The following is a 57,671-nucleotide window of genomic DNA, read 5'->3' as shown; positions in this document are numbered from 1 at the left end:
TAAGCTGCGCAACACCCCCGATAATCACTTTTTCCAGGTTGTTTTTCGCCTCATAGACCGCCGGAATAATATCCTCGTCCCCACCTAGCACGAGGACTCCATCGGTGTGGTCAGTGTCCCCATTCATCATCAGTTGAACAGCGAAGTTGGAATCGGTCCGCTTTTCAACAAAGTCGCTCCAGACGTGTCCACATTTAGGGCAAGTTGTATTTCTCGGCTTGTATTCGCCGAGGAAAACGTTAACCCCTTCGGTGTCTTCTCGCATCAGATCTCTCATGTGCCCATCACGTGTACGGGCCCACTGTCCCCACTCGTTCGGTTTCATGGCACCGAACATCCACACAGTTTGGATGTCATAGTGCGGTGGGTCGAGATCTTCGTACAGGTCGTCAAGGACGAGCTTCCCTAGCTTGAAAAAATCGAACCACTCGTAAGTGTTCGGATAACGCCCCTTGACATTGCCAAAAAAATTAGCCTCGTCGATATAGATATCCCATTTTGTTGTCCGATCTTTAAACTTCGGCATAGGCGGAATCCCGGGGCCCTCGATGTGATACGGGTTCATGCTTCAATCCTTTCATGTTTACCGAAATGCATCCGTTAATTTGGCAACGCACCATACGCGCCTGTGCGCTGCCAGTAACCATACGGGATGAAACAATGAAGATTCTACGGAACACCGAACTTCGGGGGCCGGCCGGGTACTTAGCTCGCCAGGGTGCGATGACTGTAGTACGCGGCGTAGATACTGTCAGCCTATGTATTGATATCCCTCTTGCTATTCTAGCATTTCTTCTTGTTTGCTGGCGCTCTGGCCACGAACGTTCAGGATCCCCGGGGGCAGGGCTATTGCATTGTCGTGTTGCTGCTGGTCACGGTCGGTTTTCCGGTAGTCACGGCGTCGATGAGCTCGTGTGGGCGGTGACTGGCCCGGCGAGTTGCTTCGGCGATGTTGGTGGCGCCGTCGGTGTGGTGGTATCCGATTGCGGTGTTACGGAGGGTGGCGAACACGGCAGGACCGTTGTGGGTCCTGGCCTGGTGGGCGTCTTCACGTAGCGTGACGTCTCGGACGTGATGTAGGCGGTTCTCGATATGCCATTCAGAGCGCGCCCAGGTGCCGAGGTCGGCGGGTTGGGCCTGGTCGGCGGGCAGCGAGATAGTCAGGTACTCCGTTTCGCGAGTGGTCTTGCCCTTGATCGTGCGGGTCCGGGTGATCCGGACGGCCTGTTCGGCGTTGGGAAAGCCCAGCCCGCCGGGGGTCTTGACGGTGAGTGCCTTGACGGTGCGGGTCTCTTTGCGGCCGTGACCGGTCTCGCGGGTCTGTGCCCCGACCGGGACCTGCGCCCAGGGCAGGGCCTTGAGCTGGGCGAACAGCTTGGGTTGGTTGGCCTTGATCGGGACCATCAGATGAGCGTCGGCGGAGGCGAGCAGATCGGCGTGCCCGGTCTGGGCGTGCAGCGCGTCGGCGACGACCAGGACGTCCTTCAGGGATCCCAGCACGGCCGCAACCAGGCGTAGTAGTGGGGTGAACGCCGGGATTTCGTTCGACTTCGCCGTGATCTGAACCTGGGCGAGCACGATCCCGGTGCTGGTGTCGTAGGCCGAGAGCAGATGCACCTGCCGCCCGTCGGCGAGGCGGGCACCCCGGGCGACCTTCCCGTCGATGGCGATGACGAGTCGCCCCCGGCGCCCGCCGATCACGACCGGCCCGGCCCGCTCCCGCAACCAACACGCGAGGACCTGCGACAACACCTCGGCGTCGAGCCGGATCAGCAGCCGCCACACCGTCGTCGCGGCCGGTACCCGGCCGTCGAACCCGAGCCGGGTCCACACCGACTCGTCCTGGAAGCGCATCCAGTCCGCGACCGCGGCGAACGTGCACGCCCCGGCGAGTACCGCGCACACCGCCGCCGCCAGGACACTGACCAGCGGATACCGCCGGCCCCGCGGATCGCGCGGGTCGTTGATGACCGCCAACGCCACGAACAAGCTGCGGCGGTCACTGTCACGGTCGCTACCGGTGACCACAACCGGTGACGGCAGGCTGGGGGGTCGGTGCGGCAGCACGATCTCGGTCAGTGATGATGACATCAGCGGGTACGGTCCTGTTCTCGATCACGGTTGTCTTCGCAAACACCATGATCACCAACGGGCCGTACCCGTCCCACATGGACCCCGGACCTCGCCGAACCCCCTGCGAAACCCCAGTTCAACCGCCCTTTGATCGACTACACAACAGCCCTGCCCCGGGGGGGTGTCCCTATGGGTTTTGTCAAGCCGCGAGGCGGGGTTTGTCCGCCGGTTTCGGCTGGTATGGGGTCTTGGTGCGCAGCATGGCGTGTAGGACGTCGACGCGGCGTCGGGCGAGGCAGATGAGGGCGGCGTTGTGTTTCTTGCCCTCGGCGCGGTTGGGTCGGCCCGAGGCGCGGTGCCGGTCTTTCGACCGGTCCGTTTCCTCGGGCCGCCCGCCGAACCCGGCGTGCCCATTACTGAGCACCGGGCTCTCCACAAGTCCCGATCGGCGCGGGTCGTCGCTCAGCTTGCCGGGGTCCACGGCGTGGGGATCTTCGCGCCCCGGTAGCGGTAGCGGGTGGTCCGCACCTTCCCGGGGTCGAATAGTGTCATCTCGCCGTCAGCCGGCCACCAGCCGCCGGCGCAGAAGCGCCGACGGAGGTTCCTTCCAGGTGATCTTTCGGTGTTTGCGCCGGATCCATCCCATCACCCGTTCCCAGGCGTACTTGGACAAGTATTGGAAGGTCGAGCTGGACACTGAGCTGATCTCAGCGACGCAAATGTGTTGATTGGTGCGACACGGGCGAAGGTGCTGAGATTGGACGGTACTGGAACGGGGCGCGGAGTCCTCGGTAGGTAGTTCTCACCACAAGATCACCTACACGGTGAGGACTCCGCGTGATCGCATATCGTGCCACGATCGACGTGCCCAGGGAACTCGTGCAGTACCTCGGCCGGCTACTCGCCGCCGAACGCCGAGCCAGGGGAACCCGGCGCGACACCCGCGCCTTGACCTGCTTCTACCAGGCACTTCTCGTGCTCGTCTGGTTCCGCAAAGCCGAGGACCTGACCCTGCTGGCCGCCGGTTTCGGCATCTCCCGGGCCACGGCGTACCGCTACCGCGACGAAGGCGTCGCCGTGCTCGCCGCCCAGGCAACCGACCTGCACACCGGCTACGCCGCGTCGCCGACGACGGCTGGTCGTACGTCATCCTCGACGGCAAGCTGTTCGACTGTGACCGGCTCACCGAAACCACCCTGTCGGTCAGGGGCGAGACCATCGACGCCTGGTATTCCGGAAAGCACCGCGACTTCGGCGCCAACATTCAAGCCCAGGGCCCCGGAGTAGTCCGCGAATGTCCCTTTTGGCCTGACGTTGTCCTGAGGGACGTGACCGGATGAGGAGCGAGCACGACACCTGTGGATCATGGTAACTACTCAGGTTGGCGGTCCATGCTGATTTGATCTTGGCGGGGTTGTTGGGCAGGATGTCCGGGTGCCGGAGATGTCGTCCATCGTGGAGCTGCTGGAGCGGCTTGCCGTGCTGGAGCAGGCCCTGGCGCGGGCGAACGCGCGGATCGAGGCGCTGGAGGCGGAGAACGCCGAGTTGCGGCGTCGGTTGGGGCAGAACCCGCGGAACTCGAGTATGCCGCCGTCGGCGCAGGGGCTGGGTAAGCCGGCGCCGAAGTCGTTGCGGGGCCGGTCCAGGCGCCGTTCGGGTGGCCAGGACGGTCATCCGGGCCGGACGTTGCGGCAGGTCGAGGATCCGGACGAGACGGTTCGGCACGAGCCGGTCGCCTGCGGTGGCTGTGGTGACTTGCTCGCCGAAGCGCCGCTGGCTGCGGTGACCCGTCGTCAGGTGTTCGAAATCCCGCCGGTCACGGCGCGGGTGGTCGAGCATCGGCTCAACACGCGCCGCTGCGCCTGTGGGGTGCTCACCCGCGCGGACGGCCCGGCCGGGGTGGACGCGCCGGTGCAGTACGGGCCCAGGCTGGCCGCGATCGTGGTGTATCTGCTGGTCGCCCAGTTCGGGGCGCAGAAACGCGTCGCGCAGACCGTCGCCGATCTGTTCGGGGTGCCGATCTCTGCGGGCAGCGTCGCCGAGCTGACCGCCCGCGCCGCCGTGCGGCTCGAGGGGGACTTCCTGACTGCGATCCGCACCGCGCTGACGGCGGCGCCGCTGGCGCATTTCGACGAGACCGGGTTTCGGGTCGCCGGGAAGCTGCACTGGGTCCAATCCGCCTCGACCGGCAAGTACAGCCTGCTCTACGTGCACCCGAAACGGGGTCGGGACGCGATCGACGCCGGCCAGGTCCTGCCGTCGTTCACCGGGATCGCCGTGCACGACGCCTGGGCCCCCTATGACTGCTACCCGCAGGCCACCCACGCCCTGTGCTGCGCCCACCTGCTCCGGGAACTGACCGCCGCCGGCGAACTCGACCCGTCCGCGACCTGGGCCGGCCAGGGCATCCAGGCCCTGCTGGACCTCAAAACCGCCGCGGACCAGGCTGTCGCGGCAGGCCGCGACCACATCGAGCCCGCCATTCTGGCGGCCGGGGTCGCCGCGTTCCGTCACGCCGCCCTGGCCTCGTCCGTTCAGAGCGGATTTGATTCATCGAGGGTCATGAAGGAAAGGTGCGCCTGGCCTGCAAGGATGTGAGTGTCTACGTCATGTCCACAGCAGAGTCGGGTGCACCTTTCTGGTGAGTAAGAGTAGCGGGTGGGATCAGCGGCTGCAGGTCGCGGCGGGTGGGAAGGGTTTGGTCGGGCATGCCGGCGCGGTTTTGCTGCGGCGGTGCGCGGACCGGACCGGGCTGGCCTGGGCGTTGAACGCGGTGCTGCCTCGCGGTGCGGGGCCGGGGTGGTGGGACCGGGGCACGGTCTTGATCTGCCTGGCGACCGCGATCGTGCTCGGCGCGACCAGCATGTCCGACATCGGGCTGCTCGCCCATCAGGCGCTGGTGTTCGCCGAGCCACCGTCGGAAGCGACCGTGCGCCGTGCTCTGGCCGGCCTCGACGAGACCGCCCTGCGCCGGATCGCCAAGGCGCGGGCGAAGGCCCGCGCCCGGGTCTGGGAGCTTCTCGAGCGCCGGCCGCAGGGGTTTCCGTGGCTGCTGGTGGCGGGCAAGCTGCTGACCGGGTGGGTGGTCATCGATCTGGACGCCACCCTGATCACCGCTCACTCCGACAAGCAGGGCGCGGCGGCCACGTTCAAGAAAGGCTTCGGGTTCCACCCCCTCGGGGCGTGGTGCGCGAACACCAGTGAGAGCCTGGCCATGCTGCTGCGGCCGGGCAACGCCGGCTCGAACACCGTGGTTGATCACATCCGGGTGTTGGGTGAGGCGGTCGCCCAACTGCCGGTCAGATACCGGCGCAAGATCCTGGTGCGGGTCGACGGGGCCGGCGCCACCCACGACCTGGTGACCCACCTGGAGCAGATGAACCGGCTGTGGCGCAGCGTGAAGTTCACTGTCGGCTGGACGATCACCGACGCCGACGAGACCGCGATCGCCGTGCTGCCCGCCGATGCCTGGACCAGCAGCCTCGAACCCGACGGTAATGCCACCGATCAGGCGCAGGTCGCCGAGCTGACCGGCCTCAACCAGCGGGTCGGCAACTGGATCGACGGGCTACGGCTGATCGTGCGGCGGACCAGACCGTCCACCCGACACGTCAGGAACCTAACCGACCTGGAGAAACGTACCGGCTGGCGGTACGCGATCGTCGCCACCAACATCCGCCGCATCCACGGCGTGGCCGGCTCTCACCAGCCGCAATGGCTCGACGTGCTGCACCGTTCGCACGCCGGAGTGGAAGATCAGGTGCGCACGAACAAGGCCATGGGCCTGCGAAACCTGCCCTCGAAGGCCTGGACCGTCAACCGCGGCTGGGTCCTAGCCGCGAACATCGCCGCCGATCTGGCCGCCTGGACCCGACTGCTCGGCCTGCACGACCAGCCCGACCTCGCCGACGCCGAACCCGGCACCCTGCGCTACCGGCTGCTGCACCTACCCGCCAAGCTGGCCAGCCACGCCCGCCGGAAGATCCTGTCCATCCCCGACACCTGGCCCTGGGCTGAGGCGTTCCAACTCTGCTGGCACCGCCTAGGCCTGATACCCCCGCCGACCTGACCCGTCCCCCCGGCCCTACCAGCAGAGAAACCACCCGGACCTGGAGAACCGGCGCCCGCGCAGCGACACGCGCCGACCCCGACCCCCAACCGCGTGGGACAAAACGGTCAAACCGAAACGGACGGCGAGGGATCAAAACCCTCTGACGAATCGAGGCCAGGCACGACGACGGTCTGCGCGTCGAGCGCGGTGAGGATCTGCGCGACCAGGCGTACGCCTATGCGTGGCGCACGCTTCTTGACCATCTCGACCAGTTTCGTCCGGCCGGCCTTGCGCAGCCCGGCTGGTCCACCGCACTGCGACAGCAGCTCCAGCACGGCTGGATGCTGCAGTTTCGGGCCCAGGACCCGCTCCAGCGGCGGGTGGATCTGGGTGAGCAGACCACGAATCCGGTTGGAGATCCGGGTGACCTCGCCGGCGAGGTCGTCGTCGTAGCCGACCAGGACTTCCAGCTCAGCGAGGGCGTCGTCGCCGGCGTCGACGCGACGCAGCGTGTGCGGCAGGGTGCGGGCGGCGTCGGCGATCACGTAGGCGTCGCGGGCGTCGGTCTTCGCGGTGCCGGGGTGCAGGTCGGCCAGTCGGCGCATGACCAGGCCGGGCAGGTAGGCCACCTGATGCCCACACACGCGCGGGCCACCGCCACGGGCAGCGCGCCGATCGATGCGGGCTGGTCGACCACCATCAGGACCCGGCCGTGCCGGGCGAGCTTGTCGAACAGTTTCCGCAGGCCGGCCTCGGTATTGGGCAGCGTAGCGTCGTGCAGCCGCTTCCCTTCCGGGGTTAGCGCGACCGCATGGTGTCCTTCCTTGCCGACATCCAGTCCGATAAAGACGCCGTACTCGTCGTACAACGCTGTGCCTCCCCAACTGCTACCGTGGCTCGGCCGCTGGTCAGCGTCGGACTGCCGGCATCCACGTTACGAAGAGACCTACCCCGCACGCGGGGCGGCCGGGTCCCTATCAGCGGTCCGCCGACGCCACCCGGCCCGGCGACAACACCCCCCGGATCATGCGTACGACAGGGGCGGTTAGTCATACCGAGCCGGGCGACCGAGCAGTCCCCGGCTGGGGACGATCAAAAAGGTAACGGGTCGGGATCCTGCCCGATGGTTTGGTGCTGCGCCGCTCTACGGGTGGATGTGTGGTGTCGCCTACACCGAGCGGATATGACAGGAGTACGCTCGGAGTATGAAAGACGAACGTCATCGGCTGACTATCTCCGTACCCCCGGACGTGGCCGAACGCCTTGCCGACGAAAAGAACGCATCGGCATTCGTCACCGAACGCGTCCGCACCCACATACGGCTGGAGGCCCTGCGCCGCGACCTAGCCGCAGCCGGCATCCACGTCACTCAACGAGGCGTGGCCGAGGCCCGCGCCCGCCGGTACGTTATGCAGGCCCAATGGCCGCAGGAGCGCTACGCGGCCCTGGAACAGCGGGTGAGCGCCGCAGCCCGGGGTGAGCAGGCCGAACCGCAGGCACCGGCCGCGTGACCCCTGACCAGGGGCCGTCACCGGTCACCCTGATCTTGGACCGGTCGGCGCTGGTGGCCTACGCCGTGAACCGTTCCATCCACGTGGGTGAACCGCTACACGAGGTCATCGAGGACGGCAACCTGTTCGGGGTCACCGCCGTCACCGTGGCAGAGGCCGAGACGCTGGTGACCGACCGCAAGGACTGGCAGGTGCTGCGCCAGCTACTTGGCCGGGACGCCTGCCTGGTGCTGCCCACCCGGGGCGACACATGGCGGGAACTGGCCTACTGGCGCGCGGTGACCGGCCGCGGGGACCTGGCCACCACGGTGCTGGCGGCGCTGGAGCACCGCGCGTCAATCCTGAGCGCGGACGCCAACCGGTACGGCCCAGAGGGCCACCTTCCGGTCATCTACATACCGCAGTGACCGGATGAGCTGCCCGGGGGACACTGGAAATAACGGCCCTGTCTCAAGGGACTGTACAAATAACGGCTGATCGACCGATCAAGGGAGAGACGCCAGATGACGACCGAGACCACCGTGGGACAGCCGGCCGTGGAGCCGGTGGGTGCGGTCACGGATGAGCAGTTGATCGCGATGCTGGTCGATCGGGCTCGTGGTGACGGGTTGAAGCTGACCGGCGAGGGTGGGCTGCTGCAGCAGCTGACGAAGCGGGTCCTCGAGTCGGCGTTGGATGGGGAGATCACCGACCACGTCGGCTACGACAAGCACGACCCGGCGGGTCGGGGTAGCGGGAACACCCGTAACGGCAGCCGGACCAAGACGGTGCTCACCGACGTCGGGCCGGTCGAGGTGCGGGTCCCACGCGACGCCGCCGGGACGTTCGAGCCGCAGATCGTGCGTAAGCGGCAGCGGCGTCTGACCGGCGTCGACGACATGGTCCTGTCGCTGTCGGCCAAGGGCCTGACCCACGGCGAGATCGCCGCGCACCTGGCTGAGGTCTACGGCGCTGAGGTGTCGAAGCAGACCATCTCCACGATCACCGACAAGGTCATGGACGGCATGGCCGAGTGGCAGAACCGGCCCCTGGACCGGGTCTACCCGGTCGTGTTCATCGACGCCATCAACGTCAAGATCAGGGACGGTCAGGTCGCGAACCGGCCGATCTACCTCGCGATGGCGGTCACCGTCGACGGCCACCGCGACATCCTCGGTATCTGGGCCGGTGACGGCGGCGAGGGCGCCAAGTACTGGCTGCACGTGCTCACCGAGTTGAAGAACCGCGGCGTGGCCGACGTGCTGATGCTGGTCTGTGACGGGCTCAAGGGACTGCCGGAGACGGTGGAGACGGTGTGGCCGCGCACGATCGTGCAGACGTGTGTGGTGCACCTGCTGCGCAACTCGTTCCGCTACGCCGCCCGGCAGGACTGGGACAAGATCGCCAAAGCGCTGCGGCCGGTCTACACCGCGGCGACCGAGGACGCCGCCACCGAGCGGTTCCTCGAGTTCGCCGAGGCGTGGGGCCGTAAGTATCCGGCGATCGTGAAGCTGTGGGAGAACGCGTGGGCGGAGTTCGTGCCGTTCCTCGCCTTCGACGTGGAGATCCGCAAGGTCATCTGCTCCACGAACGCGATCGAGTCCGTCAACGCCCGTATCCGCAGGGCCGTGCGAGCTCGTGGCCACTTCCCGAACGAGCAGGCCGCACTCAAGTGCGTCTACATGGCCTTGATGAGCCTCGACCCGACCGGAGCCGGCCGCCGACGCTGGACCATGCGCTGGAAAGCACCACTGAACGCCTTCCAGATCGCCTTCGAAGGCCGGCTCACCCCGGCCAACAACTGACCACCTCAACAACCAAGATCAGCCGTTAACTTGACACTCCCGACCACGGCGGGCGGCCGCGCCGGCGCGAGCAGGTCGGGACGTCACCGCGACCGCGCGCGGGCGGTGACCACGCCACTCGGTAGTAGAAATGGACACGGCCCGGCCGGCGCGGGTGTTGCCTTGCGCGGGCCGGCGGCCGCCGCCGGACCACCTGGCCGGGGCTGGTGTGCGACAGGTGCGAGACGTGCCCACGGTGCGCCTCAGCCTGGCGCACCGGATCCGGGCTGCGTGGCCTCGGGCCAGTCGTCCACTTCGGCGGCCGAGATCGCGCGGGCGGTGGTGTGGTCGCCCCGGGCGGCGTCCGCCGTAGCGGTGAGGGCCGCACGCCGGGTGGATCCGCGTCCGGCCCGTTCGGCGCGGGCGGCCTGGTCCCGCTCGTCCCACTCGGTGCGGGCGGTGGCTAGTGTCCTGCGCCGGAAATTCGCCTAATAAGTGGGTAGGGTGACGGGATGCCGAGAACTGGGCGTCCCACTGCGCCGGTGACGCTGACCGACGAAGAGCGAGCGACGTTGACGCGGTGGGTACGTCGGGCGAAGTCGTCGCAGGTCCTGGCGATGCGTTCGCGGATCGTCCTGGCGTGTGCTGACGGTGCGTCGAACACCGACGTCGCAAGGGATCTCGGAGTGCATTTGTCCACGGTGGGCAAGTGGCGGCGGCGGTTTCTGAAGCTGCGGCTGGACGGACTGATGGACGAGCAGCGACCAGGCCGCCCGCCGTCGATCAGCCTCGACCAGGTCGAGGACGTGGTGGTGACGACGTTGGAGCAGGCGCCGCGCAACGCCACCCACTGGTCGCGCACGTCGATGGCCGAGAAGTCGGGGTTATCGAAGTCCACGATCGGGCGAATCTGGCGGGATTTCGGCCTCAAGCCCCACCGTGCCGAGACCTTCAAACTGTCCACCGACCCGCTGTTCATCGAGAAGGTCGTCGACGTCGTCGGGCTCTACCACAACCCGCCCGAGCGGGCCGTCGTGCTCTGCGTTGACGAGAAGAGCCAGATCCAGGCACTCGACAGGTCCCAGCCGGTCCTGCCGATGATGCCCGGCATGCCCGAACGGCGCACCCACGACTACACCCGCAACGGGATCACCAGCCTGTTCGCCGCGTTCAACATCGCCGACGGCCATGTGATCAGCGAGTTGCACCGCCAGCACCGCGCCGTCGAGTTCAAGAAGTTCCTGACCACCATCGACAAAGCGGTGCCAGCCGAGTTGGACGTGCACCTGGTCTGCGACAACTACGGCACCCACAAGACCCCGGCCGTGCGGGCCTGGCTGGCCCGCCACCCCCGGTTCCACATGCACTTCACCCCGACCGGCTCGTCCTGGATCAACCAGGTCGAACGCTGGTTCGGCCACCTCACAGAGCAGAAGATCCGCCGCGGCGCCCACAAAAGCGTCCAAGCCCTGGAAGCCGACATCCGCTCCTGGATCGCCGACTGGAACCGCGACCCACGGCCGTTCACCTGGACAAAGACGGCCGAAGAGATCCTCGAATCACTCGCACGATTTTGTAGGCGAATTTCCGGCGCAGGACACTAGTGTCCCGCGCTTGAGGTTCGCTTACAAAGTGCTGCGATGCTGTCGAGGATCTCGTCCGCGGTCTTGGTCCACACGTACGGGCGTGGGTCCTGGTTCCAGTTGGTGCCGGGCAGCGGCCGCCGCTGCGAAACCGGCCCCTGACTGCCAGCGGTGTCGCTGGCGCGGTTCACTGGCCGCTCATCCGCCTGACGCGAGGTAGCTGGATATACCACTCAACTGCAGCGGACACAAGAGCCGAGCGAGATGCAGCGCCCACCTGACCTACGAGATCCTCCAGCACGGCGAGCTCGCTATTCGTCAGTTGCACAGGCCACAGGACCCGACTCGGGCCTCCGACGTTGCGGGAGGGGCGTCGGCTTGCCCGCCGTGGCGGGAAACGGCTGCCCGCCGGACGTTCGACGATCTGCCGGTCTCGCACGACCTGCTCCAGCATATCGCTGTCGATGGCCACATCGATCGCATCCATGACGATGGTTGCGTATGTGACGGTACGGGCGGCCGACAGCCGTTTGGCTGCCGCTGCGGCATCGCGGTCGAGGTAGATCGATACCTGCAGCGATGGCTCGACCAGCACGGCGTCACTGGCAGCCCCGTATCGAGCTGGGGGCGCGGCCGATGCCGCGGAACCCGACCGTTCGCCAGCGCTCTCGGTGCGCGGTGAGCGCGCTTCTGGCCTGTCCCGGCTGTGGCGCCCGGTGACGGGAGCGGGAGACTCCTTCGAGTCCGAGGGTTCCAGCCGCTCAGCGCCGCTGTCCCTTTCGCCAAGGACCTCAGACCGCTCTGCCAGCGGGATGACAGCAGCCTGATGGCTAGGCGGTTCGCCCTGCGCGGGAGCCTTCGGCGCAGGAGGGGCCTCGACCGGCTCCTCGGTCCCCTTCGACGCGCCATCAGCGGTGCCCGGCGGCGAACCGGCTGGCCTAAGAGCAGCGTGCAGCCCGCTCTTGTCGCGTTTGCGGCGACTGAGGCGGGGCGTAGGCGCAGGCGTCGTGGTCGGCTCGGATGTCACGAGTTCACCGCCTCTTCCTTGAGTGCCCGGCCGAAGATCTCCTGGACCGCCTGTTCGTAGTCAGCGGCCAATGCCTCTGCGGTCGTGTCAGTGATGGACACCAGCCCACCGAGGGTTCCGGCCAGTTCCTTGCGGAGCTGCGGCCATTGAGGACTCTGAACAGAGTCAGCGAGCTCGTATGCCACCATGCCCAGCTCACGGCACGTCTCGCCGACGACCCTCGAGTTGCTGATGACGGTCTGGAAGACGGGGGCTGGGGAGCCGCCTCGCGCTAGATCCTCTTCGAGGGCCCTGCGTAGACGGGATCGTTGGCCCACCTCCTTCTGATCAACGATCTCGCCAGTGTCGTCCTTGATCGCGCGGGCTTCGCGCCGCTCGAAGGCGAACATCAGCACGCCGAGAACATCGACGTCTTCGTTGAACCTGTCGACGTCGGGGTCCTGGAGGAGATGCCCCACCTGCTCAAGCCCATACCGGCTCGCCTTGTCGAAAACGGTGGGAATGACGATCCAGCGCGCCACCGCCATTGCGAGCTTCTGCAGCGCCTCATCGCCGGGCGGGCAATCCACCAGGATCCACTCATACTCATCCGCGATCTCGGCCAACGCCTCAGCAAAGCTCAGCCACAGCTCGACTCGTTCATGTTCGTTCGCTGGGGCCAGGTTCCGCACTACCCGCCTGAGCTGTTCCCCACTGGGGAGCAGGTCTAGATGAGGGCGAACCTCCCGCATGGGCGCTAGCGGCGCCGTTCCCATGACCGCAGCGAGGATGCTCTTGCCGTCGTCGTCTCCTGGCTTCCCCATCTGTCCGAACTCTGACTTGAGGTTCCCCTGAGGGTCGAACTCCATCGCCAGTACCCGTTTTGCGGAGCCGCTCTCTGTCGCCACCTGCGCCAGGACGGCTGAGAAGTTGGCAGTGCAGGTAGTCTTGCCAGTTCCTCCCTTGCCGTTCAGTAAGATCACTACTCGCGTTAGCTTGCGCCGAGCCGCGTGTAGGCGCTCCAGGACGTTCTCCCAGAACTCCTCGTCCCTGCTCCGTGAGCCTCGCATCTGTCTCCCTGACCTGACGGGTTGCGGTATGGCCCTGGTTATACCAGAGCTGACACGCCATGCCTCCACCCGAGCCTCGCCTGTCGTGGCTGTTATTCAGACTTTCTTTCAGCCTCTTGCCCTATCGATAGCAGAACCTTGCGATACGCCGCATCCTCGTGTTATCGGTACCAACTTGATCTGACGATTTTGGCCACTGCCTCAAGTAAGGTCGCCATTCACATCTTACAACCAGTCGTTCCTACAGTGGATGAGCCGATCTGCGTGCACATCGGCAGACCTATCGGTGAAGGAGCCTGTTCTAGCAGGTTAGACGTGGTGCCTGCCGTCGCAACGGTTGCGAGATGCGCAGGCAGACCGACTGCTGCACCACGGGTGCGCGGTACTGGTCGTGCCAGGGCGTACCCGCTGTCGGGTGCACCTGGTCGGCCAGCCGCTGCTGGTGGAGACCACCAGCAGCGGACAGTCGCGCCTGGTCGCCCCGGCTGGTGTCTGCCGCCGTCCGGTCTACCGACCGGCCTGCAGACGCCGTGCGTCGCCTGCGCGGCCGCCGGCCGCGACAAGCAGGGGCTGCCTCGCGACGGCGCCGATTCGTACCCGCTGTGCATCCCGTGCTGGCGTAGCCATACCCACCGGCGGGAGGCGACGCACCGGCGCCGTCTGGTGGCCGAGCTGCGCGTGCGCCTCGGTGATGGTGGCGAGCCGGCCGGGTGCGTGGCGTGCGGCGAGCCGGAGTCGGTGCCGACGTGCTGGTTGTGCGGCTATTCGTGGCTGGCGCAGGCCCGCGCCGACCACGAGCACGCCCAGGCTCTGGAGACCGCCGCCGTCGAGGCGCGGTTCGCGCAGCTCGCCGAGCGAACCGACGCCGAGCAGCGGGTGGCCGAGCTGACGACGTGGACCGACCGGCTCACCGAGACCCTCACCGCGTTCCACGCCGGTGACAGCTGGGGCTGGCCGGTGTGGCTGCTCGCGGATCTGCTGGCCCGCGACGCGGCCGCGCGGACCAGCCGCCGTGGTCGCCGCTCCGCCCTCGGCATGGTCTGCGGCGTCACGGCCGTCAACGCCGACCGCCGCTCCGGCCGCCGCGCGATGCCCGGCCGCGCCGCCACCGCGCAGCTGGCCAGCTGCGACAGCACCCGACCGGTCACCGACGCGTGGCGCCGCGCCGAGGCCCTTGGTTGGCACACGCGGGTGGAGCAGGGCCGCCGCCTGACAGAACCGAACGTTGCGCCACCGGCCGCGCCTAGGCCCGCGCCGCTTCCGACATCACCCCACTACACCAGGGCCGCTGCACCACGCCGACCAGGATGTTCAGGCCGGCCACCTGGCCGACGCCCTGGACATCCTGGCCGCCCTGATCGACCACGCCCACACCGCCTCCTGATCGCCGCCCAGGCCCGCGCCGACGACCGCGACCAGGTCACCGTGCCGCGCGACCGGCGTAGCCCGGCCTCCCGACCGGTCTTGGCGGCCTGTAGGGCCTTGTCGATGCCGCGTGAACGGGCCGGGTGGCAGTGGCCGGTCAGCCCTGGTCGGCGTATGCGCGGCGGGCGTTCGTCACCGGCGAAGCGGGCACGGATGTCCGTTGGTACGGTGGCTCGTCACCACGGCGGGCGATCGCCCGGCTCGGGTGACGAGCCGGCTTCGGGACCCCTCGCGGCGAGCCTGCCCCGGGTGGCCGCGGCGCTCGGTGGGGTCGTAGATGCCGGGCAGCGGCCCGGCGAGCATCTCCAGGACCAGGCCGTGCGCGGTCAGGTGGTCGGCCAGAGCGGTGAGCTCGGCGGCGTCGCGGCCGAGACGTTTCATCTCGTAGACGGTCAGGATGACCCGGCAGTGCGGGGCGTGGGCCTTGATCTGCCGGGCCAGCGCGAGCGCGGCCTCGAACTTGGGGCGGACCCGGACCCGGGTGCTGATCTTCTCGGCGAACACCTTGTCCGGGTCGATCCCGTGCGCGGCGAGCGCGTCGAGCTGCGTCTGCAACTCCTGGGTCAGGGTGCTGCACCTGGCGTAGCCGATCCGGATGTCCGCGCTCGGGGTGTCCGGGGCGAGGGGCACCGGCGGCGGGGTACCCGGCCGCCATGGCTGGCCGGGGCCGCGGTCGGCGGGGGCGGGCACGCGCAGCGCCTTGGCGAGTCGGGGCACCTTGGTGAACCGGCCGGTGTGGTACGTGCCGGCGACCGCCCCGGAGCGCGACCGGCACGGTGAGCCGGGCTCGACGTGGCAGCGGGGGCACGGGTGGCGCTCAACATCGTCGGCATCGCGGATTTCGGGGTCGCTCACGCCCGCAGGGCCCCGGAGTAGTCCGCGAATGTCCCTTTTGGCCTGACGTTGTCCTGAGGGACGTGACCGGATGAGGAGCGAGCACGACACCTGTGGATCATGAAGTTGTCTACGCTTCAAGACTCACCAAGGGTGTCGTGCTCGCTGTGTCATCATCGCTCATCGCCGGGGCGGGGCACGCCGCGGCTGCCGCCATCGGTGCCGATTCACCGTCTGCGGGCTTGCTGGACCGGTTGGCGCAGGTCGCCGACCCTCGTGATCCTCGTGGTGTGCGGTACCGGTTGGCGACGTTGCTGGCGATCGGGGTGTGCGCGATGAGCGCGGCCGGCCACAACTCGCTGACCGCGATCGCGGAGTGGGTCCGACGCTGTGAACAGCGGGAACTGGCCCGGCTGGGTTGCCCGTTCAACCCGTTGACCGGCCGGTACCGGGTTCCTGACGAGCGGACCCTGCGTGACGCCTACGCCAGGGTTGATCCGGGCGTGCTGACCGGCGTCGGGTACGGGCACCTGGCCGCGCTGGCCCGGTCCGCGACCGCCGCGGTGACTCCGGATGGTGTGCCCGAGCGGGAACAGCGTCGCGCTCACCGTGCCGCCCCCGCTGACCGGCCGCGCCGCGCCGCCGTCGCGGTGGACGGTAAATGTCTACGCGGGGCCAAACGGCCCGACGGCAGTCGCGTGTTCATCCTGTCCGCCGTGCGTCATACCGACGCGGTCACCCTCGCCGCCCGCGAGATCACCGCGAAGACCAACGAAATCGGTGAGTTCGCGCCCCTGCTGGACCAGATCGCCGCGGCCGACCTGACCGACACGGTGATCACCGCGGATGCCATGCACGCCCAACGCGCCCCACGCCGTCTACCTCGTGCAGCAGCGCCACGCCCACTACCTGTTCACCGTCAAAGACAATCAGCCCACACTCGCCGCGCAGCTGCGGCGCCTGCCCTGGAAGCAGGTGCCGGTCCTGCATCGCCAGAGCAGTCGCGGCCACGGCCGCGCCGAGATCCGCGAGGTTCAGGTCGTCACCGTCGATGACCTGGTATTCCCCCACGCCCGTCAAGTCGTGCGGATCCGCCGCAGACGCCGCCCGCTGGGCACGAAGAGGTCGACCAGCGAAGTGGTCTACGCGATCACCGACCTCCCCACCCACCAAGCCCGACCCGAGGAGATCGCCGCCTGGGCCCGCGAACACTGGACCATCGAGAACAGCGTGTGCGCCACGCAACGCCTCGTCTGTATTCCCGGCTCAGCCGGGAGAGATTGGAGGGACATCTCTGGGTCTGATGGCTTACCCGGATGCCGAAAGGCGAAGGGGATCAGAGCATGCCAGCAAACCATCGGCCGTGTCCAAGCGTGAGGAGCGGTGCGGTGGGAGACCCGCGTGATATGGCGAAAGCTGAATTGCCTGAAGCCCAATCTCCAGCGAGGCAGATTTCGACTCCGTCGGCACCACGCTCGAAGCCGACGCCGCGCTCTGCACCGGCATGTATCTACGGGGCTGGTGCAACCTCCGGGCGCTGGGCGATGCCCAACGAGGGCATTTAAGGAGATGAGTGGGACGCCTACGTCACGCTGTCACGTACGACGAGGACGAACGTGGGATCGCCTAACGGGCGCGAGCCCTATGGCGACGGAGGCCCCGTAGTAGTCGCCGGAGTCACGACCGGCCAGGGAGGACGGGAAAGCCGTCCGCACGGGCGAAGGGGGCCAGGTGATCGGACACCACAGAACTGGGAGGTATGCGTAATGCAGAGCGCCGAAACGGTGCTGGGTGTCCTGCGTGAGCGCGGCAGGCGTGGCCTGCCGCTGGAAGAACTGTATCGACAGATGTTCAACCCGCAGTTGTATCTGCTGGCCTACGGACGCATCTACGCCAACAAGGGTGCGATGACGCCCGGGGTCACCCAGGAGACCGTGGACGGCATGTCGCTGGGCAAGATCGGCCGCATCATCGAGGCGATGCGCCACGAGCGTTACCGGTTCCGTCCGGTGCGCAGGGTCATGATCTCGAAGAAGGGCGGCAAGCTCAGGCCCCTCGGCCTGCCTACCTGGTCAGACAAGCTGGTCGGCGAAGTGGTGCGCCTGCTGTTGGAGGCCTACTACGAGCCCCAGTTCTCCGACCGGTCCCACGGATTTCGTCCCGGCCGGGGCTGCCATACCGCGTTGCGGGAGGTGGCCAACACCTGGACCGGAACGGCCTGGTTCATCGAGGGAGACATCGCCGACTGTTTCGGGAGTCTCGATCACGAGATCTTGATCTCGATCCTGGCGGAGAAGATCCACGACAACCGGTTCCTGCGGCTGGTGCGCAACATGCTCACCGCCGGATACCTGGAGGACTGGAGATGGGGCGCCACGCTGTCCGGCGCGCCGCAGGGTGGGGTCGCCAGCCCGATCCTGTCCAACCTCTACCTGCACAAGCTGGACGTCTTCGTCGAGAAGGTTCTGATTCCCGAGTACACCCGAGGGGGACGCCGGGCACGTAACCCGGCCTACCTTGAGGTGGCCAACCTGCTGGCGACGGCCCGTCGACGCGGCGACCGAGCCGAGGCCCGGACGCTGCTCAAACGGATGCGCACCCTGCCCAGTTCCGATCCTGACGATCCGGAGTACCGGAGGCTGCGCTACTGCCGCTACGCAGATGATCACCTACTCGGGTTCACCGGACCGAAGGCCGAAGCTGAGGAGATCAAGCAGCGACTCGCGGCGTTCCTGCGAGACGAACTCAAGCTGGAACTGTCGCACGAGAAGACGCTGATCACCCACGCCCGCTCCAGCGCGGCGCGGTTCCTCGGCTACGACATCACCATCCAGCACGACAGCCGCAGGATCGTCCGTGGCCGCCGTTCGGCGAACGCGGCGATCGGGCTGCGCGTGCCCAAGGACGTGATCAAGGCCAAGTGCTCCCGTTACCTCGCAAGCGGCAAACCCGCCCACCGGGGTGCCCTGATCCACAACGATGATCACCCAATCATCGCCACGTTCGGGGCCGAGTATCGGGGCATCGTCCAGTACTACCTGCTGGCCGGTGACGTTCACCGGCTGCACCGCCTCGAATGGGTCATGAAGACCTCCATGCTCAAGACCCTCGCAGGCAAGCACCACTCGACGGTGTCGAAGATGGCGGCCCGACACAAAGCCAAGATCGAAACACCGCACGGGTTGCGCACCTGCTTCGAGGCACGCATCGAACGCGACGGCAGGCAACCACTGGTAGCACGGTTCGGGGGCATTCCACTCAAGCGACAGAAAACGGCGGTCATCTCCGACCGTCGGCCGCTCCAGGTGAGTTACCCGCACAAGGAGCTGATCAGCAGGCTCCTGGCGAACACGTGCGAGATCTGCAAGCAGACGGACAACATTCAGGTTCACCACGTCCGAAAACTCGCTGACCTCGCCAGAACCGGAGACGCACAGCCCGACTGGATGCAGCTCATGGCACGACGACGCCGCAAGTCCCTCGTGGTCTGCGGCTCATGCTACGACCGCATCCAGGGCTGGCAGTCGGCCTGAACGCTCACGCAGCAGTCACTGGAGAGCCGGATGATCAGGAAACTATCATGTCCGGTTCGGAGGGAGGCCGCATGGAAAAGGACCTGCCCAACAGGCACCTCGCCATGCGGCCGACCCTACGCACTGGATCAGAGACGTCACCTTCGCCGAGGACGCCAGCCAGGTCCGCGCCCACAACACCCCCGCCGTCATGGCCACCCTCCGCGACATCATCCGCGGCACCTTCCGCCTCACCGGCTGGATCAACACCGCCAGCGCCCGCCGCGCTCACACCACGCCCACAGCCGCCCTCAACCTCCACAGCATCCCATGATCAAGCGGACATTCCCGGACTACTCCGGGGCCCTGGGTCGCGTCCTCGCCTTTGCGGAACCAGACGAGCACCAGGAGTGCCTGGTAGAAGCAGGTCAACGCGCGGGTGTCGCGCCGTGTCCCCTTGGCTCGGCGTTGCGCGGCAAGCAGCCGGCCGAGGTACTGCACGAGTTCCCTGGGGACGTCGACCATGGCACGATAGGCAATCACGTGGAGCCCTCTCGAAGACGTGGATCTTGTCGCAAAGACCTGTCTATCGATGGCTCCACGCCCACTTCCAGCACCGTCCGGCGTGACCCGGTTCGCCCGTGTCGTACCAATCAACACATTCGCGTCGCTGAGATCAGCTCAGTCCCGATCTCAAACGGCGGCTGCCGTACTAGGCGCACGGAAAAGGCTCATTCAAGATCCGTACCGGTGCATTCGTCAAGGCCGAGGTTGTGGTGCCAGCATCCGCCGTCCGGCGCTGTATCGAAACAGGTGGCGGCGAGGGCGTTACCATCCAGTTGGTTGTCGTGGACCCATCCTGATTCGCAGGTTCCGGTATCGGTGATTTGTAGACCGTAAGTCTGGGTCTGATGAGCCTGGCCGTCCCAAACCCGGTTGTTGCGAATCGTGGGGTCGAAGGTGGCGGCAGCCAGAGCAATGCCGGCCCTAGTGGCGGGAGAGGCGGGGATCTGATAGGTGGAGCCCGCCACCGGTGTCCGTTTCGGCCAGGCAGTAAGGGCGCCTGGACGGTGCGGAGCGAGCACAATCTCTGTGGCGCCGTTCCCCATCGCAATGACATTCTGTCCGTCGACGGTGATGCGCTTGCCGCGGTGCCCGTCCGGTGACCAGTCCGCAGTGGCGTCTGTCAGGGACCATTCTGTGTAGGAGACGCCGCTTCCTCCGCCCGACGAAGCAGGTGCGGCGCGTCGTCCGTTGTTGCGGATGCGGTTTCCGGCTATTGTCGAGGCGACCAGTGAGGAGCCGGTGAGGATACCCTCGAGGCCGTTGTCCCAGAAGTCATTATCCTGGATCACGAGGTCGGCAGCGGGCACCTGAGAGCCGCCGCCGAGATTGTGCTGCCAGTAACCGTAGCGGCCGTTTCGGCTGATGCGGTTACCTGCTATCGTGTACGGGCCTGGCGTGTTGCCGATTGCCACGCCGTCCCTGACGTTATCTTCGATAACACAGCCGGTCACGATGCCGCCCCGCCCTGCGACACCAGTAGTGCCCAAGGAAGAGACGTCGTAGCCGGCTTGTAGGTTGCCGATTAGCGTGCAGCCGGAAACGACCAGTCCGTCGGTTCCCCAGTCGGATATGCCGAACCGGTTTCCTTCCGAATGGCAGCCGATGACGCGAAGGCCGCGCGGCGGGACCCAACCATTTCGCTGCAGTTCGAAAAATATGCCATTAGTTCCATTATGGATTGTCGTACAGGAAGTGATCGAGCATCGCTCGACTGGCCCCCAGCCGCCGACGCCAATGCCGATGCCCGCACCGCCCAACCACTGGTCGTTTTCCAGTCGTCCGCAGTGTTCTACCAACAGGTTATCCACGAACGTGTCCTGCAGGAAGTCGCAGCCGAAGCCCGTGGCGACCGTATCGTGGATGTACAGGTCGTGAAAACGACCCCGCAGAGCGTACTGGATTCCGAGGCCCTTGGCGAGCACATTATACTCGGGCAGGTAGACCCCCGAGCCATCGATCTCAAAGTGAGCGAAAGTGCAGTCAGCCATGTGGTGGTCGCGGCCGGCTCCGTGTTCTTGCACGGTGAAATAGGCGAGGGGTGTAGGAGCTGTCGGGTCTCCAGGATTAGCCAGGGCGAACCGGGTGGCAACCCTACCCGCTCCGATTAGCGAAACACCGCTTCGCCACACGGTTCCTTTATCCCTGATAGAGTATAACCCGGACGGGCAGTAGATGGTGCGAGGCTGGCTGTCGATAGCATAGGAAGCGCCGAGTTTGTCGACCAGCCGCTGCAGCGCTGGCTGGTCGTTGGTAGTCCCGTCACCAGCCATACCATGATCGCAGGCGTTATAGATGAACCGGTCCATCTCCATCTCCCTCACTGTTGTTGCTGTCCCAGCGTTGCGCGGAGCAATGGCGTGGAACGGAGCGTGGCGCATCGGTTCTCTAGCTGTGAGAAAATCCAACGAGTAACCCAGAAGCAGCTTCTCGCGGCTGCGCCGAAGCCGCGAGCGCTCGAGTGACGGTCGGGTGAAGAGAGTAATCATAAAGCTTGCGTTGCACTGTGGTGGCCGATTTCCAGTGAATACTATAGCCCACCCCGGCTTCCTTTCCCCTGAACGCGACAGTTTATGTATAGGTATTACATTTGTATTCGTCCTAACGAGTGCTGTCAGGTGTGGATCGGCTGGATGTCGCCGGCCTGCGGCGTCTGGGAGGCACTGTCACGGCTGCTGGAAACCGGCTGGGGCGGGGTCGCGGACGAAGAACGGTCCTGCTCTCGCCGGATATGGGGCAATGCCGTTCAGATAGGGCTGTTCGGGCAGGCCAGAGTGGGTGTGGGTGGTCCCGCGTGGCGGATGACCTTGTCGGTGGGTCGTTTGACGCGGTAGGAGTTGTGCCGGGCGCGTTTGACGACTCGTTGGCAGGTGCGCTGTCTGGGTGGGGGCAGCAGGTGGCGCAGGATCTCGGCGTGGGCGTCGGTGATGGCGGCCGTCAGGCGCTCAGGGGGAAATGGCCGCCTGGTCGGTGACCTGGCGGCGCGCGAGGCGTAGTCCGCGGGTGAACGACAACCGGTCGGGGTCGTAGCCGGCCTCGTCAGCGGCGTCGACCAGGAGGGCCCGGATAGCGTGGTGCGCGAGCAGCAGGCCCCAGATCTGCTGTTCGACCAGGTCGGGTGTCTTTGAGCGCAGCACCTCGCCCCGGCCGCGGAGGTCACTTTTGATCTCGCCCAGGGCGGTCTCTTCCTGCCACCGTTCGTGGTACGCGTTCGCGAGGTCCATCCCGGTCATCTCGTGGGGGTCGAGCACGGTGGTGATCACGGTGATGAGTTCACCGTCGGGGTTGCGATCGGGCACGGTGTAGTCCACGACCCGCACCAGACGGGCGGTGTCCGCGGCGACCTGTCCGCCGTCGGTGACGGTCTGCGCCAGCCGGCGGCGGCGCTCGGCGGACAGCCCGGGACGGTAGATCAACGCCAGGTAGGAGCCATCGGGCAGCCACCGTACCCGTCCCAGTGACACCGACGCCCCGATCCGCCAGGCCAGGTCCGCGCCGGTGGCGGCGAACGTGGTGAACAACTCGAAGGAGTAGAAACCGCTGTCGGCCAGCAGCAACATCCCCGGCTCCAGCGCACCGGTCAACTCGGCTGCCTGGGTACGCTCTCCCGTGCCGCACGGGCCCAGGACCGCGCCCACGACCGCCCGGCTCGCGCACTCCACGACCGCGGTCACCCGCACCTTCGGGTACGCCGACGCGTTCGCCCCGGACCCCATCCGCCCGAAACGATCCACGTTCTCTGGCGTGTCGGCCACATCGAACGACGTCCCGTCCATGGCCATCAACCTGCGTCGGGCCAGCCACGCGCCCTTCGTGCCCGCACTCGCCACCGGCACCGCAGCCCGGGCGAACAGCTGCTTCACCGGCTCCACCCCGAGACGTTGCCGGGCCTGAGTGATCGCCGAACCGGTCGGCACCTGCCAATCATCCGACCACGAACCCATCGTGCGCAGACTCCCGACGAGGCGGCGCATCACCTCCTCCGCCGGCTCCTGCGCGTACAGGCCCATCGCGATCACGTACCGGATCATGACGTGCGCCGGCAGCAGCCGCTTGCGCTTCTCACGACATCCGGTCCGGTTGATCACCTCCCTCTGTGTCATCCTTGGGGAAGGCAGGTTGACCTGCTGAAACTCTGACCCGTGAGGGCGTGCAAGGAGATCCACCCCCGTGACATCGCATCACCCGGTGCCCGACCCCGAGGTACCAGCAAAGCCCCGAACAAGGACATACACCGCCGCGTACAAGGCGCGGATCCTGGCCGAGTACGAGACCCTCGATAAGGCCGGCAAGGGCGCCCTGCTTCGTCGGGAAGGCCTGTACACGTCGCTGCTCGCGGCGTGGAAGCATCAGCGTGACGCCGGCGCCCGCGAGGCCCTGGCCAAGCCGGCCGGGCGGCCGAAGACCGATCCGGCGGTGCTGGAGGCAGCCCGGTTGCGGGCAGACAACGAGCGGCTGCGCGCCGAGTTGGACAAGGCCCGCAAGGTGATCGAGGTGCAGGGAAAACTCTCCGCGCTGTTGGGGCAACTCGCGACCGACAGCCAGCACAGCGGGAGCGAGCCGACACCATGATCGACGCTGCGATCACCGAACTGACGCCGCTGATCGGCATCCGGACGGCGTGCCGAGCCACCGGCCGGCCGCAGGCCAACCATTACCGCCGGCACCGCCAGACGCCTGCGCCACCGCGGCCGGGGCGTGAACCCAGGCCGCAGCCACGTGCCCTGAGCGCAGCCGAGCGTGACAGCGTCCGGGCGTTGCTCAACAGCCCGGACTTCGCCGACATGGCCCCCGCGGCCGTCTACCACACCCTCCTCGACGAGGGCGTGTACGTGGCGTCGGTGTCGAGCATGTACCGGATCCTGCGTGCCCACGGCGAAGTCAGGGAGCGCCGCCGTCACGCGGTGCACCCGCCGAAGGTCAAGCCCGAACTGATCGCCGACGCCCCCAATCGCGTGTGGTCGTGGGACATCACCAAGCTGCGCGGCCCGGCCAAGCGGGACTTCTACCACCTCTACAGCGTGATCGACATCTACAGCCGTTACACCGTCGCGTGGCTGCTCGCCGAGCGCGAGGACGCCGCCCTGGCCGAACGGCTGCTGTCCGACGCGATCACCAAGCAGGGCGTCGCGCGTGAGCAGTTGACCATCCACGCCGACCGCGGCACCTCAATGGCGTCCAAGACGGTCGCGCAGATGATGGCCGACCTCGGCGTGACCAAGTCCCACTCCCGGCCCAGGTGCAGCAACGACAACCCGTTCTCCGAGGCCCAGTTCAAGACCCTGAAGTACCGGCCCGACTTCCCCGACCGCTTCGGCAGCGTCCAGGACGCCCGAGCTCACTGCCGCGCCTTCTTCACCTGGTACAACACCATCCACCGGCACTCCGGCATCGGCTGGCACACCCCACACGACGTCCACCACGGCCACGCCCGGCAGGTCCGCGATGTCCGCGCCGACGTCCTGACCGCCGCCTACACCCGCAACCCCGAACGATTCGTCCGCGGCATCCCGCAACCACCCGCCCTGCCCACCACCGCGTGGATCAACAAGCCCGAGGACACCACGACTCAGTCAACGAACCCCTGAACCGACCGCCCCAAAAAGGTTGACACCTTCCGCCTCTTCGATCAGATCCCGGTGGAACCTCGCCGAGAGCACCCCAAGACCAATGTGGTCAGCCAACCGACCCGACAGCTGCGCCTGCGACATCACGCCGGCACCGTACCGACCCCGCCTCGACGCGTCAGCTCACCACGCTGACCTCGACAACCGCCCTAACTGAACGGCATTGGGATATGGGGCGCTCACGATGAGCAAAGCCCTCGCGAGACAATGAGCCCTTTCCAAGCTGATCTTGCAGCTCAGGGCGGGTGCGAGCTACCCCCGCTTTGATGGAGCGGTGGTTACCTGCTGCCGGCTGGCGCAGGGGTGGCGATAGGTGGTTCGGCTGGTTCGGTCTGGCGGCTGTGCCAGGCGGTCTCGTACTCGTTCGGGCTGAGGTAGCCCAGTTCCTTCTGGATGCGGCGGGTGTTGTACCAGCCGTTGTCGATGTAGGCGAAGATCGCGTTCTCGGCCTCGTCGCGGGTCCGCCAGCTCGTGCGGTAGACGAGTTCGATCTTCAGCGTCGACCAGAAATTCTCCATCAGGGCGTTGTCGTAGCTTTATCCGGCTAATGATCTTGGTCTTGGGTGTTTGGCCGGTTAACGCTTTCAGGTTGGTTGTCGGGTGTTGATTCGGCGGAGTTGTTCTTCGTGGCGTCGTACTCGGGCGGCGATGGCGTCGATGGCGGCGCGTAGGGTGGCCAATTCGTCGGTGATGGCGGTGAGGGTGCCGGTGTCGGTGGTCTGGTGTCGGTGGTGGTCGATGACGGCGCGCAGGGTGGGGTGGCGGTAGAGGGTGGTGCGGCCGAGACCGGTGTGCGCGGCGACGGCGGTGAAGGTGACGGTCCGTCCGTCGCGGCGCAGGTCGGTGCAGGCCCGCTCGACGCGGTTGAGGTCCTTGATGTTGTTCATCCGGCTTGCGCCTGGCTGATCAGGGTGTCGAGTCGGGTGATGGGGTTGCGGTGCCGTTCGGCTTCGCTGATCCAGCCGCGCTGTTCGGCGTCGGCGGCCAGCGCCGCGGCGTCGATGCGCTGGGCTGCGAGGATGGGCAGAGCGCTGGCCTCGGTGTGGAGGCTGGGGCAGTGTTCGCAGATGTTGGCGTAGGTGCAGGCGCCCTGGGCCGGAGCCCGCAGGCAGAAGCCGCCGGCCAGCCGGGACTTGACCAGTGGGGTGGTCTTCCAGTCAGCGCCGCCGGTGATGTCGGCCAGCGGCAGGTTGGTGTGGCCGGTGGCGGGGGTGCGGGCTTGCTGCTTGGCGAGGGTGAGCGCGCGTTCGTATTCGTCGCGGACGGTGGCGTCGAATAGCCGGCCGTAGCGCAGGCTCATCTCGGCGGAGACGTGACCGAGCAGCGCCATCAGCGCCTGCAGGGATACTCCGGCGTTGACCAGGGCGGTGGCGTAGGTGTGCCGCAGTTGGTGGGAGGTGACGTGCCCGAGCCCGGCGATCTGCGCGGCCCGATCGAGTTCGGCACGGAGTGCTTGCTGGCCGAGGCGCCGGCCGTGGTGGGTGAACAGGAACTGCGCTGGGTGGCGGTAGCGGGGGTGCGGCAGCGGTCGGCTCGCCGACCGGATCTCGGTGATGTGGTCGATGAGGTCGAGGATCTCCTCATCGAGCGGGACCATGCGTTCGGTCTCGAGTTTGCCCAGCGGGACTTTGAGCCAGCTGCCCTGGTCGGGCACTTCGTGCACGCAGTCCAGCTCGAGGTCGAGCAGCTCCCCGATGCGCAGCCCGCAGGCCCGTTGCAGTCGCAGGGCGCAGGCGGCCAGTTCGTTGCCGGGGTGCTCGCTCAGCGCGTCGGTGAGCCGGCGGTCGGCGTCGACGGGCAGGTAGCGGGGCAGCAGCTGCGGCTGCTTGGGAATGTCGTCGCGGAACACCAACGTGCGGGGCGGTGCTTCGGGCCAGCCCCATTCGGTGATGTCGGTCAGGAAGGTCGTGAGGGCCAGCACCCGCCGGGCCCGATCGGCGACCGTGATGACCTCGCCGGTCTTGGTGTTGGGGGCATCGACGAGAAAGGTCAGGTAGGGCTCGATGTGCCGACACCGCTGCAGCGACGCGATGCTCTGCAGGTCCGGGTCGATGCCGGTGACGAAGACACCGAAGTGCTTGAGCCGGGTGGCCAGGGCTGACACCGTCTTGGCGACGCAGGTTGCGCGTTTGCGTTCCAGGTAGGCGATCAGCGTCGCCCGGATCGGGGCTGCCACCTCGGACAGCCGCTCAGCGAACGGTATCGGCCCGCCGGAGCGGGGCAGGTCGGCCAGGATGCCCATGTGGAACAGGACTCGCTGGGTGTTGCTCAGCGCGGCGAGGTAGTGCTTATGGTCGGTGCCGGTGCGGGCCTGGCGATCGCGGCACGCGGCGGCGAACTCGGCCAGATCGTCCATGGTGAGCTGATTCAGTCTCCGGCCAGTCTGGATCAGCAGGCGGGCCGGCACCTGCGAGCCGGTGGCGAACCGGACCCGCTGGGTGAATCCCAACTCGGCGGCGGCGGTCAGGAACCGGGTCAGGTCGACGTCGACCGGCGAATCCTTGATCTCCCGCCAGATGCTGGACAGCTTGCGCTCCAGCAGATAGTCGTAGCCGGGCCGCAGCCCGCGGTGCAGCATCAGGAACGTGATCAGCGGCCGGGTCGACGAGTTCGCCGACAGCCGAACCTCCAGCGGCTCGCCTACCCAGTCCTGCGGCCGGGGCCACCGCCGAAAGAACGTCCGGGCCGCACGGTAGTACGCGACGTTCCCGCGGCTGGTGGATTCCAGATACTTCAGGTAGGCGGCGTTCGCATCGCCGCCGGCGTGGTGACCCGTGTTGTCGTCGGTGTCACGGGCGGGCGCGCATGCGGTCACGGGCGGCATCGAACTCGGCTTTCACGTGGGCGGGAGCCAGATGGATATACCGGGCAGTGGTATCGACATGGGCGTGACCGAGCAGGGCCTGCATTACCGCGAGGTCGACGCCGGCCTCGGCCAGCGCGGTGCCGAAAGTGTGCCGCAGCGCATGCGGATGACCGCCGGTGATCCCGGAAATGCCGCGGTGGTAGCGGAAGATCGTGCGGAGCCCCGCCGCGGTCAGCGCCCGGCCCCGGTTCGGGCCCTTGGCCACGATGAACAGCCTGTCGCTGGCGGTCTCCGGCCGCTCGGCGAGGAGGTAGACCTGGATCACCGAGGCGACGTCGGTGTCCAGCGGCACTCGACGTTCCCACTCGCCCTTGCCGACGACCTGCAGCCATCGTCCGCCGATGTCCACGTCGGCAACGCCCAGCGCGAGGACCTCGGCTGAGCGCAGCCCGCAGTAGAGCATCAGCCCGGCGATCGCCCGGTCCCGCCATGTGTGAAAACTCGCCAGCAGTTCGGCGGCCTGCCCCTGGTCCAGCGGCCGCGGCAGCCGGCACGGTTGACGAAGCCGCAGCACCGAGCGGCGCTTCGGCCTGCGGACGGTGTGCGCGAGCATCCCCGTGCGTTCCCCGGAGGCCACCCACCGCGCCTCACGCCCCTTCGGCACCGGGTTGCCCGCATCGGGGTCGCGCATGGCGCGGAACGCGAACAGCCCGGAGACCGCCGCGAGCCGGCGGTTGATCGTCGCCGGCGCGTACCTGTCCAGCCTGCGCCCGCTCAACGCCACGACGTTCGGACCGGGCCGCCCCGGCACCCGGGCATCGCGGCAGGCACGCAGGAACTTCAACAGCACGTCCGTGTCCACCGCAGTCAGCGCAATGCCCTCGCCGGCCAGCCAGCGGCAAAACGCCAGCAGGTCGTACCCGTAGGCCCGGACCGTCTTCGGTGAATAGTTCCGGTCGCCCAGATGCGCCAGATACTCATCCACCAACGCGAACCCGGCCGCGCCCGGCCCCGCCAGCACCCAACCGTCATCTCGTTCCTCGAGCCGCAGCTCGCCACCGTTCATGAGACACAGATGTACCGGCAATGACCGCAATCGGCCGTAATTCCCAGAATGTCGGCGTGTCTCTGACCAGGGGAAACTTGGAGATTAGCCGGTTAAGAGGGAGTCGCCGACGGAGCCCATCGAGGGCAGGATCCCGTTGTCCTGTAAGCGTTCCGCGAACCGGAACGATGTGTAGTTCGACCCGCGATCTGAGTGGTGGATCAACTGGCCGTCGCGGACGTCGCGCGACCAGATGCCGTATTCGAGGGCGGCGAGGATCAGGTCGGTGTCGCAGCGGTTGGAGGTCTTCCAGCCGACGATTCGGCGGGAGAAGACGTCGCGGACCGCGGCGAGCCAGAACACGCCTTCGCCGCAGGGGATGCGGGTGGCGTCGGCGACCCAGAGCCGGTTCGGCCCGGTGGCGGTGAACTGCCGCCCGACAAGGTCCGGCGCCGGTGTGTGCCGTGGGTCCTGCCGCGTGGAGCCGCCGCGCCAGCCGCGGCGCAGGAACGCGCCCTGCCAGCCCTGCTGCGTCATCAGCCGCTCGACGCGTTTGCGACCCACGTAGATGCCGTCGCGGCGTAGCTGGCGGTGGACCCGGTCCGCGCCGTAGGTGCGCCCGGAGGTCTCCCAGATCTCGTGAATGTTGGAGATCAGGCCCAGGTCGACCACGTCGCGGTCGCAGGGCGCCTCGGCCTGCTTGACCCACGCGTAGTAGGTCGAGGCGCCGATGTTCAGGACCCGTAGCAGGAGCGCGACCGCGAACTGGTCACGGTGTTCATCAATGAACGTCATGACCGTCGCCGGGTCGGGTCGAGCTCCGCCGCGAAATACGCGCTCGCGGCCTTCAGGATCTCGTTGGCCCGCCGCAGCTCGGTGACCTCCCTGCGCAGCCGGCGGTTCTCCTCGACCATCTCGCTGGTCGGCCGGTCGTGACGCTCACCCGTGTCAGCCTCGGCCTGACGGATCCAGTTCCGCAGCGCCTCGTGATGCACGCCAAGCTGCTCGGCCAAGCGCCGGATCACCGGCTTCGGGTCCGACTCGCGATACAAGCGCACAGCGCGCTGACGTAGCTCATCGGGGTACTTCTTCGGTGCTGCCACGCTCCGAGAAACCCGGGGAACATCACTCCCGGAGCCGGTCGGCGGTGCGGGCGGCGACAGCCATGATCGTCAGGGCCGGGTTCGCGCTGCCCTGCGTCGGCAACACGCTGCCGTCGGTGATGTAGAGATTGGGTACGGCGAAGGTGCGACAGTCCGCGTCGACCACGCCGTGCCGTTCGTCGGCGGCCATCCGGGCACCACCGACCAGGTGGGCGTACCGTTTGATCGTGATCACTTCGTTGGCGCCCGCGGCGTGCAGGATGTCTTCCATGGCCGTCTGGGCGGCGCGCGTCAGCCGCTTGTCGTTGTCGCCCTGGCTGTAGCTGAACCGGGCGACTGGCAGGCCGTGGCGGTCCTTCTCGTCGGCCAGGGTGACCCGGTTGTCGGCCCGGGGTAGGAACTCGCACAGCGCGCCGAGGCAAGCCCAGTGCACGTAGTCGCTCATGTATTCGCGCAGCTTGTCGCCCCAGTGCCCTTGGGCGGTGACGTGCTCGGCCCACGTGATCGGCAAAGGTGAGACGGTCTGGATCGAAAACCCTCTCTTGTACGGCTTGCTTGGGTCGGTCTCGTAGAACTGCTCGGAGCTGACCTCGGGCGGCGGCGACTTGTACATCCGGATCTCGTTGTCGAACCGGCCTGCGGTCTGCGGCGCACCCTGCACCATCAGATACCGGCCAACCTGGTCGAAGTCGTTGCACAGGCCGTCCGGGAAGCGCGTCGAGGCGGAGTTGAGCAGCAGCCGCGGCGTCTCGATCGAATACCCCGCGACGGCCACCATGCGGGCCCGCTGGAACCGGCCGATCCCGTCCCGTACGTAATGCACCCCGGTCGCCCGACCGGTCCGCGCATCCACCTCGATCCGGGTGACCATCGAATCCGGTCGGACCTCGGCGCCGTGGGCGAGCGCGTCCGGGATATGGGTGATCAGCGGCGACGCCTTCGCGTTCACCTTGCAGCCCTGCAGGCAGAAACCGCGGTAGATGCAGTGCGGCCGGTTCCCGAAACGCCCGTTGACGATCGCCACCGGCCCGACCTTCGCGGTGATCCCCGCCTTACGAGCGCCGCGCAGGAAGATCTCGCCGTTGCCGCTGACCGGGTGCGGCCGGTGCGCATAGGTGTGCGGATCACCCCACGGCCAGGCTTCCCCGGCGACCGGCAGCTCTTCCTCGATCGCCGCGTAGTAGCCCTTCAGGTCGTGGTAGGAGAGCGGCCAGTCGATGCCCACGCCGTCCCGGGTGTACGTCTCGAAATCGCTCGGGTGGAAGCGGGGCGTGTAGCCGGCGTAGTGCACCATCGACCCGCCGACACCCCGGCCGGAGTTGTTGGAGCCCAGCGGCACCGGGTCGGCGCCGTCGATCACCCGCGGATCCGTCCAGTACAGCCGGTGCGAACCCGCCTCGTCACTGACCCAGTCGCGATCCGGGTCCCAGAACGGGCCGGCGTCCAGCGCCACCACCCGCCAGCCGGCCCGGGCCAGCCGCTGGGTCAGCACCGACCCGCCGGCCCCGCAGCCGACGACCACCAGGTCCACCTCGTCGGTGTCGTCGAACCGGCGCATGTCGCGGCGCAGCCTGTGGTTGGTCCGGGTGCCGTCGTTCGGGATCAGCCAGGCCGACTCGTTACGCTCGCGGACAGCGCTCATCGCGGCTCCTCGTCCGGCCGGGTGTCGACCACCTCGAACGGCTCCCGACGATCCACTCCGGTGTTCTTGTAACCCCGCGGATAGGCCGGCCCCGGAAAACCCATCTCCGACCATGCGTCCGGATGGGCGTAGAAGGCGGTGCAGGCGTACCGCGTCCACAGGCTCCACACCCGGGCTGCCGGCAGGCCGTGCCAATCGGCGTCGCCGGCATCCTGAACGGCCTGGATCAACGCGTTCTGTTCCTTCTCCCCGGCGGACGCGAACCCGTCCTCCCGCAGGGCGGCCAACGTGTCGCGCCATGCCTGACCGTCCTCGGGCATGTCGGCGTAGCGCCAACCGTCGGTCTGCGACTCGGCCAGTCGCGCGTCGATCATCGCAGCGACCGGGATCCGGCCGTTGCCGCCCTGACCGAGCAGCCGGTCGCACAGCACAGTCGCGATCGCCTGTTCGTCGGGGTTGAAGAACCGGAAGTCCCGCAGGTTGCTGATCCGCTCCAGCACCACCCCGGTCGTCACCGGATCCCAATGCCGCTGCTGAGACAGCGCGTCGAAACCAGGAAACCGCACGTTCTCAGCGTTCACGTCGCAGCACCGCCGCCAACATGCCCATCCCGCCGACCATCGTCACCAGCAACGGCGCCAACAGAGGTGGCCCCATCTCCATGTTGTAGCGCGCGTTGCGCCAGCCGCCCGGCTTCTGCGCGATCCCGCGGGCGTGCAGGTACGTGCCCTGCAAGCCGTTCGCCACGATGGCCGCGGAAGCGATTGGCAGTGCCGTTTTGGCCATCCGCCGGCTGAAGAACCCCGCGACCCCCGCCGCCGCTCCAACCGGACCGAGCGCAACCGGCGCCCACATCATTTTGTTGCCGAAACTCGCCGAGTCGTGCTCGAAGTAGATTTCCGCCGCCGTCACCAACGCTCCGGCCGCGGTCAGCGCGGACAGACTGCGCTCGAACCGCCCTGTCCGCACGTCCCCGACCACGCGATCGATATCCCACCGCGCCGCCGACGACGACCTCCGCCGGATCTGCATTGTGCCCCCCATACGGTACGCAACGGCCGTGATCGAGCCAGGAGGTGGATGCGCCGTCAGTGTGCCCGGCCCTGTCTGTCGTGGCGGGCTCCGACCATGTCGACGACGACGGTAAGCAGCGGACGTGATTGGTAGTGCCATCTTGGCCATCCGCCGGCTGAAGAACCCCGCGACCCCCGCCGCCGCTCCAACCGGACCGAGCGCAACCGGCACCCACATCATCTTATTGCCAAAACTCGCCGAGTCATGCTCGAAGTAGATTTCCGCCGCCATCACCAACGCTCCGGCCGCGGTCAGCGCGGACAGACTGCGCTCGAACCGCCCCGTCCGCACGTCCCGACCACGCGTGACGTCACCTACGACGAGGACCGCTCTCAAATCCGCACCGGCACCGGACCCCAAGTCATGGCCGCCCTCCGCAACGCCGCCATCGGCGCACTCCGCACCGTCGGCGTCACCAACATCGCCGCCACCACGCCCGCGACAGCACCCGCCCGCTGGCACTACTCGGCATCACCTGACGACATCTTTGCCGAAGGCCCTGTCAGGTCAGGTGCCGGAGCAGCCGGCGCGACGCTGGCGCCGCCGCAGGGTCGTCTCGTCGACGCCGGTGTCCTCGGCGATCTCCGCCCACGGCACCCCGAGGGCCCGGCCGTAGGCGACGGCGGCCGCGGCAAGTTGTTCGACGCGGCCGGCTAGGCCGCGCACTTCGTAGGACAGTTGGGCATACGGGCTTCGCCGGTCGACGGTGTACCGCAGGGTGTCGAGATCGTCGTCGAGTTCGGCGAGCAGCGCCTGGACCACGGCGCCCGCCGCCTGCAGTTCCGCGGCTCGGGCTGCCTCGGCCCGGCGCACCGCCGCCGGTCCGACGCCGGCGTTGCGCCGCCGGTACGCCTCCTGCCGGCACGCCGCTGAGCAATACATTCGGTTCGGCGCGGCGTCACCGAACGGCCCGCTCAGCGACCCGCAGCAGACCGGGCATCGACAAGTCCCTACAGGCCGCCAAGACCGGTCGGGAGGCCGGGCGACCTCGGGCCAGTCGCACTCCACCGGCTCGGCGTCGAGCAGGGCGGCGCGGTCTGCGCGGCGGAGGTGGCCGGAGGTGCGGGCGCGGATCGCGGCGCCGCTCGATCGAGGAAGCTGAGAGAGAAAGCCCCCGGCCAGGACGTTGCCAGGGGCTGAGCTACCGCAGGGAACTCTCGGGATGTTTGTTAGTTGCACCGCGATGACAGCGGCCCGCACCCCACTTTCGTGGAAATCTCACCCATCCACCCTGTTTGCGTAGAAAATTCTGGTTAGCTCCCTTTAACCCCCAGTAATCGTCAGGAGGACATAAATGAGAAGAAGCTTCAGGTCCAAGGGGGGTAGACTGCTAGGCACACTGGGCTCCGCCGTCGTACTAGCCGGCACGCTACTGGTGGCCGCTACGCCGGCCGCCGCGCAGGAGACCATCAGCATCAATCCGGGCAATGTGCCGACCACGGCGGCGAGCTACACCCAGAACTGCGATCCCAACCTGGGTGGCGGACCCTATCCGAACGAGGACGTCTGGGTCTTCAACCTGCCGGGCAACCCGGCCACGAGCGGGACGTTCCAGTCGATCAACCCGACGTTCAGCACGCCGACCGGCACGGTCATCGAAACGATCCCATCGGGGACGTACCCCAGCGCGATCGTGAACAACATGGGCACCAGCAAGGCCTGGATCCAACTCCCGGCCGGATGGACGCTCACCGGAGCAACTGCCGTGATCTCCGGTACGGCGGACTTCTTCGTGCTCACCCACACCTGCGCCGCAGCAACCCCACGGTGAACCCGAAGCTGACCTTGACCAAGACCGGAACTCCCGCCAGCAACCTCAAGGCCGGCGACACGGTCACCTACACCTACACGGTGACGAACACCGGCAACGTGACCGTCACCGAAATCACCGTCGTCGACGATACGGTGACCGGCATCACCTGCCCCGCGGCGCAGCCGGGCAACCTCGCCCAGGCTGATCTCGCGCCGGGGGAGAGCCTCGCCTGCACCGGCACGTACACCGTCACCCAGCAGGACGTGAAGAAGGGTCAGATCGTCAACACGGCACAGGCGCAGGGCGATTACGAAGACCAGGTGGTGCCGTCCAACGAGGCCACGTTCACCGTCACCACCAAGGGGAAGAAGAAGGTGGTGCAGGTCGGCCTGTCCATCGGCAAGAAGGCCCGGGTCGAGTCGGACTGCCGCAACACCTGCCAGGGGGAGGGCTTCGCGGCCAAGGGCGACCGGATCATCTACACCTACCGGGTGTACAACTCGGGCACGGTGGCCGTCACCAACGTCACGGTAAACGACCCGACCGCCGGCCAGGTCGTCTGCAACACCACCACCCTGGCACCGGGCACCTTCACCGACTGCCACGCTGTCACACCGTACGTGGTCGGCTGGGCGGACACCAAGGAGGGCAAGGTCACCAACACCGCGTACGCCTCCGGCACGTACGGCCCGCAGACCGTGGTCTCCGACCCGGCCGTGGTCACCATCTGCATCACACAAGGAAAGTCCGACCACCGGACGCCCGGCAAAGGACAAGAAAACGACGACACCAGAACCGCCCCGAGGGACTGTAAGACGAACGAGACAGAGCCGTTCGTTTGACAGACCCCGCACCGACGGAAAGGACCGGTTCACCGGCGTCCCGAAGGCGTCGGTCACTTCTGATCGGGGATCGAGAAGGCCCCGGGTACCGAATACGGCATCCGGGGCCTTTCCCTTCCCGTCCACAACACGGCTGAGAGGACGTCTGATTTACGCACTTCGTCGGTTATATGGGTTTAGCTGTATCGCCAGGTTGGGGTAGTTTCGGCGGTGAGGCGCTTGGCGAGGTTGTCGATCATGGCGATGGTGATCATGCTGGCGGAGTTGTCGGGTCGGGCTTCGTAGTCGCGGACGAGTCGGCGGTGGTGCATGATCCAGCCCAGGGTGTTGGGTCCGGGCGCGGTGCCTGGATTGCTCGCGGTCCGTTTCCCGGACCCGCCCGCCGAACCCGGCGTGCGACTCTCACCGCACCGGGCTCTCCACGAGGTCATGCCGTTGGGACGGGCTTGCCGGTCTGGGCTGCCAGGGATTCGGAATCTTCCTGCCGCGATAGCGGTCGGGTCACGGGGACCTTCGCGATCTTGAACAGTTCGACCCCGTCGAAGGCGATGGGCCGCCACCCTTGCGGGGTGCGCAGCCTCGCTGGATGGCCCTCCACGTCATGCGGTTGCGGCGCATCACCCAGTTGATGGAGCGTTCTCACGCGCTGTCCGGGGCGGTGGCCTGGCTGGGCGGCTGCGCGCTGGCAGCGGGGCTTGGAGCACGACCGGCGGTGGGCACCGTGGTGGTCGGCGCAGCCGTCACCACGGTGCATTACCGCCAGACGTCGATCACCCCGGGTCGGTCATCGCCCGGTCGCTGGGTCCGGTAACCCGGCTGATCGCCCGGGGCACAGCGGCGGGCGCGGCAGCGCTGCGGACGGCCTCCTGCCGCTGCTGCACTGGCCGAGGCGGACACCGAGCGGTCACGCACACCCTGCTGTTCGCGGTCGCCGCCGGCCTGCTGGTGTCGCTGCTGTACCGGCTCGCAAGAGGTTGACCGCGCGGTTGCGGGCGGCGTCCGGCGCTGCGGTCGCTGACGATGGACGCGCTGTCGTGCAGGCGGCCCGGGATCATGACCTGTCGTGGCCGGTCGTCGCCGCCGCGTTCGCCGCGCATGCCGCTGCCGTGCTGCCCGTCCAGCCGCAGCCTGTCGAGGTGTTGGGCATCGATGAGATTCGCCGGGGCAGGCCGAAGTTCGTCCTCGACGAGGCCACCGGCGCCTGGCAGAGCACGGTCGACCGCTGGCACGTCGGGTTTGTGGATCTGTCGGGCGGGCAGGGGGACTGCTCGGGCAGGTCGAGGGCCGCACCGCCCAGGTCGTGGCCGACTGGCTCCTGGCACGCCCGCCGACGTGGCGTGATCAGGTCCGCTACGTCGCGATCGACATGTGCACGATCTTCAAGTCCGCCATCGAGCGGGTCCTGCCGCACGCCCAACTCGTCGTCGACCACTTCCACCTCGTGCAGTTGGCCAACGCCACCGTCACCGGGGTCCGCCGCCGGGTCACCGTGCAGGTCCGCGGCCGACGCGGACGCAAAGGCAACCGCGAGTGGGAACTGCGCAACCGGCTGACCCGATCGGCCGCCCGTATGCGCGCCGAGCATGTCGACGACCTCGAAGCCGAACTGGCCGCGCTGCCGGCACGCATCGGGGCGCCGATCCTGGCCGCCTGGAACGCCAAGGAAGACCTGCTCGACCTGCTCGCGCTGGCCCGTCAACCCCAATCGCGAACGCGTCGCCGAGCTGCTCTACCGCTTCTACCGCCGCTGCGCCCACGCCGATCTGCCCGAACTCGCCCGCCTGGCAACCACCGTGCAGACCTGGTGGCCCCAGATCCTCGCCTTCCTCCACACCGGCATCACCAACGCTGGCTCCGAAGGCACCAACCGAGTGATCAAAACCGTCGCCCGCGACGCCTACGGCTTCCGCAACCCCGTCAACCAGCGACTACGCACCCGCTGCGCCACTGTCGCTTCTCGTTCAATCTGTCGGTCCGTCATCGCGCTGACCTGCCCTTCGCCACATGCGAGCCCGTCGACGAGTCGGGCCGGCTTCTCATCTGATCTGGCGGATTTCCGTGCCGCGAGCGTCCGGCGGGCCGCCGGAGCAGGGTCTCCGCCACTTTCGCTGAGACACCGGCCGGTGTTCGCCACCCGGTTCGCCATCGCGCCGCCCGCTCGCCACTTCAGCTGAGAACCGACAGCCACCACCCGACAAACCCGAGGACACCTCAACCCCCGCTAATTTCGTAGAGCCTTTATCCGGGATTCTCGCAACTAAACCTAGAGGCGAAAGTGGCGAATATGCTGCGCGTTCGTGAATACGAATGTATTACTAATACATTCGTATTCATGTCGGCCGCCCAGTAGGGTGAATGTGGAAAAAAAATCCTAATTTTTTCTCATGAGCTTCCCGACGGCCGTGAAAGTGAGGTGCACAGGTCACTTCGGTTGATGACCTGCATACGCCTGATTCGCTCTCTACCGAAGGACTTCGATGTATTTCTATGCTCTGAAACGGATGGTCGTCGCGTTCGTGCTGGCATTGCCCGGCACGGCGGTCGCCACGGTGGTCGCCGCGCCGGCGGCCCACGCCGACGGCTGCTACACCTGGACAAGAACCCTTAAGCAGGGACGCTCCGGCAACGACGTCCGGCAGTTGCAGATCCGGGTGGCGGGTTGGGCCGCCTACCGAAACATCGTCCATATCGATGGCATCTATGGCCCCGAGACGGCCGCCGCGGTCCGGCGCTTCCAGTCCGCGTACGGCCTGCGGGTTGACGGCATCGCCGGTCCGCAGACGTTCGCCAAGATCTATAGCCTGCAAGACGATGACTGCACCCCGCAGCACTTCAGCTACAGCGAGTTGGACAACGGGTGTGGCAAGGGCGGGTGGAGCGGTGGGCCGCTGTCCGCGAGCGCCACCCGGGAAGCCGCAGTACGTACGATGTGGAAGCTGGAGGCGCTGCGGCGCAGCCTTGGTGACAAGCCGCTCTACGTGACCAGTGGCTTTCGCGACATCGCCTGCAACCGGCAGGTCGGCGGTGTGTCGAACAGCCAGCACCTCTACGGCAAGGCGGCCGACCTGCAATCGCGTACCTCGTCACTGTGCGAGGTGGCCCGAGAAGCCCGTAACCACGGCTTCAGCGGCATCCTCGGGCCGGGATACCCAAACCACAACGACCATGTCCACGTGGACTCCCGCCGGGAGAACAACAGCGACAACAGGCCTAACACGACCGACTGGTCAGCCCCGGCCTGCGGAGTCGGCTGAGTCGCTGGCGAAAGAGGTCGCCGGGTTGCCCGGCGCGACGCGGAACCCAACGTCGGCCTCGCTCGCCCGCTCGACTGGTGTGGATCCCTCTGACGTGGTGTCGGCGGGGCCGTCTACCGTGAGTCCTTTTCCTCCGGGTGCGGCTCTGGTGAGGTGCGGCGACACGCTGTGTGGCCTGGGGATGTGTTACTGGTTGTGATGGTGAAAGGGATCCTCCCGCTATGTTCGTCGGTTGCGAGACACGAACATCAGCAAAGAGGGAGCCCGGTGCAAGAGTACGCATCCGAGACGGCGGACGATGCTTTCGCCGGCTCATCCGTGCGGTTCGGCGCGATGGTGGACTTCCTGTCCGGTGAGCATGCGGCGGGGATGACTCACGCCGAACTGGAGGAGCGGCTGCATACCGATGGCATGCGGTTGCTGTGTCAGTTGTTGCAGGACAGTCTGGATCTTCGTGCCAGTCGGGAGGAACGGCTCGACGAGGTGACCGACGCCGATAGCCATCTGCGGGGGTGGGCCGAGCGCAGGGCTATTGCATTGTCGTGTTGCTGCTGGTCACGGTCGGTTTTCCGGTAGTCACGGCGTCGATGAGCTCGTGTGGGCGGTGACTGGCCCGGCGAGTTGCTTCGGCGATGTTGGTGGCGCCGTCGGTGTGGTGGTATCCGATTGCGGTGTTACGGAGGGTGGCGAACACGGCAGGACCGTTGTGGGTCCTGGCCTGGTGGGCGTCTTCACGTAGCGTGACGTCTCGGACGTGATGTAGGCGGTTCTCGATATGCCATTCAGAGCGCGCCCAGGTGCCGAGGTCGGCGGGTTGGGCCTGGTCGGCGGGCAGCGAGATAGTCAGGTACTCCGTTTCGCGAGTGGTCTTGCCCTTGATCGTGCGGGTCCGGGTGATCCGGACGGCCTGTTCGGCGTTGGGAAAGCCCAGCCCGCCGGGGGTCTTGACGGTGAGTGCCTTGACGGTGCGGGTCTCTTTGCGGCCGTGACCGGTCTCGCGGGTCTGTGCCCCGACCGGGACCTGCGCCCAGGGCAGGGCCTTGAGCTGGGCGAACAGCTTGGGTTGGTTGGCCTTGATCGGGACCATCAGATGAGCGTCGGCGGAGGCGAGCAGATCGGCGTGCCCGGTCTGGGCGTGCAGCGCGTCGGCGACGACCAGGACGTCCTTCAGGGATCCCAGCACGGCCGCAACCAGGCGTAGTAGTGGGGTGAACGCCGGGATTTCGTTCGACTTCGCCGTGATCTGAACCTGGGCGAGCACGATCCCGGTGCTGGTGTCGTAGGCCGAGAGCAGATGCACCTGCCGCCCGTCGGCGAGGCGGGCACCCCGGGCGACCTTCCCGTCGATGGCGATGACGAGTCGCCCCCGGCGCCCGCCGATCACGACCGGCCCGGCCCGCTCCCGCAACCAACACGCGAGGACCTGCGACAACACCTCGGCGTCGAGCCGGATCAGCAGCCGCCACACCGTCGTCGCGGCCGGTACCCGGCCGTCGAACCCGAGCCGGGTCCACACCGACTCGTCCTGGAAGCGCATCCAGTCCGCGACCGCGGCGAACGTGCACGCCCCGGCGAGTACCGCGCACACCGCCGCCGCCAGGACACTGACCAGCGGATACCGCCGGCCCCGCGGATCGCGCGGGTCGTTGATGACCGCCAACGCCACGAACAAGCTGCGGCGGTCACTGTCACGGTCGCTACCGGTGACCACAACCGGTGACGGCAGGCTGGGGGGTCGGTGCGGCAGCACGATCTCGGTCAGTGATGATGACATCAGCGGGTACGGTCCTGTTCTCGATCACGGTTGTCTTCGCAAACACCATGATCACCAACGGGCCGTACCCGTCCCACATGGACCCCGGACCTCGCCGAACCCCCTGCGAAACCCCAGTTCAACCGCCCTTTGATCGACTACGCAACAGCCCTTGGGATCATCCGTTCCTTGACCGGCAGCGGCCCGGAACGAGCGCGTGCGTCTACATAGCGCTGATGAGCCTCGACCCACCGGTGCTGGACCATGCGCTGGAAAGCCTCCCAGATCGCCTTCGAGGGCCGGCTCACCCCGGCCAACCACTGACCACCTCAACAACCAAGATCAGGCTGCTAGCTTGGCGCTCCCGTATCAAAAGTACGTGAATCAAATGCCCTCCAGGTACGATCGTATTAGCACTACAGTTGTATTATTCGGCCGAGTTTCCTGTTCGGCTATTTGGGGTAGGTCGAGTTGAGTAGTGTGGAACCAGTCTTCGTCGGCCTAGATCGGCAGTAAGTCTCCAGTCCTGGCGTTCAGAGGCCGGCGAAGAAGGTGCACCATGGCAGGTCTTCTGGACTGCACATCACGGCCCCGGTGGATAGGTTCGCGGCGTTAACTGAGGTCTCCCACTCGCGGTATCCATCTGCCGGGGCCTATGATGACTCTCGACTCAGAGACGATGGGGAAGACGAAGTTCCTCACAACCGATTGGCCCACAACGTCCGATGTGCTATCTACCGCGAACGATCCAGAGGATCGGACGAATAGCAGGCCTAACCGGCGGCAACCGCCACGACGCCACCCAGCCCATGCCCCTGGTCGACAAGATTTCCCGACGCCATCATCTTCTGGCACCGACTCCAACGCTCAAAGAGTTAGGAGCTCTAAATGAGCCAAGTCGGGTTCGAATGCGCACCTCTCTGGGACCGATGGGGGGCCGGTCAGCCTCGGGAAGGCGGGCGCCCCTGCTTCCGCTCCCGTCCGTCATCGGGGTGCGCCGGTGACGGACGGGGTAAAGATCCTGAATGGTCAGGTTGAGTCGGGGTTCGAGGGTAAGGCCGGCGTGGATCAGAAAGCCGTCGAGCAGGTCGGGGCGGTACTGGATGCGCTTGAGCCGGTTGCGGACGATCGTCAGAAGGTGGTCGACACCGCGGACGGGCACTTTCACGTGCTCGACCCGCCACCACAACGAGTTCATCAAGGCGCGAGGTTAACCGTCCGCAGAAGGAATACAGTTGTAGTACTTGCTACGGCCATATGGCCTGAGTAAGTTGCGAATCGGCTCAAGCGCTGCACGTTCTTCTGATAGCCTTCTTTTCGGGGCAAAGAAGGCCGCCTTCTGTCGCACCAGTACGACAGAAGGCAAGCGGGCACACTGCTTCGCTGGGGTCAGCGGGCATCTCTGTTTGACGTTCCGAAGGCTTCGCCATGCGTAGCTAAAGCTTTGCTCCAATCAGGGAGCCGATAGAGGTTTAGTGGTGGCAGAATGTGGAGTATTTGGATGGAGGAGGCCGACGCTCTATAAAGGCGCGTTCGATATCGCGAAGAAGCTTACCGATCTCATTTCGGGGTTGCAACCCAGGCCAAGGTTGCCAAAGTGGGCGCGGAGCACCTCTGGAAGGCAAGTGAAGAGAGCAATGCCCGGCAATTCGCCGATCTCGGTCAGTCCCAAAGTTGTGAATCAGAGGCTCGTAGGTCCCGAGGAACCTGCGCGACGCGCAATCCTCACAGATCACACTGAGCGGCCCACCTGCAGGCTCGATCGAGTAGCAATATGGATGGAAAGCTGGCCGAGGAGCGTATCCAGACGGAATCCAGGTAATCTTGGGGCACTAGAGGGAATATTATGGCATACGATCCGGAACCGGAGAGGCCTCTTGCCTCCCGATATGAGTCGGACAGGGAGAATCCGCCGAGGTACGAGTCGGACAGGGAGAATCCGCCGAGGTACGAAGCAGACAGAGCCTATCCCTCGAGGTACGAAGCAGACAGAACCTGCCCCTCGAGGTGCAGACTAGAGTCCAATTGGTATCGATGGCCCAGACTTGGCGCTATCCAGATACTGGCATTGGTGATACTGACCGTAGTTATTATTGCGTGTTTGGGATATGTGGGTTTTTTACATGTGCGCGTTTGGCAGCTGTAGGATGGAATTGAAAGCCAATGCGCCTCGCCGCTAATTGCACAATGGGCTAGAGTAGAGAGAGGAAAGAGATATGGTTAGCTCCGCGTCTCAGGAGCAGCATCTCCGTAGGGAACCCGCACCAAGCGACCGAACGGATTACACCTACGGTACCGGACCATCCGCCCCCACCCCTGATCAGCAGCATCTCCGTAGGGAACCCGCACCAAGCGACCGAACCGATTACACCTACGGTACCGGACCATCCGCCCCCACCCCTGATCAGGAGCATCTCCGTAGGGAACCCGCACCAAGCGACCGAACCGATTACACCTACGGTACCGGACCATCCGCCCCCACCCCTGATCAGGAGCATCTCCGTAGGGAACCCGCACCAAGCGACCGAACCGATTACACCTACGGTACCGGACCATCCGCCCCCACCCCTGATCAGGAGCATCTCCGTAGGGAACCCGCACCAAGCGACCGAACCGATTACACCTACGGTACCGGACCATCCGCCCCCACCCCTGATCAGGAGCATCTCCGTAGGGAACCCGCACCAAGCGACCGAACCGATTACACCTACGGTACCGGACCATCCGCCCCCACCCCTGATCAGGAGCATCTCCGTAGGGAACCCGCACCAGCACAAACATATCCACTGCGTGAAGGTCCTGAGCAAGCCTATCGATCCGAACACCTCCGTCGGAATTTGGAGCGATCTCATTTCCTGGCTCATCTCATAAGAGAGGAGCTAGAGCGTTCCTATGCGGCTCTGATGGCGTCCGGCGGCGTGGCGACTGGCTGGCGGGATCGGAACTCCGACCGAGCAGCTCATCGGCAGAGCGGCCCCCACGAAGATCCGCGGCGAACCCGTGCTCCACGGGACCCCTACCGGGAGTGATCCCACCGCATCTCTAAGTTTTCTGGTTGGCCCTCGTGTGAGTGAGTTGGGAGCACGGACTAGACAAAGGATAGTTAGTCTACAGGGGCAAGTCTCATCCGGTTTAGCTTCTCCACAAAAACAGCGGAGTTACTATGCCTTATGCAACCCAGACTCAGCTCTCGTCGCCAAAGGCGATGGGGCGGGATGCGCTGGGTGCGACTTAGGCCCAGGCCTCTAACTACCGACGGTTGCCAGCCCGGAAGGTCGCACAGGTCTCCAGAAACAATCCTTCAGGGCCATCACGTCACGACGCGAAACTCCCCTAGAGTTTCGTTGCCCTGATTCTGATCGCTGGCTTTCCGTTACCTCCCGACCACGAATCGCCTTACGATGCGATGATGCGACCTAGGGCGCTGTCAGCCAGCTCACTCAACTTCACCGAGATTCTGAGTTTCTTGCGTCTGCTCGGGCATCTGCGCTACACGCAACCGATAGGGTTGGCCCGCCGCCCAGTACCTTCTCTCCGCTTGGGCGGCGGAACAGCCCTGGAACTCTCCCGTGCGGGACCGACGTCGGTCACCAGCAGCGTGCCGAACTAGAGTAATTAGGCTGGTGATTTTCGACGTAGGATGCTAATGGAACGGTGGCGGGCCGCTGCGGCTTTAAAGCAAGTAGAAGGGTATATCCCTCGGGTATGTGCGGCTTAGCGCCCGAGCTCGTATGCAAGGGATCAAGGCGGATCGTCTGTTTGAAAGCAGATCTATCGCTGATTCCTTGATATTGGATCGGCGCCCGAAACATGTGCGGAAGCATCGCGGACTCATGGCGGAGTTCCAGAAACTCATGCAGGTTGCGGCTTTGATAAAAGGTCGCGCTCAATACCTCATGGAGATCGGGGGGTCCTGGCTGGTGCCACGTGAGCGGTAGCAGGAGACGATGCCCTGTCCAGTAAGCTGCTGGTGGCATAGAGCGTAGTTACAGTCGTTGGTCGGCGTAGAGCTGAAAGGCAGATTATGCCCATGGTCCCAATGGCGGCATCACCGGCATCACCGGAAGCGTCGGATAGACCCTTGATGCCGCCACGTCGGCGGTCACAACCTCGGGTGCAGCTCAGCACCCGTGTTCCGGAAAGCCTCATCGACAGGGTGCGGGCCTTTGTACAGCAAAACGAGACATCGGTTCAGGCCGTCACGGAGCTGGCCCTGGACGAGTTCCTGCGTCACCGTAGCGCGTGATGCTTACTCAGAAAGGGTCACACGGCGTCACCACCGCCTGGCGGTACGTCCGCGAAGCTGTCGACCTCCTCGCCGCAGCCGCCGATGATGTGGCTACTGCGATGGACCGTATCCGCAAGCTGGCATACGCGACCCTCGACGGCACGCTGATCCCGGTCAACCGGGTCGCCGACCAGCGGCCCTACTACTCCGGCGCAAGCACAAGCGCCACCGCGTCAACGTGCAGGTCATCGCCGACGCCGCCGGGCGGCTGGCCTGGGCATCGGCTGCGCTGCCCGGCACCACTCATGACCTGAACGCCGCCTGCGTTCACGGCATCAGCGACGCGCTGAACAGCGCCGACGTGATGACGTTCGCGGACTAGACAGCCGATGCGCCTAACTGTCAAGCAGCGAGCCACTGTCATCGGTTAACTGTCCACCGGCGGTGCGGATCTGTCCCACCACATGGCATGTTTTGGGCCTTCCGGTCATCGTCCTGGCTACGCTCGTTGCTCGATCGCTCACGGCGAGCATTCAGGTCGCTGCACTGAAAACAACGGTAGCTGGCCGTTGGTGGACATCTTCTTCTCGACCAAAAGATCCTCCTGTTTCTGCGTGTCTCCGTTCTGACATACGAACGGCAGAAGCTGTATGGCACGCAACGCTTCAGCACGAGAGATCATCTGATCGTCTTCAACCCGAGAAGCCAAGGCTGCTTCGATGGCTTGGCGGATCCAGGCGGTCTTGGTCATACGGACTTCTTTGGCCGCCAAGGCCGTAGCATCGTCAACTATAACGGGTATCCGCAGGGACCGAACAACCATTGCATCCGAATGCGGCGAATGGTTCGCCAACTCCCGATTCGGACAAGATTGGCAGATGGTTTCACCGGTAGAATCAACCGCATTATATTGCATTTCAAGTGTACCCCTGTCGTTCACTGATGGAGCGATTAGCCTGAGCCGGGATAGACCCGTCCGTGCGTGAACCTGGCTGGGTACTGCTCGGTAGCTCCGTATCAGTACCCAGCCAAGGTCTTACCCCATCCGATACCTGTTTATCCGTAAGCGCCGCGCTCGACGCAGACCTACTGAAAACATACCACATATAGCTTGATCACCTCGGCAATCCCCGCCTAGAGCGTCGGAGTTGACTTAGCATCCATCCGCTACTCTGGTGAAGCTTTAAATTTCGCCCGAGTTGCAGCGGAGAACGCTTATTCCGCCTGCCGATAAGACAAGCGTGCCCACTCTGTTGATGGACATAAGTCTCGGGGTAAAGTTCCCCCTGGGCCTTGCGAGTTGTCAGGAACAACGGCCTGCGGCGTCGTTCCAAAATGAGATGGGGTAAGAGTCTTGACACCATCATCCCAGTAGATCAATGTACCGTCAAATAGTGGACCTGCTCGATAAGCCGGACGCAGATCATCAACGTTGCGTCGGAGGATATCTTCGGCCCTGACCCTTGCATCGTTGCTCATCCTCAGTAATTCCCTTTCGCGGATAGGCACCACCCCTAAATGCTATGAAGGCGCGAGCTAATGGCTTGCAAGCGGCTTGGACCTGTTTCCGGTTCTTGTCGAACGCCATCCGGGGACGGAACGCATATCCGCAGAACGTGAACGTCACCTGCTCGAACTCCAAGCGGCGTCGGCTGTCCTTGCAGTACACGATCTTCGTCTTGTCGGGATGGAGCACCAGCCCGATCTCGGCGAACCGACCTTCGATCGCCGCCCGCACCTGACGGGCTTGCCGTTCGGTCGCACAATGGACCACCGCATCGTCTGCGAACCGCTCGAAGGAGACGGTCGGGAACTCCCGGGCCATCCACGTATCGAAGCCGTAGTGCAGAAACAGGTTGGCGAGCAATGGGGATACGGGACCGCCTTGCGGCGTTCCCTTCGTCCGGGGGTTGAGGGTGCCATCGGGCATCAGCATCGGCGCTTTGAGCCAGCGTTCCACATAGAGCATGACCCATTTCGAGTCCGTGTGCCGCTCGACCGCTTTCAGCATGAGATCCCATGGCACGGAGTCGAAGAAGGCTTTGACGTCCAAGTCGACGACCCAGTCCTTCTTGAAACACCGCTGTCGGCACACCTTGACCGCGTCCAGCGGCGACCGCCCGGGGCGGTAGCCGTAGGAGTCATCGTGAAAGACCTTCTCCACGCCCGGCTCCAAAGCCATGACCGCCGCCGTCTGCGCCACCCTGTCGATCACGTTCGGGATGCCGAGGACCCTCGTCCCGCCTTTCTTGGGTATCTCCACCGCTCGGACCGGACCGGGAAAGTAGCTGCCCGAGGACATGCGATTCCATAGTTTGTAAAGGTTGCCTTTTAGGTTTTCCTCGAACTGGGCAATCGTCACACCATCGACCCCGGCCGCTCCTCCATTCTCTTTCACTTTCAGCCACGCATCCCATACCAGACGCTTCGGTATGTCGTGCGACTTGACCTGAGACTTTGGCTCACTCATGCGATTCCTCCCTTCTGGTTGATCACATTCGCTCACCAGGACGACCCCGCCCCTTGGCTCCACCTCCACTGCGATACGCAGAGGCTTCACAGCTACTACGGGCGAGTCCGCCAGCGCGCCTCGCATCGGTACTCTGCTCCTCGCGGATTAGCCGCTTGGAGTTCTCCCTCTCGCCGCCTATTCGGCGACAGTGTCGGAACGCGCCTTCACACGTTCCATGCGAGAGCCTTGTCCGGGCTCATGCTGCCTATATGCCGGAGACCACCTGGGCAGTAAACGGGTATCCCCCAGACTCATCCCGGAATAGTCTTGCGACCCCGGTTTCGATCTCGTCTGACTTCATTTCGACACGTCAACGGCAGAGGGCCTGCGCCCATCGCTCATCTTCCCGGACCCCACCCACGGGCACGGCAAAGTCGGCGGGTGGGGTGTTTAGGCTGGTAGAAGGTCCAGGAGTTTGAGGATCCGGCGGTTCGTGCGGGCGTTGTATCGCAGCGCGGCGGCGATGTTGGTGGTGTCGTGGATTCTGAGCAGGCTGACCACTACGTTTCGTAGGGTTGCCATGACGCGTGGCGTGTTACCGGTCCGGACCCGGGAGGCGTCCTCGCCGAGGGTCACATCCCTCACCCAGTGCAGAACCTCGATTCCCCAGTGTTGGCGCACGTACGCGAGCAGGTCAGCGGGGTCGGCCTGCTCGGCGGTGAGGCTGGTGACATACAGCATCGCCTGGTAGCTGGTCTTGCCTTTGACGGTGACGGTCCGTTCGATCAGGAACACCTGCGCGACGTGCGGGAAGTTCACCTCGGGCGGAGCGGGTATGACCTGGATGGTGCGTCGCTCGTGCCGGCCCCGGTCGTCGTCCACGCTCCACGCGGTGACCGGCACCCCGGCCCAGTCCAGAGCGTCGAGCCGGTCGAACAGGGTGGGCTGGTTGTCCAGCACCGGGAAGATGAAGTGCGCGTCCTTGACCTGGCGCAGCCATCGGGCATGCTTACGCTGCGTCTGCATCGCGTCGGCCGTCACCACCTGGCCGGCCAGCTCGAGGGGCGTCAACAGCGGTACGAACGCGGTGATCTCATTGCTTTTGCCGTCGACCTGGCGCTGGGCGAGTACCACCCCCACGCATGACAACGCGGCGAGCAGGTGCGGCGCCGGGTTGCCGGCGCTCTTCGCACCGCGGCTGGTCTTGCCGTCCACCGCGACCTGGATCAGCCGCGGCCGGTGCCGACCGCGTGTACTGGCCCGCCAGCGGCGCTGGCCAGCGGCCTTGGCCCGGCGACGGGCCTTACGACCTCGCGGGGGCCGTACCCCGGTCCGCGCCTTCGCCCGCTGCGCCGCCAGGGCACGCCGCTGCAGCCACCGACCCATCACCGCGTCCAGCACGTCACCGTCGAGCCGGGCGCACAACCCGCGCACCGTCTTCTCATCCGGACCGACATACCGGCCGGTCGCCGGAGCCACCCGGGCGCCGAACACCTTCAGGGTCTTCTGTGAACACCCGGCGATCCACTGCCCGATCGCGTACACCGACGTATTGCCGGCCAGCACCGCCGCCAGGGCCAACCCGACCACCGTCGGCAACCGATGCCGGATCCCTCGCGCGTCCCGCGGATCAGAAACCTCCGACAGCGCCGCGACCAGGCTTTCCTGCCTGTTACGGCCCAACAGGACCGGTCGTGTCTGCTCGTCCGGCTGGTCTTGGACAGCGTTGATCAGCAATGATGCAGGCGCGGGCACGGTACTCCACAGGGTGATCCGAAGGCGTAGACAACCTCAAGATCACCGGAGCCGTGCCCGCCCCGTCAAATCCACTCTGGACCACAACACAAAGTCCTCACACGAGCACTCTCCGACTTTGCCGTGCCCGTGCGGACCCCACCTGACGCGATCAGGCCGCGCCTTTTCCCGCGACGTTCACCACAACGGTCTTTAGCCAATGCAGCTCGGGGTGGTTTAAAGCCTCTCCCCGCAGAGCGACTCTCCCGGCTTCGACGGTTGGCGGGCATGCGGCGGTGGCGGATCTGCGGGTTGACCTGGGGCGATGGGCGTGGGGAGGCTTCGGGGCCGTTTGCCCACGGCTCCGGATCCTGTTTTCCCAGCTCAGCGGCTATTCGGCGGTCTTGAGGCTGCTCATCTTTGGCGGGAGCGGGACACCGCAGTCGGTGAAGAGTTTGGTCTGGGTGTCGGTGAGCCGGGTGGTCTGCTGGAGGCTGCCGGCCGGGCCGGAGAGGGTGACCTGGTGGATCCGGCCGAGTTCGGCGGCGATCTTGGGCCAGGACTGCTGGGTGCGGCGCTCAGCGACGCGGATCAGTAGCAAGGCGAGCCAGCACAGCAGCACGTGAGCACGTATCCGCTCGTCGAGGCGGTGGTAGACCGGCCGCAGGTCGAGGGTGGATTTCAGGGTGCGGAAGGCGCGTTCGGCTTCGAGGAGGTTCTTGTAGCCGAGCGCGATGTCCTCGGCGGACAGGTCGGGGTCGCTGGTGGCGAGGAGGTACTTGCCGTCCAGGCGGGCCTCGGCGGCGACCTTGGCGGTGTCGATGGACAGCCGTCCGGTGGTGGGGTGCTGCTTGAGCCAGCGGCCGAGGGCAGGGTGGTCGCGCAGCGCGCACTCGGCCTTGCGGTGCGGGGCGTCCGAGGGGGCCGTGGGGCGCTTGCCGGTCTTGGCGGCCTTGGCCTTCGCCTTGGTCGCGTCGGCTTCCCGGGCGGTCTTGATGCGCGTCAACTCCTCGCGGATCGCGGTGAGTTGGTCTTCGCGTCGGGCGGCATCGCGTTCGGCCTCGGTGGGGTTGTGGCAGATGATGAAGCGTCTGCCCTCGTCGCCGTCGAGGCGGACCTCTTTGACGCGCAGGTTGTCGCGTACTTCCTGGTAGCGGCCCTGGCGGGCCAGGGCCTGGTCGGCGCGGTGGGAGCCTTCGCGCATCTTGATGCCGGTGATGTAGTGGCCGCCGGCCCGGCGCAGGTAGGACTGGTTGGCCTCGGAGGAGAATCCGGTGTCGCAGACGGTGACCACCCGGCCGAGCCGCCAGTCGCGCAGGCCGTCCTTGACCTCGGTGATGGGAGTGTCAAGTTAACGGCTGATCTTGGTTGTTGAGGTGGTCAGTTGTTGGCCGGGGTGAGCCGGCCTTCGAAGGCGATCTGGAAGGCGTTCAGTGGTGCTTTCCAGCGTATGGTCCAGCGTCGGCGGCCGGCTCCGGTCGGGTCGAGGCTCATCAAGGCCATGTAGACGCACTTGAGTGCGGCCTGCTCGTTCGGGAAGTGGCCACGAGCTCGCACGGCCCTGCGGATACGGGCGTTGACGGACTCGATCGCGTTCGTGGAGCAGATGACCTTGCGGATCTCCACGTCGAAGGCGAGGAACGGCACGAACTCCGCCCACGCGTTCTCCCACAGCTTCACGATCGCCGGATACTTACGGCCCCACGCCTCGGCGAACTCGAGGAACCGCTCGGTGGCGGCGTCCTCGGTCGCCGCGGTGTAGACCGGCCGCAGCGCTTTGGCGATCTTGTCCCAGTCCTGCCGGGCGGCGTAGCGGAACGAGTTGCGCAGCAGGTGCACCACACACGTCTGCACGATCGTGCGCGGCCACACCGTCTCCACCGTCTCCGGCAGTCCCTTGAGCCCGTCACAGACCAGCATCAGCACGTCGGCCACGCCGCGGTTCTTCAACTCGGTGAGCACGTGCAGCCAGTACTTGGCGCCCTCGCCGCCGTCACCGGCCCAGATACCGAGGATGTCGCGGTGGCCGTCGACGGTGACCGCCATCGCGAGGTAGATCGGCCGGTTCGCGACCTGACCGTCCCTGATCTTGACGTTGATGGCGTCGATGAACACGACCGGGTAGACCCGGTCCAGGGGCCGGTTCTGCCACTCGGCCATGCCGTCCATGACCTTGTCGGTGATCGTGGAGATGGTCTGCTTCGACACCTCAGCGCCGTAGACCTCAGCCAGGTGCGCGGCGATCTCGCCGTGGGTCAGGCCCTTGGCCGACAGCGACAGGACCATGTCGTCGACGCCGGTCAGACGCCGCTGCCGCTTACGCACGATCTGCGGCTCGAACGTCCCGGCGGCGTCGCGTGGGACCCGCACCTCGACCGGCCCGACGTCGGTGAGCACCGTCTTGGTCCGGCTGCCGTTACGGGTGTTCCCGCTACCCCGACCCGCCGGGTCGTGCTTGTCGTAGCCGACGTGGTCGGTGATCTCCCCATCCAACGCCGACTCGAGGACCCGCTTCGTCAGCTGCTGCAGCAGCCCACCCTCGCCGGTCAGCTTCAACCCGTCACCACGAGCCCGATCGACCAGCATCGCGATCAACTGCTCATCCGTGACCGCACCCACCGGCTCCACGGCCGGCTGTCCCACGGTGGTCTCGGTCGTCATCTGGCGTCTCTCCCTTGATCGGTCGATCAGCCGTTATTTGTACAGTCCCCCGTGTCCGGCTGGGCTGGGATTGGCCGCCCTGCCAGCGGCGATGATGGTGTCGTAGCGGCGTCGGTAGGCACCCAGTAGCCGGTCGTCGATGGCGTGGGCGCCGTCGGTGCGGGCATGCCGGGTGATGTCGTTGATCTCGCACAACAACCGGATCATCTGCTCGGCCCACACCTGACCCGGGTCGGTATCGCAGATCCCGGCGAGTTCGCGCAGGTGGTGGGCGTTGCACAACTGGTGAGCGAGGCCGTAGCGGCGGTAGGGGGTGTAGCCGTCGTGCACGGCGATGCCGGTGAAGACGGGCAGCACCCCGGCAGCGGTGATCGCCTCACGTCCCCGCGATGGGTGCACGACGAACAGTGACAGGGTGTCGGTGGAAGCCGAGTGCACCCACGCGTTCGTGCTGGCCACCCGCAGCGACGTCTCGTCGAAGTGGGCCACCGGCGCGGCGCAGATCTGGTCGCGTACCACGTCCAGAAACGGGCCGAGTGCGCTGCTGGTGCGCGCCACCACGCTGACCAGGGCCCCGACCGACATGCCCACACCGAGCAGATCGGCCAGGGTCTCGCAGGCCCGCTCGTACGGCAGATGCTGGTAGCCCACCAGATACGCGCCGACCGCCCGCACCCGCGGCCCGTACTGGGTCGGGGCGCCCACCCCATCCGGGACCGGCGCCATCGGCACCGTGCCGCACCGGCAACGGCGATGCCGCAACCGATGCTCCACCACGTGCAGCCGCACGTCGGGCAGGTCGAACACCTGCCGTGTCTCCACCGACGTCACCGGCGCCCGCCGCAACGACCGGCCACAACACCGGCACCCAGTCGGGCGATGCGCCACCACCTCGTCCGGCGTCTCGACCTGCCGCAACGTGAAACCCGCATCCCCCGGCTGCTTGCCCGGCGGCCGATCCGACGGCAGGCGCCGCGACCGTGGCGGCGGCTTGACCGGCCCATCCGACGACGGCGGCTTCGACGACGTCCGCGAATCCCGGCGCAGCCGCGCTTCCAACTCCGCGACCCGCCGCGTCAACACCTCAATCCGCGCGTCCCGCTCAGCCAGCGCCTACTCCAACGGGTGCGGCTCTGGTGAGGTGCGGCGACACGCTGTGTGGCCTGGGGATGTGTTACTGGTTGTGATGGTGAAAGGGATCCTCCCGCTATGTTCGTCGGTTGCGAGACACGAACATCAGCAAAGAGGGAGCCCGGTGCAAGAGTACGCATCCGAGACGGCGGACGATGCTTTCGCCGGCTCATCCGTGCGGTTCGGCGCGATGGTGGACTTCCTGTCCGTGAGCATGCGGCGGGGATGACTCACGCCGAACTGGAGGAGCGGCTGCATACCGATGGCATGCGGTTGCTGTGTCAGTTGTTGCAGGACAGTCTGGATCTTCGTGCCAGTCGGGAGGAACGGCTCGACGAGGTGACCGACGCCGATAGCCATCTGCGGGGGTGGGCCGAGCGGGGGCGGCAGCGGACGCTGGCCACCCGGTTCGGTGAGGTGGTGGTGACGCGTATCGCCTACCGGGCGCGGGCGCGGGCCGATCTGAACCCGGCGGACGCGGTGTTGAACCTGCCCGTGGAGAAGCACTCGCATGGACTGCGCCGGTTGGCCGCGGCCGAGGCGGCCCGCGGCTCGTTCACCGACGCGGCGGCCGCGATTGAGCGGGCCACCACGGTGCGTATCGGGAAACGGCAGGTCGAGGCGTTGGCCGCCGCAGCGGCGATAGATGTGGATGCCTTCTACACCGCCCACGCCCCGGACTGGTCGGCCGATGATGATGTGCTGGCGTTGTCCTTCGACGCCAAAGGGGTGGTGATGCGCCCCGACGGGCTCCGCGCGGGCACCGCCAAGGCCGCGGTCAGCCAGAAACTGGCCGGCCGCCGGTCCAAGGGCGAGAAACGCAACCGCAAGCGGATGTGCGAGGTCGCCGCGGTCTTCGACGTGACCGGCAAGCCGCGCACCATCGCCGACATCCTGCCCGAGGACCCCGAAGCGGCCCAAACTGCTACCCCGGCGCCGGTCACCTCCGGCAAGTGGCTGCACGCCAGCGTGACCGACGACGCCGCGGCGGTGATCGCCGCCGGGTTCGCCGAGGCCGACCGCCGCCGCGACCCCGACCACGCTCGGACCTGGATCGCCCTGGTCGACGGCAACACCCACCAGATCGACCGGATCCACGCCGAGGCCAAAACCCGCAAGATCACCTTGCCGGTTGTTGTGGACTTCATCCACGTCATCGAGTACCTCTGGAAGGCCACCTGGTGTTTCCACCCGGAGGGGCGACCCGAACGCCGAACGGTGGGTCCGCGCCCAGGCCCGGCAGGTGTTGGCCGGACGGGCCGGCATAGTCGCCGCAGCCATCCGACGCAAGGCCACCTACCACGGCCTGGACCCCGGCAAACGCAAACCCGCCGATGTCGCCGCCGCCTACCTGCTGGCCAAAAAACCGTACCTGGACTACCCGACCGCGCTGGCCAACGGGTGGCCGATCGCCACCGGGGTGATCGAAGGCGCCTGCCGCCACCTGGTCAAAGATCGTATGGACGTCACCGGCGCTCGCTGGGGCTCGACGGCGCCGAAGCAATCCTCAAACTCCGCACCCTGATCAGCAACGGCGACTTCGACCAGTACTGGACCTGGCACCTGGCCCAGGAACAACAACGCATCCACAACAGCCGCTACCTCGGCGGTGCCATCCCACAATAGACGATCACCTCAGAGGAGCCGCACCCTACTCCAACCGGGCAAGCCGCTCCACCAGCTCCACAACGGCGGCGAGTCGGACACGACGGTCAGGATGACTCAAACCACCAACAAGATCAAGCGGACGATGAAGAACCTGCTGAACAGTTACGCCGCCGGCACTCCATCTGCGACTGGCGATCCCCGCCGACTACGAACGATCAACGGCCGGCGCCGTGGAGGCCCAGGCCGCATAACGGAGCCCTCCACGATTTCAGGGGATTGACAGCCACGGCGGGAAGTCGACCGGCAGTTGCCGCCACGAGCAGCCGGGTCCAGACCTGACTCCCGATCCCCAGGGCTCCGCAGTGCGCAAGCGCTCAGGAATCAACGGTCAAGCAATCATGATTTACAGCATCAACATGTTATACAGAACCTATCCTGGTGGGGGAAAGTAAACTGGCTGCGGCTCCATCCTCTTGCGAGCGACAATAGAGCCGACGCATGTCGTACTTGACCAGAAAGGGAGTCTTGTTATTCCGCTCAAGAAGAAGGATAGCACCAACGACGAGACTCAAGAACTCGTTGAGTGGATCAAAAGCTTATCGAAGCTCCCAACCAGCCTGAACGGACGCCGGAAGACGACCGGCGGGAAAGGCTGGAAACAATCCTGAATTTGAGTAGAGTTAGCCACTTGATCGCAGGCCAACGAATCATTATTACATCCATTGGGGTGACGCTATCAGCCATTTTCATCCTGCGTAGCGGTCGGCTTCGACGTGGTGCAGAACGAGGATGGCCTGCACGATCGTGGTCGCTCGCCGTGGGCAGCAGCGCAGCTTGAACAGGATCTTCCGCACCACCGGCGCGACGAACATCGCCCGAGCCACCCGCCAAGCCAACCGCCGATCACACGACCTGATCAACGCCGTGACCAGCAGCTACCGACAACGCATAGCCCTGGTCAGGGAGGATAGGGCTTGTCGAGAGTCCTGGTCATCCCGTCGCAGAAGGCCACTTGCTGAGTGAAGGCTACCGCAACACGTCCGAAGATCCTGGTGACCGGCGGCGGGCGAGGGGTCAGGGCTGTTGCGTAGTCGATCAAAGGGCGGTTGAACTGGGGTTTCGCAGGGGGTTCGGCGAGGTCCGGGGTCCATGTGGGACGGGTACGGCCCGTTGGTGATCATGGTGTTTGCGAAGACAACCGTGATCGAGAACAGGACCGTACCCGCTGATGTCATCATCTGACCGAGATCGTGCTGCCGCACCGACCCCCAGCCTGCCGTCACCGGTTGTGGTCACCGGTAGCGACCGTGACAGTGACCGCCGCAGCTTGTTCGTGGCGTTGGCGGTCATCAACGACCCGCGCGATCCGCGGGGCCGGCGGTATCCGCTGGTCAGTGTCCTGGCGGCGGCGGGTGTGCGCGGTACTCGCCGGGGCGTGCACGTTCGCCGCGGTCGCGGACTGGATGCGCTTCCAGGACGAGTCGGTGTGGACCCGGCTCGGGTTCGACGGCCGGGTACCGGCCGCGACGACGGTGTGGCGGCTGCTGATCCGGCTCGACGCCGAGGTGTTGTCGCAGGTCCTCGCGTGTTGGTTGCGGGAGCGGGCCGGGCCGGTCGTGATCGGCGGGCGCCGGGGGCGACTCGTCATCGCCATCGACGGGAAGGTCGCCCGGGGTGCCCGCTCGCCGACGGGCGGCAGGTGCATCTGCTCTCGGCCTACGACACCAGCACCGGGATCGTGCTCGCCCAGGTTCAGACCCGGATCCACGGATAGCGGAGGCGTGATCGCTACGCATCGGTGATAGGCGATGGGTGGTGTGGGTGTTTCGGTGGGTGGGCATGCCGGTTTCCCGGGTGGCGCCGGGTTCGCTGGTCTCCGTGGGCTGGGACATGGCCGATGGGCCGAGTGGTCAGGTCCAGATGGGTAGCCGGCGAGCCGGGCCAGGACTGAGCCAGTAACTGTTGCCTCGGGGGTAGCCGTAGGGTGACCTGCCGGGCGTGGCGGACCAGCCGGGCGGGCACGGTGATCAGCCGGTGGCGCAGGGTGCCGAGGTGGTTGCGGCCTCGTCCGTCGCCGTCGTCGAGGCCGGCCAGTTCCTGCAGCCAGGCGGACAGGTTGACGGCCAGCAGCGCCCCCCACATCCACACCGTGTTGGCCGCCCGGCTGCCGGAGGGCAGGTGCCGCAGCGCGGCGCCGTGCTTGGCATCCCGGATGCGATCTTCGATGTCGGTGCGCATCCGGTGCCAGGCCTCCACCGCGACCGTCTTCGCCGGGGTGGACACATCCAGGTTGGTGGCGATGAACGAGTACGCGTACACGTGCCCGACCAGGCCGTCCAGGGCGAGCGTGAGTTGAGCTTTGGGGATGGTGCGCCGGCGGCGGGCGCGTGGGTCGGCCGAGATATCGGTAGCGTGGACCTTGACCCGCCGCACCACGGTCATGGTGGCGGGTGGCCAGCCGGCCGGTGCGTAGTCGCACACGGCGACCTGGGCGCCTTTCATCCGTTCGGCTTTGCGCCATGCATCGTCGGGGATCGCGGCCGCGGCTCGCCAGACCGCGGGGTTGCGGGTCACTCCGAGGGAAAAGTCGCAGCCGGCCTCCACCGCGGCCTGCGCGATGTCCTTGGCGAAGTAGCCCACATCGCCGCGGACCTTCGGCCGGGCGGTGACCCCGGCCGCGTTGAGGGTGGCCACGCTGCGTTCGATCAGCGAGCCCGCTCCCGGGCGGGGGTCTTCATCACCGGCGAGGAGGTCCGCGGCGGTCACCACCCCGGCCTCCGCCCACGTGGCCACGTGCGGGCGCCCGGCCGGGCGCCCTTGTAGCTGTAGGCGATCCCTTCCTTCTTGGCCCGTACACCTCGACGTCGGTGCCGTCCAGGTCGATGGTGGCCCCACGGTGCGCAGCACCGCCCGCCGGGCGGCGGCAGCAAACCGACAACCCGGCAGGCGATCTCCCCGATGCCTTCCTCGATACCAGCCACCTGCGCCGGACCGAACCGAGACGCCAACTCCACCGCGGTGCTCGCCGCCGGCGTGGGCACCGCGGACAACGCCTCACCCGCCGTATCGGCGCGGCGGCGATCCAGACCCACCCAAACTGCGCGCCGCACATCTGCGCCTGCGCCACCGCGACCAGGAACTCTCCGCGGACAATCCTCGATCCCGCTGCTTGATTCGGCCCACGGCGTCGTCCAGCGCGGCGGTCACGCCCAGCCGGCCGACCAACTCGGCCACCGCCACCACACCCGAGACCGGCGTCAGCGACGCGTCCGGTGCGCCAACACGGACACGACCTGCCAAACCAGGTATCTTCTTCACCGAACGGGTGTCCTCCCACAGCGGCGGATTGGTGTCTCGACAACCCAATCGTCCCTGCTGGCAAGGCATCCGTTCATCTATGCCACGCGGTGGCATATCCCTATCCGCGGATCCGGGTCAGATCACGGCGAAGTCGAACGAAATCCCGGCGTTCACCCCACTACTACGCCTGGTTGCGGCCGTGCTGGGATCCCTGAAGGACGTCCTGGTCGTCGCCGACGCGCTGCACGCCCAGACCGGGCACGCCGATCTGCTCGCCTCCGCCGACGCTCATCTGATGGTCCCGATCAAGGCCAACCCACCAAGCTGTTCGCCAGCTCAAGGCCCTGCCCTGGGCGCAGGGCCGGTCGGGGCACAGACCCGCGAGACCGGTAACGGCCGCAAAGAGACCAGCACCGTCAAGGCACTCACCGTCAAGACCCCGGCGGGATGGGCTTTCCCAACGCCGAACAGGCCGTCCGGATCACCCGGACCCGCCACGATCAAGAGGCAAGACCACTCGCGAAACGGAGTAGTACCTGACTATCTCGCTGCCCGCCGACCAGGCCAAACCCGCCGACCTCGGCACCTGGGCGCGCTCTGAATGGCATATCGAGAACCGCCTACATCACGTCCGAGAACGTCACGCTACGTGAAGAAGACCAACCAGGCCAGGACCCACAACGGTCCTGCCGTGTTCGCCACCCTCCGAACACAGCAAATCGGATACCACCACACCGACGGCGCACCAACATCGCCGAAGCAACTCG

General features: G+C 66.3%; 45 protein-coding genes and 10 pseudogenes (1 of these 55 running past the window's edge). 21 read left to right on the top strand and 34 right to left on the bottom strand.

Annotated features, from left to right (window positions below; genetic code table 11):
* The 4 genes and pseudogenes from QTQ03_RS29275 to QTQ03_RS29260 form a co-directional block, all read right to left on the bottom strand.
* On the bottom strand, positions 1-565 hold the 5' portion of the coding sequence (locus QTQ03_RS29275) for an NYN domain-containing protein (RefSeq protein WP_289281196.1). It extends 80 nt beyond the left edge of the window; the window shows 565 of its 645 coding nt (coding positions 1-565); it begins with the start codon at positions 563-565; its stop codon lies beyond the left edge, outside the window.
* A 281-nt stretch (positions 566-846) separates the two neighbouring features.
* The gene (locus tag QTQ03_RS29270; protein ID WP_289279424.1) at positions 847-2,091 is read right to left on the bottom strand and encodes an ISAs1 family transposase; all 1,245 of its coding nucleotides are present in this window, start codon (positions 2,089-2,091) and stop codon (positions 847-849) included.
* 181 nt (positions 2,092-2,272) lie between these two features.
* Positions 2,273-2,428: pseudogene (locus QTQ03_RS29265) on the bottom strand (IS110 family transposase); the annotation flags it as partial.
* Between the two features lie 204 nt (positions 2,429-2,632).
* Positions 2,633-2,770: a group II intron maturase-specific domain-containing protein gene (locus QTQ03_RS29260; protein ID WP_289281195.1), complete on the bottom strand. Its 138-nt coding sequence runs from the start codon at positions 2,768-2,770 to the stop codon at positions 2,633-2,635.
* A 140-nt stretch (positions 2,771-2,910) separates the two neighbouring features.
* On the opposite strand from QTQ03_RS29260, the gene QTQ03_RS29255 reads away from it, so the two are divergent.
* The 3 genes from QTQ03_RS29255 (at position 2,911) to QTQ03_RS29245 (ending at position 6,142) form a co-directional block, all read left to right on the top strand.
* Positions 2,911-3,360, top strand: a complete 450-nt coding sequence (locus tag QTQ03_RS29255) for a transposase family protein (protein WP_289281194.1) — start codon at positions 2,911-2,913, stop codon at positions 3,358-3,360.
* A gap of 156 nt (positions 3,361-3,516) precedes the next feature.
* Positions 3,517-4,671, top strand: coding sequence for an IS66 family transposase (gene tnpC, locus QTQ03_RS29250; protein WP_289281277.1), 1,155 nt, complete (start codon positions 3,517-3,519; stop codon positions 4,669-4,671).
* 43 nt (positions 4,672-4,714) lie between these two features.
* Entirely contained in the window at positions 4,715-6,142 is a 1,428-nt protein-coding gene (locus tag QTQ03_RS29245) for an IS1380 family transposase (RefSeq protein ID WP_289279196.1), read from the top strand.
* A gap of 128 nt (positions 6,143-6,270) precedes the next feature.
* Here the strand turns inward: QTQ03_RS29245 and QTQ03_RS29240 are convergent.
* A pseudogene (locus QTQ03_RS29240) lies at positions 6,271-6,992 on the bottom strand (IS110 family transposase); the annotation flags it as partial.
* 337 nt (positions 6,993-7,329) lie between these two features.
* On the opposite strand from QTQ03_RS29240, the gene QTQ03_RS29235 reads away from it, so the two are divergent.
* From QTQ03_RS29235 to QTQ03_RS29220, 4 genes are all read left to right on the top strand, one after another.
* Positions 7,330-7,635, top strand: coding sequence for a hypothetical protein (locus QTQ03_RS29235; protein WP_289281193.1), 306 nt, complete (start codon positions 7,330-7,332; stop codon positions 7,633-7,635).
* Entirely contained in the window at positions 7,632-8,042 is a 411-nt protein-coding gene (locus QTQ03_RS29230; protein ID WP_289281192.1) for a PIN domain-containing protein, read from the top strand. Before QTQ03_RS29235 ends, QTQ03_RS29230 begins: the two co-directional genes overlap by 4 nt.
* Before the next feature lie 171 nt (positions 8,043-8,213).
* Complete coding sequence (locus tag QTQ03_RS29225; protein WP_289280611.1) at positions 8,214-9,419, top strand: IS256 family transposase; 1,206 nt, start codon at positions 8,214-8,216, stop codon at positions 9,417-9,419.
* A 491-nt stretch (positions 9,420-9,910) separates the two neighbouring features.
* The gene (locus QTQ03_RS29220; RefSeq protein WP_289278806.1) at positions 9,911-11,002 is read left to right on the top strand and encodes an IS630 family transposase; all 1,092 of its coding nucleotides are present in this window, start codon (positions 9,911-9,913) and stop codon (positions 11,000-11,002) included.
* Positions 11,003-11,168: 166 nt separating this feature from the next.
* On the opposite strand, the gene QTQ03_RS29215 is transcribed toward QTQ03_RS29220, so the two are convergent.
* From QTQ03_RS29215 to QTQ03_RS29195, 5 genes are all read right to left on the bottom strand, one after another.
* A complete protein-coding gene (locus tag QTQ03_RS29215; RefSeq protein ID WP_289281191.1) occupies positions 11,169-11,576 on the bottom strand; it encodes a hypothetical protein in 408 nt (135 codons plus the stop codon).
* A gap of 428 nt (positions 11,577-12,004) precedes the next feature.
* Positions 12,005-13,057 (bottom strand): ParA family protein, encoded by a 1,053-nt coding sequence (locus QTQ03_RS29210; RefSeq protein ID WP_289281190.1) that lies wholly within the window; start codon positions 13,055-13,057, stop codon positions 12,005-12,007.
* Positions 13,058-13,564: 507 nt separating this feature from the next.
* The gene (locus QTQ03_RS29205; protein ID WP_289281189.1) at positions 13,565-14,242 is read right to left on the bottom strand and encodes a hypothetical protein; all 678 of its coding nucleotides are present in this window, start codon (positions 14,240-14,242) and stop codon (positions 13,565-13,567) included.
* A gap of 58 nt (positions 14,243-14,300) precedes the next feature.
* Positions 14,301-14,429: a hypothetical protein gene (locus QTQ03_RS29200; RefSeq protein ID WP_289281188.1), complete on the bottom strand. Its 129-nt coding sequence runs from the start codon at positions 14,427-14,429 to the stop codon at positions 14,301-14,303.
* Positions 14,430-14,614: 185 nt separating this feature from the next.
* A complete protein-coding gene (locus tag QTQ03_RS29195) occupies positions 14,615-15,337 on the bottom strand; it encodes a recombinase family protein (RefSeq protein ID WP_289281187.1) in 723 nt (240 codons plus the stop codon).
* A 137-nt stretch (positions 15,338-15,474) separates the two neighbouring features.
* On the opposite strand from QTQ03_RS29195, the pseudogene QTQ03_RS29190 reads away from it, so the two are divergent.
* The 3 genes and pseudogenes from QTQ03_RS29190 to QTQ03_RS29180 all read left to right on the top strand — a co-directional run.
* Positions 15,475-16,549, top strand: a pseudogene (locus tag QTQ03_RS29190) (ISAs1 family transposase); the annotation flags it as partial.
* Between the two features lie 533 nt (positions 16,550-17,082).
* A complete protein-coding gene (locus QTQ03_RS29185; RefSeq protein ID WP_289277102.1) occupies positions 17,083-18,849 on the top strand; it encodes a reverse transcriptase/maturase family protein in 1,767 nt (588 codons plus the stop codon).
* Positions 18,850-18,970: 121 nt separating this feature from the next.
* Positions 18,971-19,162, top strand: a pseudogene (locus QTQ03_RS29180) (ISAs1 family transposase); the annotation flags it as partial.
* Here QTQ03_RS29180 and QTQ03_RS29175 read toward each other — a convergent pair.
* The 3 genes from QTQ03_RS29175 to QTQ03_RS29165 form a co-directional block, all read right to left on the bottom strand.
* Positions 19,117-19,371, bottom strand: coding sequence for a hypothetical protein (locus QTQ03_RS29175; protein WP_289281186.1), 255 nt, complete (start codon positions 19,369-19,371; stop codon positions 19,117-19,119). The pseudogene QTQ03_RS29180 and the gene QTQ03_RS29175 sit on opposite strands and share 46 nt — an antisense overlap.
* Positions 19,372-19,559: 188 nt before the next feature.
* On the bottom strand, positions 19,560-21,200 hold the full coding sequence (locus QTQ03_RS29170; RefSeq protein WP_289281185.1) for a right-handed parallel beta-helix repeat-containing protein: 1,641 nt from the start codon (positions 21,198-21,200) through the stop codon (positions 19,560-19,562).
* A gap of 636 nt (positions 21,201-21,836) precedes the next feature.
* Entirely contained in the window at positions 21,837-22,994 is a 1,158-nt protein-coding gene (locus tag QTQ03_RS29165; RefSeq protein WP_289281184.1) for an IS4 family transposase, read from the bottom strand.
* A 67-nt stretch (positions 22,995-23,061) separates the two neighbouring features.
* On the opposite strand from QTQ03_RS29165, the gene QTQ03_RS29160 reads away from it, so the two are divergent.
* Positions 23,062-24,479 (top strand): IS3 family transposase gene (locus QTQ03_RS29160; protein WP_502889673.1). Its coding sequence is split into 2 segments (ribosomal slippage): positions 23,062-23,392 and positions 23,392-24,479, totalling 1,419 coding nucleotides; the frame shifts between segments, so codons are not numbered across the junction.
* A 317-nt stretch (positions 24,480-24,796) separates the two neighbouring features.
* On the opposite strand, the gene QTQ03_RS29155 is transcribed toward QTQ03_RS29160, so the two are convergent.
* From QTQ03_RS29155 to QTQ03_RS29110, 10 genes are all read right to left on the bottom strand, one after another.
* The gene (locus QTQ03_RS29155) at positions 24,797-25,039 is read right to left on the bottom strand and encodes an IS3 family transposase (protein ID WP_289281276.1); all 243 of its coding nucleotides are present in this window, start codon (positions 25,037-25,039) and stop codon (positions 24,797-24,799) included.
* A gap of 63 nt (positions 25,040-25,102) precedes the next feature.
* Positions 25,103-25,405, bottom strand: a complete 303-nt coding sequence (locus tag QTQ03_RS29150) for a DUF6262 family protein (protein ID WP_289281183.1) — start codon at positions 25,403-25,405, stop codon at positions 25,103-25,105.
* The gene (locus QTQ03_RS29145; RefSeq protein WP_289281182.1) at positions 25,402-27,342 is read right to left on the bottom strand and encodes a tyrosine-type recombinase/integrase; all 1,941 of its coding nucleotides are present in this window, start codon (positions 27,340-27,342) and stop codon (positions 25,402-25,404) included. Before QTQ03_RS29145 ends, QTQ03_RS29150 begins: the two co-directional genes overlap by 4 nt.
* Positions 27,308-28,390, bottom strand: a complete 1,083-nt coding sequence (locus QTQ03_RS29140; RefSeq protein WP_289281181.1) for a tyrosine-type recombinase/integrase — start codon at positions 28,388-28,390, stop codon at positions 27,308-27,310. Before QTQ03_RS29140 ends, QTQ03_RS29145 begins: the two co-directional genes overlap by 35 nt.
* Before the next feature lie 84 nt (positions 28,391-28,474).
* Positions 28,475-29,164 (bottom strand): IS3 family transposase, encoded by a 690-nt coding sequence (locus QTQ03_RS29135; protein ID WP_289281180.1) that lies wholly within the window; start codon positions 29,162-29,164, stop codon positions 28,475-28,477.
* Positions 29,161-29,472, bottom strand: a complete 312-nt coding sequence (locus QTQ03_RS29130; protein ID WP_289281179.1) for a transposase — start codon at positions 29,470-29,472, stop codon at positions 29,161-29,163. Before QTQ03_RS29130 ends, QTQ03_RS29135 begins: the two co-directional genes overlap by 4 nt.
* 22 nt (positions 29,473-29,494) lie before the next feature.
* Positions 29,495-31,114 carry a GMC family oxidoreductase gene (locus QTQ03_RS29125; RefSeq protein WP_289281178.1) on the bottom strand — a complete coding sequence of 540 codons (1,620 nt, stop codon included), beginning with the start codon at positions 31,112-31,114 and terminating at the stop codon, positions 29,495-29,497.
* The gene (locus QTQ03_RS29120; protein WP_289277466.1) at positions 31,111-31,695 is read right to left on the bottom strand and encodes a gluconate 2-dehydrogenase subunit 3 family protein; all 585 of its coding nucleotides are present in this window, start codon (positions 31,693-31,695) and stop codon (positions 31,111-31,113) included. The genes QTQ03_RS29125 and QTQ03_RS29120 overlap by 4 nt, the downstream gene beginning before the upstream one ends.
* On the bottom strand, positions 31,685-32,422 hold the full coding sequence (locus QTQ03_RS29115) for a hypothetical protein (protein WP_289281177.1): 738 nt from the start codon (positions 32,420-32,422) through the stop codon (positions 31,685-31,687). The genes QTQ03_RS29120 and QTQ03_RS29115 overlap by 11 nt, the downstream gene beginning before the upstream one ends.
* 273 nt (positions 32,423-32,695) lie before the next feature.
* Positions 32,696-33,070 (bottom strand): hypothetical protein, encoded by a 375-nt coding sequence (locus QTQ03_RS29110; protein ID WP_289281176.1) that lies wholly within the window; start codon positions 33,068-33,070, stop codon positions 32,696-32,698.
* Positions 33,071-33,563: 493 nt separating this feature from the next.
* Here QTQ03_RS29110 and QTQ03_RS29105 point away from each other — a divergent pair, with 493 nt between their 5' ends.
* Both QTQ03_RS29105 and QTQ03_RS29100 read left to right on the top strand, forming a co-directional pair.
* Positions 33,564-33,959 (top strand): hypothetical protein, encoded by a 396-nt coding sequence (locus QTQ03_RS29105; RefSeq protein WP_289281175.1) that lies wholly within the window; start codon positions 33,564-33,566, stop codon positions 33,957-33,959.
* Positions 33,956-34,783, top strand: a complete 828-nt coding sequence (locus QTQ03_RS29100) for a CLIPPER-2 domain-containing protein (protein WP_289281174.1) — start codon at positions 33,956-33,958, stop codon at positions 34,781-34,783. The genes QTQ03_RS29105 and QTQ03_RS29100 overlap by 4 nt, the downstream gene beginning before the upstream one ends.
* 176 nt (positions 34,784-34,959) lie before the next feature.
* Here QTQ03_RS29100 and QTQ03_RS29095 read toward each other — a convergent pair.
* Positions 34,960-35,109, bottom strand: a pseudogene (locus QTQ03_RS29095) (IS5 family transposase); the annotation flags it as partial.
* A gap of 260 nt (positions 35,110-35,369) precedes the next feature.
* Between QTQ03_RS29095 and QTQ03_RS30495 the strand changes: the two are divergent.
* From QTQ03_RS30495 to QTQ03_RS29065, 4 genes and pseudogenes are all read left to right on the top strand, one after another.
* A pseudogene (locus tag QTQ03_RS30495) lies at positions 35,370-35,740 on the top strand (metal-dependent hydrolase); the annotation flags it as partial.
* Positions 35,731-36,732: pseudogene (locus QTQ03_RS30805) on the top strand (ISL3 family transposase); the annotation flags it as partial. The pseudogenes QTQ03_RS30495 and QTQ03_RS30805, both read left to right, overlap by 10 nt.
* A 528-nt stretch (positions 36,733-37,260) precedes the next feature.
* Positions 37,261-38,037 (top strand): D-Ala-D-Ala carboxypeptidase family metallohydrolase, encoded by a 777-nt coding sequence (locus tag QTQ03_RS29070; RefSeq protein ID WP_289281172.1) that lies wholly within the window; start codon positions 37,261-37,263, stop codon positions 38,035-38,037.
* Positions 38,038-38,304: 267 nt separating this feature from the next.
* The gene (locus tag QTQ03_RS29065; RefSeq protein WP_289281171.1) at positions 38,305-38,613 is read left to right on the top strand and encodes a hypothetical protein; all 309 of its coding nucleotides are present in this window, start codon (positions 38,305-38,307) and stop codon (positions 38,611-38,613) included.
* Here the strand turns inward: QTQ03_RS29065 and QTQ03_RS29060 are convergent.
* The gene (locus tag QTQ03_RS29060) at positions 38,567-39,811 is read right to left on the bottom strand and encodes an ISAs1 family transposase (RefSeq protein WP_289279424.1); all 1,245 of its coding nucleotides are present in this window, start codon (positions 39,809-39,811) and stop codon (positions 38,567-38,569) included. The two genes, QTQ03_RS29065 and QTQ03_RS29060, sit on opposite strands and share 47 nt — an antisense overlap.
* Positions 39,812-40,790: 979 nt before the next feature.
* On the opposite strand from QTQ03_RS29060, the gene QTQ03_RS29055 reads away from it, so the two are divergent.
* Both QTQ03_RS29055 and QTQ03_RS29050 read left to right on the top strand, forming a co-directional pair.
* Complete coding sequence (locus QTQ03_RS29055) at positions 40,791-41,060, top strand: hypothetical protein (protein ID WP_289281170.1); 270 nt, start codon at positions 40,791-40,793, stop codon at positions 41,058-41,060.
* A gap of 2,999 nt (positions 41,061-44,059) precedes the next feature.
* A pseudogene (locus tag QTQ03_RS29050) lies at positions 44,060-44,397 on the top strand (transposase family protein); the annotation flags it as partial.
* Between the two features lie 141 nt (positions 44,398-44,538).
* Here the strand turns inward: QTQ03_RS29050 and QTQ03_RS29045 are convergent.
* The 6 genes and pseudogenes from QTQ03_RS29045 to tnpC (QTQ03_RS29020) form a co-directional block, all read right to left on the bottom strand.
* On the bottom strand, positions 44,539-44,769 hold the full coding sequence (locus QTQ03_RS29045) for a hypothetical protein (protein ID WP_289281169.1): 231 nt from the start codon (positions 44,767-44,769) through the stop codon (positions 44,539-44,541).
* A gap of 675 nt (positions 44,770-45,444) precedes the next feature.
* Entirely contained in the window at positions 45,445-46,488 is a 1,044-nt protein-coding gene (gene ltrA / locus QTQ03_RS29040; RefSeq protein ID WP_289281168.1) for a group II intron reverse transcriptase/maturase, read from the bottom strand.
* Positions 46,489-46,920: 432 nt separating this feature from the next.
* Positions 46,921-48,207 (bottom strand): ISAs1 family transposase, encoded by a 1,287-nt coding sequence (locus tag QTQ03_RS29035; RefSeq protein WP_289276634.1) that lies wholly within the window; start codon positions 48,205-48,207, stop codon positions 46,921-46,923.
* A gap of 388 nt (positions 48,208-48,595) precedes the next feature.
* Positions 48,596-49,549: pseudogene (locus QTQ03_RS29030) on the bottom strand (IS1634 family transposase); the annotation flags it as partial.
* 35 nt (positions 49,550-49,584) lie between these two features.
* Complete coding sequence (locus QTQ03_RS29025) at positions 49,585-50,790, bottom strand: IS256 family transposase (protein ID WP_289280776.1); 1,206 nt, start codon at positions 50,788-50,790, stop codon at positions 49,585-49,587.
* Positions 50,791-50,898: 108 nt separating this feature from the next.
* Positions 50,899-51,948, bottom strand: coding sequence for an IS66 family transposase (gene tnpC, locus QTQ03_RS29020; RefSeq protein WP_502889897.1), 1,050 nt, complete (start codon positions 51,946-51,948; stop codon positions 50,899-50,901).
* A 273-nt stretch (positions 51,949-52,221) separates the two neighbouring features.
* On the opposite strand from tnpC (QTQ03_RS29020), the gene QTQ03_RS29015 reads away from it, so the two are divergent.
* Complete coding sequence (locus QTQ03_RS29015) at positions 52,222-53,622, top strand: ISKra4 family transposase (protein WP_289281167.1); 1,401 nt, start codon at positions 52,222-52,224, stop codon at positions 53,620-53,622.
* 728 nt (positions 53,623-54,350) lie between these two features.
* Here QTQ03_RS29015 and QTQ03_RS29010 read toward each other — a convergent pair.
* A pseudogene (locus QTQ03_RS29010) lies at positions 54,351-54,452 on the bottom strand (IS5/IS1182 family transposase); the annotation flags it as partial.
* A gap of 546 nt (positions 54,453-54,998) precedes the next feature.
* Here QTQ03_RS29010 and QTQ03_RS29005 point away from each other — a divergent pair.
* Positions 54,999-55,406: a transposase family protein gene (locus tag QTQ03_RS29005; protein WP_289281166.1), complete on the top strand. Its 408-nt coding sequence runs from the start codon at positions 54,999-55,001 to the stop codon at positions 55,404-55,406.
* On the opposite strand, the gene QTQ03_RS29000 is transcribed toward QTQ03_RS29005, so the two are convergent.
* A complete protein-coding gene (locus tag QTQ03_RS29000) occupies positions 55,393-56,499 on the bottom strand; it encodes a transposase (RefSeq protein WP_353890664.1) in 1,107 nt (368 codons plus the stop codon). The genes QTQ03_RS29005 and QTQ03_RS29000 overlap by 14 nt on opposite strands.
* 159 nt (positions 56,500-56,658) lie before the next feature.
* A complete protein-coding gene (locus QTQ03_RS28995; protein ID WP_289281164.1) occupies positions 56,659-56,922 on the bottom strand; it encodes a hypothetical protein in 264 nt (87 codons plus the stop codon).
* Positions 56,923-57,671: the final 749 nt, after the last annotated feature.

The organism is Micromonospora sp. WMMA1363, assembly GCF_030345795.1.
Lineage (GTDB): Bacteria > Actinomycetota > Actinomycetes > Mycobacteriales > Micromonosporaceae > Micromonospora.
The sequence above is the reverse complement of the archived record's forward strand: the minus strand, read 5'-3'. Positions and strand labels throughout refer to the sequence as shown.

Bases quoted from the DNA above. Each gene is read 5' to 3' on its own strand.
- QTQ03_RS29025 (WP_289280776.1), bottom strand. From the start codon at position 50,790: ATGCTGGTCGATCGGGCTCGTGGTGACGGGTTGAAGCTGACCGGCGAG.
- QTQ03_RS29125 (WP_289281178.1), bottom strand. From the start codon at position 31,114: ATGAGCGCTGTCCGCGAGCGTAACGAGTCGGCCTGGCTGATCCCGAAC.
- QTQ03_RS29220 (WP_289278806.1), top strand. From the start codon at position 9,911: ATGCCGAGAACTGGGCGTCCCACTGCGCCGGTGACGCTGACCGACGAA.
- QTQ03_RS29135 (WP_289281180.1), bottom strand. From the start codon at position 29,164: ATGACGTTCATTGATGAACACCGTGACCAGTTCGCGGTCGCGCTCCTG.
- QTQ03_RS29045 (WP_289281169.1), bottom strand. From the start codon at position 44,769: ATGACCAAGACCGCCTGGATCCGCCAAGCCATCGAAGCAGCCTTGGCT.
- tnpC (WP_289281277.1), top strand. From the start codon at position 3,517: ATGTCGTCCATCGTGGAGCTGCTGGAGCGGCTTGCCGTGCTGGAGCAG.
- QTQ03_RS29015 (WP_289281167.1), top strand. From the start codon at position 52,222: ATGACTCACGCCGAACTGGAGGAGCGGCTGCATACCGATGGCATGCGG.
- QTQ03_RS29140 (WP_289281181.1), bottom strand. From the start codon at position 28,390: ATGAACGGTGGCGAGCTGCGGCTCGAGGAACGAGATGACGGTTGGGTG.
- QTQ03_RS29150 (WP_289281183.1), bottom strand. From the start codon at position 25,405: ATGAACAACATCAAGGACCTCAACCGCGTCGAGCGGGCCTGCACCGAC.
- QTQ03_RS29060 (WP_289279424.1), bottom strand. From the start codon at position 39,811: ATGTCATCATCACTGACCGAGATCGTGCTGCCGCACCGACCCCCCAGC.
- QTQ03_RS29165 (WP_289281184.1), bottom strand. From the start codon at position 22,994: ATGACACAGAGGGAGGTGATCAACCGGACCGGATGTCGTGAGAAGCGC.
- QTQ03_RS29235 (WP_289281193.1), top strand. From the start codon at position 7,330: ATGAAAGACGAACGTCATCGGCTGACTATCTCCGTACCCCCGGACGTG.
- QTQ03_RS29070 (WP_289281172.1), top strand. From the start codon at position 37,261: ATGTATTTCTATGCTCTGAAACGGATGGTCGTCGCGTTCGTGCTGGCA.
- QTQ03_RS29110 (WP_289281176.1), bottom strand. From the start codon at position 33,070: ATGTATTGCTCAGCGGCGTGCCGGCAGGAGGCGTACCGGCGGCGCAAC.
- QTQ03_RS29270 (WP_289279424.1), bottom strand. From the start codon at position 2,091: ATGTCATCATCACTGACCGAGATCGTGCTGCCGCACCGACCCCCCAGC.
- QTQ03_RS29145 (WP_289281182.1), bottom strand. From the start codon at position 27,342: ATGCCGCCCGTGACCGCATGCGCGCCCGCCCGTGACACCGACGACAAC.
- ltrA (WP_289281168.1), bottom strand. From the start codon at position 46,488: ATGAGTGAGCCAAAGTCTCAGGTCAAGTCGCACGACATACCGAAGCGT.
- QTQ03_RS29170 (WP_289281185.1), bottom strand. From the start codon at position 21,200: ATGGACCGGTTCATCTATAACGCCTGCGATCATGGTATGGCTGGTGAC.
- QTQ03_RS29210 (WP_289281190.1), bottom strand. From the start codon at position 13,057: ATGCGAGGCTCACGGAGCAGGGACGAGGAGTTCTGGGAGAACGTCCTG.
- QTQ03_RS29225 (WP_289280611.1), top strand. From the start codon at position 8,214: ATGCTGGTCGATCGGGCTCGTGGTGACGGGTTGAAGCTGACCGGCGAG.
- QTQ03_RS29185 (WP_289277102.1), top strand. From the start codon at position 17,083: ATGCAGAGCGCCGAAACGGTGCTGGGTGTCCTGCGTGAGCGCGGCAGG.